Raw genomic sequence first — 55,925 nt, 5'->3', positions numbered from 1 at the left:
TCCCGCAGGTGGTCCGTCATGGCGGGGGCGTCGACGATCTTGCCGGGATTGAAGAGGTTCCGGGGGTCGAAGAGCCGCTTCGTACCGCGCATCGCCTCGTAGAGGTCCCGCCCGAAGAGCAGCGGGTTGAACTCGCTGCGGGCCAGGCCGTCGCCGTGCTCGCTGGAGTTGACGCCGCCGTACTCGGTGACCAGGTCCCGGATCTCCTCCGCGACCGCCCGCATGGTCGTCACCTGGGCGGGATCGGTCAGGTCCACGAAGGGGCGGATGTGCAGGCAGCCGACCGAGCAGTGCCCGTAGAAGCCGGCCGCCAGGCCGTGCCGGTCCAGCACCTCCTGGAAGCGGCGGGTGTAGTCGGCGAGGTGGACCGGGTCGACGGCGGTGTCCTCGACGAAGGCGAGCGGGCGGCGGGTGCCCTGGCCGGCGGCCATCAGCAGGCCGAGGCCGGCCGAGCGGACCTTGAGCAGGGCCTCCTGCTGCTTCGCGGTCACCGCGTGCAGGGTGTGGTAGCCGTGGCCGTGCCGGGCCCACCGGGCGGTGAGCCGCTGGAGCCGGCCGCGCAGTTCGCCCTCGTCGTCCCCGCTGAAGCTGACGAACAGCAGCGCCCCGGGATCGCCCGCCAGGATGCCGCCGAGCGGGGCGTACTCGATCTTCCGCCGGGAGAGTTCGAGGATCGTCCGGTCCATCAGCTCCACCGCGGCGGGTTCGCAGGCGAGGGCGTCCTCGGTCGCGTCGACGGCCCCGGCGACGGAGGTGAAGTGGCCGACGGCGATGACCGTGTGCGCGGGCCTGGGCACCAGGTCGACCAGGGCCCTGGTGGCGATGACCAGGGTGCCCTCCGAGCCGACGACGAACTTGGCGAGGTCGAAGGGGGCGTCCTCGGCGCCCTCGCGGACGAGCCGTTCCAGGCGGTACCCGCCGGAGCGGCGCCAGAACTCCGGCGTGCCCTCGGCGATGGCCCGGGCGTTGGCCCGGACGATCCGCGGGAGTTCGCGGTAGACGGCGCCTTCGAGGGTCGGCAGGGCGGCCCGGCGGCGGTGCTCCGCCGCGTCGACCGGGGCGAGGTGGGCCCGGCTGGCGTCGGAGAGCACGACGTCGAGCTCCCGGACGTGGTCGATGGTCATCCCGTGGCGCAGCGATCCGCTACCGCCCGAGTTGTTGCCGATCATGCCGCCGATGGTGGCCCGGTTGGCGGTGGAGGTGTCGGGGCCGAACACCAGGCCCGACGGCGCTGCCGCGCGGTTCAGTTGGGCCTGGACGACACCGGGTTCCACCAGGGCGGTACGGGCCTCGGGGTCCAGTTCCAGGATGCGGTTCAGATGGCGGGAGAGGTCCAGGACGAGCCCGGGGCCCACGGTCTGCCCCGCGAGGCTGGTGCCCGCGCCGCGTGGCACCAGCGGTACACCGTGTTCGGCCGCCGCGGCGACCGCGGCCTGGACGTCGTCGGCGTGCCGGGGCAGGACCACGCCGACCGGGGTGATCGCGTACATGCTCGCGTCCCGGGAGTACAGGTGCCGGGTGTAGTCGTCGAAGCGGACCTCGCCGTCGAGGTCGCGGCGGAGCCGCTGCGCCAGTGCGCGGGTGTCGCCGTCGCGGCTGCCGTTCTCGGGTCGGGCGGCGCGCTCGGGGCCGCGGCCGGCCGTCGAGGCGTCGGAACTGCTCGCTGTCATGTCCGGTTGGCTCCTCTGTCCGGTGGTGCCGAGGCGTTCACGGTCGGCGGAGCACGTCGAGCGCCGCGCCGAGGCCGGCCGGGTCGATCGGCACCCCGGCGAGCTCCAGGCCCAGCTGCACCCCGGCGAGGGTGCCGATGAGGGTCAGGTCGTTGAGGTGGCCGAGGTGGCCGATCCGGAAGACCCGGCCGGCGAGCCTGCCCAGACCGGCGCCGAGCGACATGTCGTAGCGCTCCAGGACGAGTTCGCGCAACCGGTCCGCGTCGTGGCCCTCGGGCAGCAGGACGGCGGTGAGCGAGCCGGAGTACTCGCGTTCGTCCGCGCACAGGACCTCCAGGCCCCAGCCGTGGACGGCGGCCCGGGTGGCGGCGGCGTGCCGGGCGTGCCGGGCGTGGACGTTGGCGTGCCCCTCGGCGTCGAGGATCCGCAGGGCCGCGTCCAGGCCGTAGAGCAGGTTGATGGCGGGGGTGTAGGGGAAGGAGCCGCTCCTGTTCGCCTCGATGACCGGCGCCCAGCTCCAGAACGACCTGGGCAGGCCGGCGGTGCGCGAGGCGACCAGCGCCTTGCGGCTGACGGCGTTGAACCCCAGCCCGGGCGGCAGCATCAGGCCCTTCTGCGAGCCGGACACCGTGACGTCCACGCCCCACTCGTCGTGGCGGTAGTCGAGGCAGCCGAGCGAGGACACCGCGTCGACCAGCAGCAGCGCCGGGTGGCCCGCCTCGTCCAGGGCCCGGCGCAGTTCCGCGATCCGGCTGGTCACTCCGGTGGAGGTCTCGTTGTGGACGACGCACACCGCCTTGATCGTCCGGTCGGTGTCCTCGGCGAGTCGCCGCGCGAGCACCTCGGGGTCGGCGCCGTGGCGCCAGTCGCCGGGGACCAGGTCCACCCGCAGGCCGAGGGCCTGGGCCATCTCCTGCCAGAGCGTGGCGAACTGCCCGGTCTCGAAGCAGAGCACCCGGTCGCCGGAGCTGAGGGTGTTGACCAGCGCGGCCTCCCAGGCGCCGGTCCCGGAGGCGGGGTAGATCACGACCGGGCCCGAGGTGCCGAACACCGGCCCGATCGACGTGAGCAGACGGCGCGTCAGTGCCGCGAACTCGGGCCCTCGGTGGTCGGTCGTGGGAGCCGCCATCGCCTGCAACACGGGGTCGGGGACGTTGGTGGGGCCCGGGATCTGGAGGAAGTGGCGGCCGGTACGGAAGGACATACGCGTCGAACCCCCTTAAGGGTTGTGCCGTGTGACGGCACGTCGTATCGTGGAGCGGCATAGCGGAGCGTAGGCGCCACCTTCGAAGGGGGTCAAGGATGCAGAACGTGCTCAACGCACTGCGGGTACTGGAGGAGGTCGCCGCGCGCCAGCCGATCGGTGTCGCGGAGCTGGCGCGGGCCATGGACCTGCCGAAGAGCTCCGTGCAGCGGGCGCTGCTCACCCTGCACACGGCGGGGTGGCTGCGCCAGGCCGGCGGGGCGCCCACCCGGTGGCTGGTCACCGCCAAGGCGCTCCAGGTCGGCCGGCAGGCCACCGGCGAACTGGGCCTGCGCGACGCCGCCGTGCCGGTGATGGAGGAACTGCGCCGGCAGACCGGCGAAACGGTGCACCTGGCCGTGCCGGAGGGCGGTCGGGTGATCCTGGTGGAGCGACTGGAGACCAGCCAGCCGGTGCGGATCGTCCTTCCGCTCGGGCAGGACCTGCCCGCCCACGCCTCCGCGAACGGCAAGGCGGTGCTCGCCGCGAGCCCGGCCGAGGCCCTGGAGAGCTACCTCGCCGAGGGGCTGGCCCGCTACACCGACACGACGATCGTCGAACCGCGGCGACTGCTGGACGAGTTGGCGGAGATCCGGCGCCGGGGCTACGCGACCAACAGCGGCGAGTGGCGTTCCGACGTCTCGGCGGTCGCCTCGGCGGTCATCGGGGGCCTCGGGCTGCCGGTCGCGAGCATCAGCGTCAACGTCCCCGCCAGCCGGGCCACCGACGCGTCGCGGACGGAGCACGGAGCCCTGGTCAGCGCGGCGGCGAAGCGGCTCGGCGTCGCGCTCGGAGCGCGCGGATGACGGCGAACTCAGTCTGCCTATAGCCTTCTTGACGGTACGTCAGGGCCGACGCTCCCGATCCGGAGCCCGCCCCCCGACCCCTTGACGGCGGTATCGGCGCATCCCATGCTTGGCGCCTGATGGAACTCGGGTTCCATGATGCGAAAACGTGCGTGCGCCGATCGTCCGTACTCGGGTGGATCGAGCGTTCTCGCCGTCGCGGTCATCGCCGACTGGAGAAAGCGAGACCCACCCGTGTATCGCCAAGTCCCCGACCCGCTCGGACACCCCGCTCTCGCCGCCCTGCTCGCGGCGACCCCCCTCCTCGTCCTCCTGGCCCTGCTCGGCCTGGTACGCCTGAAGTCGCACTGGGCCGCCCTCGCCGGGCTCGCCACCGCCTTCCTGATCGCCACCGCCGGCTACGGCATGCCGCTCGGCCAGGCCGCCGACGGCGCACTGGAGGGAGCCGCCTTCGGGCTGTTCCCGATCGTGTGGATCATCCTCGGCGCGGTGTGGATCAACCGCCTCCAACGCGCCTCCGGCCACTTCGACGTCATCGGAAGGACCTTCTCGTCCCTCTCCGGCGACGTCCGGATCCAGGCCGTGCTCATCGCCTTCTGCTTCGGGTCGATGATCGAGTCCCTCTCGGGATTCGGCACCCCCATCGCGGTCACCTCGCTCATCCTGCTCGGCCTGGGGCTGGAGCCCCTGAAGGCCGCCGCCGTCGCGGCCTTCGCCAACACGGCACCGGCGGCCTTCGGCTCGGTGGGCAACCCGATCCAGACCCTGGCCAAGGTCACCTCCCTCCCCGGCGCCGACCTCGGCGCCATGGTCGGCCGCCAGTCCGCCGTCATCGCGGCCCTGGTGCCGTTCGTCCTGCTGCTCCTCCTCGACGGACGCCGAGGGCTCCGGGAGGTGTGGCCGGTGGCCCTGGCCGCCGGAACCGGCTTCGCCGTCGGCCAGTTCCTCTGCTCGAACTACCTCACCTACCAGCTCACCGACCTGGTGGCCTCACTCACCTCGCTCGCCTCGGTCATCGTGCTGCTCAAGGTCCGGGCGCGGCGACACGGCCACGCCGCCGGAGCGGAACCCCGCGCGACGCGCGTCCCCCGGCGGGACACCGTACTGGCCTTCCTCCCGTACGCGATCATCACGGCGCTGTTCACCCTGGTGTCCTACGGCGGGCCCCTCGCCCGCTTCGTGAAGGACCAGGACGTCTCCTTCCCCTGGCCCGGCCTCCACGTGACCAGCGCGAGCGGCCGACCCGTGGCGGTCACCACCTTCGACTTCGGCTGGCTCGGCGCGGCCGGGACCCTGCTCCTCGCCACCGGCGTCCTGACCGCGCTCATCCTGCGGGTGCCGGTACGGCGGGCACTGCGCTGCTACCTGGACGCGCTGCACCAGATCCGCTGGGCGGCCCTGACCATCGCCTGCGTCCTCGCCCTCTCCTACCTGATGAACCTCTCCGGAATGGCCGTCTCCATCGGCACCTGGCTGGCGGGCCTCGGCGGTGCCTTCGCCCTGTTCTCCGGCTTCACCGGCTGGTTCGGCGTGGCCCTCACCGGATCCGACACCTCCTCCAACGCGCTCTTCGGCGCGATGCAGGTCTCCGCCGCCCAGCACATCGGGCTCTCGCCCCTCCTGGCCGCCGCGACCACCAGCACCGGCGGCGTCCAGGGCAAGGCCGTCGCGATGCAGAACCTGGTCATCGCCGCGAGCGCGGTCGGGACGTACGGGCGGGAGGGGGAGGTCCTGCGCAAGATCATCGGCTGGAGCCTGGCCGTCCTGGCCGTCCTCTGCCTCCTCGCCTGGCTCCAGTCCACCCCGGTCCTCGGCTGGATGGTGCCGTGAACGAGTGGCCGCCGCGCCGGTCGGCCCGTTCGGCGCGGCGGCCCCGCTCGGCGGATCGGCCCTGTACGACGGACCGGCGTCGGCCCAGGCGGCGGGTCAGCCCAGTCCGCGGGTCAGCCCAGGCGGCGGATCGGCTCGCCGGCGAGGTAGGCCGCGATGTCCTCGACCGCCTCGCCGTAGTAGCGGCGGTAGTTGTCGCGCGACACGTACCCCAGATGCGGGGTGGCCAGCAGCCTGGGCGCGGTGCGCAGCGGGTGGTCGGCGGGCAGCGGCTCGACGTCGAAGACGTCCACGGCGGCGCCCGCGATCCGGCCCCCGGTGAGCGCGGCCAGCAGCGCGTCCTGGTCGACGATCGCCGCCCGGGAGGTGTTCACCAGGTACGCCCCGGGCTTCATCAACGCGAGTTCGGCCTCGCCGAGCAGTCCCCGGGTGCGCTCGCCCAGGGCGAGGTGGATCGAGACGAAGTCGGCGCCGCGCAACAGCTCCTCCTTGTCCGCGGCCCGGCCCACGCCGACCTCGGCGGCCCGCCCGTCCGTGAGGTTCTGGCTCCAGGCCAGCACGTCCATGCCGAAGGCCAGTCCGACCCGGGCGACCAGGCCGCCGATCTTCCCCAGGCCCAACAAGCCGAGCACCCGCCCGTGCAGGTCGGCGCCGACGGTGCTCTGCCAGGGGCCGCCCTCGCGCAGCGCCGTGCTCTCCGGCACGATGCCGCGGGCCAGGCCGAGCAGCAGCGCCCAGGTGAGTTCGACCGGCGGGGTGGAGGAGCTGGCCGTCCCACAGACCGTCACGCCGTGCGCCTCGGCGGCCGCGTGGTCGATCACCGAGTTCCGCATGCCCGAGGCGACCAGCAGCCTGAGCCTCGGCAGCCGGGCGAACAGCGAGGCCGGGAACGGCACCCGCTCGCGCAGGGTCACGACGAAGTCGAAGTCGGCCAGCGCGGCGGCGAGTTCGTCCTCCGACCCGAAGTGCTCGGAGAAGGCGGTCACCGCCACCCGGTCGGAGACCGGGGACCAGTCGACGATGCTGGTGGCGACGCCCTGGAAGTCGTCGAGGACGGCGCAGCGAAGGGTCCGAAGTGTCATGCCCGCACTCTCCCAGACGCCGATCGGCGCCCGGCGCGCCAGGCCCGGTCCGAGCCGCGGGCCTGCGGGATCGGCCCCGGGGGCGGACCGGCCCCCGGTCACGCCACGGCGGGCCGGCCGGTCGGCCTGGCCCTCGTCCCGGTGGCGAGCGCCAGACCGAGCAGGCAGCCCGCCACCAGCCCGGCGCCGTGGTTGTTCCGCAGCACGCACAGGAACAGACCGGCCGCGGGGATGAGCAGCAGGTACCAGGTGCCCTTGAAGGTGAGGCCCAGGGCGCTCCCACGCAGCAGGCAGATGACGGCCAGGGCGCCGAGCAGGCCGCAGACGGCCACGGAGTCGCCGCCGCCGCGCGGCGACCAGCCCGCCAGGCTCACCACGTGGGCCAGGACGCCACTGGCGAGGAAGACGGCCAGGGTCCGCCACCAGCCGAGGACCGACTCGGCGACGGCGCCGACCACGAGCAGGGCCGGCAGGTTCATCGCGATCTGCGCGATCCCGGAGGACTGCACCAGCAGGGCCGTCCCGGCCCGCCACCACTGCCCGTCGGACAGCGCTCCCGGCTGCCGCATCAGATCGTCGACCAGGGTGGGCACGGCGTACTGGAGCACGGCCATCACCGCCATCAGCGCGAACAGTGCGAGGGTGGCCCGGGGCCGCCGCGCCAGGGCGGCCCGGACCACGGCGAGCACCTCGCCCGGCCCGGCGCCCGCCGGAGCTCCTGCTACCCGGCCGGCGGCGGCGCCGGCCAGCACCAGCGCTCGCAGTCCCACGCTCACCACCACGGCGGCGCTCGCGTACAACCCGATCTCGTGCGGCGACATCGCCGACCCCCCGTTCACCCGACCTCGGACGCTTCCGCCCGTCGACGCGCCCATCATTCCGGCCGGGCGGGGCCCCCACCAGGGCGGGTGATCATGGAAACGGCATGACGGTTGTCACAGTCCGGACCGCTCCGCCGTCACCTCCGCCCCTGCGGATTCTGCGAGGATCCGTCCATTCCCGAATCGCTGGCGGTCGGGGCGGTGCAGTGGCGATCATGACGGCATGGCCTCTGACACCACCCCCGTCTCCGTCCCTGCCGCCGCCCCCGTCACCGCTGCCGCCTCCGGCAGTTGGACGCTCGGCGACCGCACCGTCCACCGGATCGGCTTCGGGACGATGCGCCTGCCGCAGACCGGCCGGGCGCTCGTCCCCGACGCCGTGCCGCGCGACCGCGAGCAGGCCGTCCGGGTGCTGCGGCGCGCCGTCGAACTGGGCGTCAACCACCTCGACACCGCCGCCTTCTACTTCTCCCCGCTGCGCTCCGCCAACGAGCTGATCAACCGGGCGCTCGCGCCGTACGCCGACGACCTGGTGATCGCCACCAAGGTCGGCCCGGGCCGTGGGCTCGACGGCGAGTGGGTGGAGCACGCCCGCACCCCGGAGCGGCTGCGCGGCCAGGTCGAGGAGAACCTGCGCCAACTCGGCCGCGACCACCTCGACCTGGTGAACCTTCGGATCAGCGGCACCGACTCGGTCGCCGAACGCTTCGGCGCCCTCGCCGAGTTGCGGCAGACCGGGCTGATCCGCCACCTCGGCCTCTCCAACATCCACCCGCACCAGCTCGCCGAGGCACAGGCCGTCGCTCCCGTCGTGTGCGTGCAGAACCCGTACGGCATCGGCGCCTCGCCCGAACAGGACGCCGTGCTGCGGCTCTGCGGCGAGCAGGGCATCGCCTTCGTCCCGTTCTACGCGATCGCCGGAGCCGGGCGGGAGTCCGGCACGGGCGCCGCCGAACCGGCCCAGGTCCGAGCGGTGGCGCAGGCGCGCGGGGTCGGCCCGGCCCAGGTCCGCCTCGCCTGGACGCTCCACCAGGGCCCGCACGTCCTGGCCATCCCCGGCACCGGCGACCTGGCGCACCTGGAGGACAACATCGCCGCCGGGGCGCTGCGCCTCTCCCCGGAGGAGCTGGCGCTGCTCCAGGAGGCGCACGCGGGCTGAGCCGGAACCGGGCGGGGCCGCGGCGGCGTCGCTCCGGGACGAGCTCAGGATCACCGGCGAGCACGAGAGCACGCACGCCGACACGAACGAAGGAGTCCCGGAGCATGGCCGAGTCCGCCACCCGCTACCTCTACCTGACCCGCCACGGCGAGGCCGCGCCGGACGGCAGCGGGCTCACGGCCGACGGACACCGACAGGCCGTCCTGCTCGGACGGCGGCTGGCGGATCGTCCCATCGCCGCAGTGCACCACGGGCCGCTGCCCCGGGCCGCGCAGAGCGCCCGGCTGATCGCCGAGCAGTTGGGCGGCGGGCGGCCGGCCGGCGCGGTCCCGGCGGCCTGCGAGGAGGCCGGCGACTACGTGCCGTACGTCCCGGAGCGGCCCGAACTGCCCGCCGACAGCGCCGACTACCTGCTGGGCTTCCTCGCGCAGTCCACGGCGGAGGAGCGCGCCCGCGGCCCGGAGCTGGCGCGCCGGGCCGTCCAGCGGTTCACCGGTCCGGTGGCGGGCGGCGAGGACCGGCACGAACTGGTCGTCACCCACGCGTTCCTGATCGGCTGGTTGGTCCGGCACGCCCTCGGCTCCCCTGCCTGGCGCTGGCTCGGCCTCAACTCCTGCAACGCGGCGCTGACCGTCATCCGCTACACGCCCGGCCGCCCCTCCTACGTGCTGCTCCACAACGACATGCGCCACCTGCCCGACGAGCTGTGCTGGACGGGCTTCCCGCCCGAGGCCCGCTGCTGAGGCCCGGCGTCGACGACCAGCGCCGAGGCCCGTCGACAGGAATATGCAGACCGGTCTATTGTTTTCCGCATGGGAGTCAAGGGTGAGGAAACCCGGGCCCGGCTGATCGCCGGCACCCGGACGCTGATCGAGGCACAGGGCTACTTCGGGACCGGCCTCAACCAGATCGTGGCCGCGACGGGCGCACCGCGCGGCTCGCTCTACTTCCACTTCCCCGAGGGCAAGGACCAACTGGTCGCCGCCTCCCTCGTCCAGGCCGGGCAGGAGGTCGAGGACCTGCTCGCCGCACTGGCCACCGAGGGCGCCGACAGTGGAGCGCTCACCGAGCGGCTCACCGAGGTCTTCGCCGAGCGACTGGCAGGCTCCGACTACACCAAGGGCTGCCCGATCGCGACCGTCGCCCTGGAGGTCGCCGGCACCAACGAGCCGCTGCGCGCCGTCTGCGCGGAGGTGTACGAGAGCTGGCAGCGCGTGCTGGCCGACCGGCTGGAGGCCGAGGGCTTCCAGCCGGCCGAGGCCGCGACGGCGGCCGGGCAGGCGCTGGCACTGCTGGAGGGCGCGGTCCTGCTCGCCTCGGTCCGGCGCAGCCGCGAGCCGCTGGACCACGCGCTGCACGCCGTCCGCCACCTGCTCGGCGCCAAGCCGGCCACCCGCACCGCGTAGGGCTTCACGGGGCGGAGCCGCCGCCGACCTGCGCGCGGCTCCGCCCCTTCCGATTCCTTGTGCCCGAATCTCCCGCGCCCGAGGTTTCCTCACGCCCGACGTCCTCGCCCACCGGCTGATGGACGTGAACTGACCCCCGCACCGCGCGAGCGCGGCCCGGACGCCGGGAGACGCCAGGAGAGTGATCTACCCGAAGGCCAGGCTCGTCCAGCGGACGCCGGACCGGCCGTGCAGGTCGCCGCGTTCGGTGCGGTGGAGCAGTCGCAGGCCCCGGGCGGCGGCGAGCGCGACGGTCTCCTCGGGCGGGACGTCGAACATCCGGCGGCCCGGCGGGACGGGCCCGTGGCGCAGGGTCAGGGCGAGGCGCCCGCCCGGGGCGAGCAGCCGGCCGAGGGCGGTCATCGCCAACGGCCGCTCGGCGGGGGCGAGATGCATCCATACGGCGGTCAGCAGGACGAGGTCGAAGCGTTCGGCGCCGGCGCTCAGCTGCGGCAGCTCGGGCAGCTCGTCGGCGACCCAGCGCACGCCGGAGCCCGCGTGCAACCGCTCGGCGACGGAACGGAGTTCGGCGGTCGGCTCGACGGCCACCACCGGATGGCCGAGGGCGGCGAGGGCGGCCGCGTCCCGCCCGGTGCCGGCGCCCACGTCGAGGACGGCGGCGGGCGGGGGCGGGTAGCTCTGCAGCAGGTCCGCGTGGACCTCGGCGAAGGTCACGCTCTCGTACTGGACGGCGAGTTCCTCCGCCGCCTCGCCGTAACCGGCGGTGCTCGAAAGCCCGTTCAAGCCTTCCGTCCTATCCGACTCGCCCACCCCGATCAGGCCTTCCGGTCCCGGACGACCACCGCGTCACCAGCCGCCGCCGCGTCGGCGAAGAAGTCCCGCAGCTCCCGCAGGTCGGCGACCACCCGGGACGCCCAGGTCTCGGACCACGGCGTCGGGTACCCGAGGCGCGCGACCGTCCGGGCCAGCACGGTGTCCTGCTGGCGCACGAGTTCGCCGAGCGCCGAGTCGCGCAGGAAGGTGAAGGCGGCCGCGACCTGCGCGGGGCTCAGCACCAGCGGATCGGTCTGCGCGGCGTCGGGCTCGCGGCGCTCGCCGCCGTACACGGGCAGGCGGGCGGCCGGGTCGGGGTGCAGGCCGTTCTCGGTGAGGGCGAGCTCCATCAGCCGGGCGGTGCTCCGCACGCCGAGGAGGAGCCCGGCAGAGGCCAGCTGGTCGTAGCGGACGTCCTGCCGGTCGGGGACGAGCTCGCCGAGTTCCGTCGGCGAGCAGGTGTCGACCTGCTGGCCGGGCAGGCGGCGCCAGAAATGATCCACGCTCACCCGGACAGCGTAACGAAAGCGCGGCTCACGCCTCGCCGGGGTGCCAGAGGGGCCACTCCCAGGGGCGATCCGCCCAGTGGACGCGGACCGGATCCCGCGGGTCGAGGTCCGGGAAGAGCTGGTGGATCCGGGGTTCGAACTCCTCGGGGGCGAGCGGCTCCCAGCCGTGGCCCTCGAAGTGGACCAGGCGGTAGCGGCTGTCGGTCCGGAAGTCCGCCACCTCGACCAGGTGCTTGGACGTGCTGTTCGTCTCCATGCCCCCAGCATGTGGCGCGGCGGCAATCGGCGCCCCTCTAGACCCCTCTTCCGGGTCATGTCCCGGCGTCGGCGCGCTCGTTGAGCACGGGAAAGGCACGGCGGGGGATTCGGCGGGGGTTCGGCGCTGGAAGGACGACAAGATGACTGGGCAGCCCACCGGAGGACAGTGGCAGTGGCCGCAGGACGCGTGGCAGCCACCCCCGGTACCCACCGCGTTCGCGCCGGCCCCCGTTCGGCCGCCCGCACCGGCGTCGCGGCGGTCGCGGAAGGTGTGGGCCGCCGCGACCGTCGGGACCGTCGCCGTTCTCGCCGCCGTCCTGGCGATGTGCGGGCCGGGGTCGGGAGACGAGTTGGACGTGGTGGCCCTGCCGAACGCCTCCCCCTCCGCGTCCGACCCGGCGGCGCCGGACCCGCCCGCGTTCTCCCCGCTCCCCACCAGGCCCGCGCCGTCCCCGCTCCCGCCGCCCACGCCGCAGGGCGCCGGGCCGGCCCGGGCCACGGCCACGGCGGCGGCCGCGCCGGACGAGGACGAGCCGGCCGACGCCCAGCACGCGGCGACCGCGCACCCGAAGCCCGGCCGCACCGCGCACCCCTCCCCGTCGGCCCACGGCACCACCCCCGCGGGTGCCACCCCGGCGGCTCCGGCTCCCGGCGCTGCGCTGCCCACCCTCGGCCCGGGCGGCATCTGCGACCGGGCCGAACGCGTCGGCCGCTGGCCCGCGGGCTCGGAGCAGGCCCGCCTCTGCCACAGCATCTACGGCTGAGAAAACGCCTGCGGCGGCCGCCGCACCCGCACCCGCACGACGAGGGCGCCCCGCCGGACCGATCCGGCGGGGCGCCCCAGGCGGCGGAGCGGCGCTACCCGGCCGCCTCCAGGATTCCCTTGTCCAGGCGCGGCGCCAGGACGCGGGCCAGGGTGTCGGTGATGTGGCCGGTGTCGCGGTACAGCACCACGCCCTCCAGCACCGCCGGGCAGTCCGGTCCGCTGCCGGGGCACAGCAGCGGGCCCAGGTCGAGGGTGCGGACGCCGTAGCGGGCGGCGAGGCCGCCGTCGAGCATCGGGTCCGGCTCGAAGGCGGTGTCGCGCGGGAAGAAGCAGGCGTCCGAGCGGCCGTCGGAGGCGGCGAGGCAGGTCGGGATGTCCTTGCCGGGCATCGGGGTGTCGCCGAGGTAGGCCAGCGGGGCGCCGACGGCGGCGAGCCGGTCCAGGGTGCGGGTCCAGCCCTGGGTGCGTTCCTCCTGGCTGCCGTAGCGGTTGAGGCCGGCCATCAGGACGAGGCGCGGCCGGGGCCCGGAGGTGAGCCGGGTGAGGGTGTTCTCGCGCCAGCGGTCGCACTCCTCGAAGGTGCGGCCGAGGACGTTGTTGCGCACGGTGAGGGTGGCGAGCGGGCAACCGGGCTTGACCAGGACCTCCAGGGCCCAGTGCCGCTGCTCGGCCATCGCGAGTGCGGAGGATATCCACTGGCCGGCGTGCGAGTCGCCGAGCAGCACGATCCGGTCGGGGCTGTCCTCGGCGCCGAACAGGCAGCGCGGGCTGCTGTCGGCGTTCAGCGGGATCTCGCAGCCCTTGCCGGGCGGGAAGTCCTCCCGGGCGCGGGCCAGCGAGGGGGTCAGACCGAGCACCCGCGCGCCGGGGGCGAGCAGGCTGGGGCCGGTCGGGGCCCCGGCCGGGGCGGCGGAGGGGGTGTCGGCGGTGCCGCCGAGAGCGCGGACCGTGCCGCCGCCGAGGGTGAGGGCGGCGATCAGCGGGATGACAAGGGCGCTGGCGCCGACCGCGAGGCCCCGGCGCGGCGCCGGGCTGCTGCCGTACCGCAGCGGCTGTTCGACGAGCCGCATGGTGAGCCAGGCGGGCAGCGCGCTGGCTGCGGCGAGGGCGGCCAGGGCGGTCCAGGGCAGGGCGCCGTAGCGGGCCTGGGCGATGGTCAGCACCGGCCAGTGCCAGAGGTACCAGGCGTACGACAGGCGACCGGCGGCGCGCAGCGGCCGGTTGTCGAGGAGGCGTCCGGCGTCGGTGGCGCCGAGCGCGCGGTGGGCGGGGCCGGCGAGCAGGACGGCGGCGGCGCCGAGGACGGGCACCAGCGCGGCGGTGCCGGGGAAGGGGGTGTTCCGGTCGTAGAGCAGGATCGACGCGAGGACGGCGGCGGCGCCGGCCCAGCCGAGCAGTCGCAGCGACCAGGCCGTACCGCGCCGCTGCGTGCGGCCGGCCAGCGCGCCGCCCAGCAGTGCCGCGCAGGCGCCGGCCGCGAACTCCCAGAGCCGGCTGCCGGTGGAGAAGTAGGCGAGCGGCGCCGAGGTCGCCGTCCACCGGACGCACAGCAGCAGCGAGACCGCGCCGATGGCCGTCATGGCCAGGGTGATCGCGACGGTGCGGCGGCGGCCGTGCAGGAAGCGGGCGAGGCCGAGCAGCAGAACGCCCCACAGCAGGTAGAACTGGTTCTCCACGCCGAGCGACCAGAAGTGCTGGAGCGGGCTCGGGGCGTGTTCGGCGGCCAGGTAGTCGGTCTGCTGGCCGACGAAGCGCCAGTTGACGACCTGTCCGGCGGAGGCGATCAGGTCGCGGGCGAGGTCGGTGCCGCGCAGCGGGTCGAGCAGCGCGCCGCCGGCGACGGCAGTGGCGACCAGGACGGTGGCGGCGGCGGGCAGGATGCGGCGGGCGCGGCGGGCGGCGAAGTCCCACAGGCCGATCGGGCGGCCGAGCAGCAGTCCGGTGATGAGGAAGCCGGAGATCACGAAGAAGACGTCGACGCCGACGTAGCCGCCGGCGAAGCCGGGAACGGCGGCGTGGTAGGCGAGGACGGAGAGGACGGCGACGCCGCGCAGTCCCTCGATGTCGGGGCGGAAGCCGGTGCGCCGCTGGGCCTGCGGCGGTGCGACGGCTTCTGCGGAGGGGCGCCGCTCGGGCGCGGCCTGCCGGTCCATTCGGACGACGCCGGGCAGCAGTTCGGCCGAGGCGGTGGCGGCAGGGGAGGAAGGGGACGACGACGGTGGTGGTACGGCCGTTGACACGGCGGTGCTCCTCGCAGGGGCAGGCAGCGGGTGGTCGGGACCGCCGGGCCGATGGGGCGGCCGGGCGGCGCATCCGCGCCGGTGGGGCGACGCACTGGGAAACGCGGTGGATCCGAACGAAGTTGATGGGTCGTCAGACATCGACTTTGACGTCAGGAGTTGATGGAGCGGCATCGGTGGAGCGGCATCGATGGAGCGAAACTGATTGAGCGTCAGAAGATCAGCGGATCGGCCCAGCCGGAGGCCAGCAGCCCGCAGAGCAGCAGCACGGCGGTGACGGCGACGGCCTCCGCGTGGCCGAATCCCAGGTCGGACCGGCGCCGCACGGGCGCGGCGACCTCTCCGACGGCGGCCCCGTTGCCACCGCGCAGGAGCGGCCACAGGGACCGGATCAGCGGGATCATGGTGTACGCGGTGAGCGCGAGCAGCGCGGTGAGCGCCCAGAAGGGCTGCCAGCCGTACAGCACGGCCGCGCGCACGAGTCCGGCGATGCCCGCGAGAACGACGAACCCCAGCCAGCCGACGCCGATCCGGGCGACCGCCTTGGCCAGTGAACTGCCGCCCGACACGGCACCGGTGGGCACCCAGTCGGCACTGCGGCGGCGCAGCGCGTGCGCGATGGCGACCACGTGGCAGAGCCCGCCGAGGAGTTGGACCCGGGTGACCTCGAAGCGCCAGCGGGTGCGGGACATCGCGGGCAGCAGGACGAGCGAGACCCAGATCGGCGGCAGGAACGGCAGGACCTGCCACGGCTGGATCTCACCGGGGGCGAAGAACAGCATGATCAGGGCGGGCAGCGGGACGGCGAAGACGTTCACCGCGCTGGTGACGTAGCCGAGGATGCCGTTCCAGAAGCAGAGCCGGGCGGAGCGAGGGAGCGGTCCGCGGCGGAAGTCCGGGTCGCGGACGAGTGCCAGGGAGCCGAGGCACCAACGGTACTGCTGGCTGATGAAGGCGGGCAGGCCGGTGGGCGACATGCCCTTGGCGACCAGGGCGGGCACGTACCGGGTGGTCCACCCGGCGCGGGCGAGCGAGAGGCCGGTGTAGAGGTCCTCGCTGTGGTCGATCTCGGCGAAGCCGCCGACGCGCATGAGTGCGGCGCGCCGGTAGAGGGCGTTGGTGCCGCAGCAGACGGTGCCGTCCTGTGCGTCCCGGGAGGGCTGGATCCAGCGGTAGAAGATCTCCTGGGTGGCTCCCGCGGCGCGTTCGAGCCAGGACATGTCGGCGTCCGTGTCGAAGCACTGCGGGCTCTGCACGATGCCGACCTCGGGGTTGTCGAGGTAGGGCACCAGGTGGTGCAGGAAGTCGGGGCGGGGGCAGAAGTCGGCGTCCAGGACGGCGACGATCTCGCCGTTGCCCTCGGCCAGGCCGTGGTTGAGGTTACCGGCCTTCTTGAACCGGCCGCGGTCGGGGCGGGCCCGGTACTGGAAGCCGTAGGACTCGGCGAGTTCGCGCACCTCGGGGCGGGCGGCGTCGTCGAGGACGATGACGGTCAGCGCCCCGGCCCACTGGACGGCGACGGTGTGGCGGTAGGCGTTCTCCAGGACGGCCAGCGGCTCGCCGGCGGTCGGCAGCAGCAGGTCGACGCTCGGGTGGCGGGCGGGCTGCCAGGCGCGCATCAGCAGGTCGTGCGAGTCGCGGGTGTAGCGGCGGGCCCGCTGGCCGTCGGTGAGCGAGAGCAGCCAGGTGGCCGCGTTGAGCACGGTGAGCACCAGGAAGGGCCAGAGCAGCGGCCGGCTGAGGGCAAACAGGCCGAGGGTGGCGGTGGCTCCCGCGTAGGAGAGGGTGGCGCAGAGCAGCACCCAGCGGCGCTGCGGGCCGAAGTACCAGTAGAGCTCCTCGTCGTCGGGCGGGCTGGGCAGGCGGAGGTCGGGGTCCGCGGGCATCCGGCGTGGGCCGGCGTCGGGCGCGGGCATGGCGGTGCCATGGAGTACGGGCATGCGGAAGTGGCCCCCCTGGGCATGGGACGGAACGTGACCGTTCGCCCTCAGCCTCTCACATTGGCCTAGACCAATCATGAACGAGGTATGACATCTCCGCATCGCCCCTGGTCAGTGACTTGACATGCCATCACGTACCGACGGACCGTCAAGCGATCATGGATTCGCCCCCGAGCACGGCCGGCCCGCGCCCCGCCGGTCAGGCCTCCCCCAGCGACCCCTTCAGCCCCTTCGTCAGCTTCTCGAACCGCAGGTCAGGACGGAGCGGGACGCCGAAACGCTCGTCGCCGTAAGGGAACGGGGTGAAGACCCCGGTCCGGCGGAAGCCGCGCCGCTCGTACCACGCGATCAGGTCGGCGCGCTGCTCGATCACGGTCATCTCCAACTCGCCCACGCCCCACTCCTCGCCGGCCAGCCGCTCGGCCTCGGCGAGCACGGCCCGGCCGAGGCCGCCGCCCTGGAGCCCGGGGCGCACCGAGAACATGCCGAAGTACGCACGGTCCCCGCGGTGCTCCAGCTGGCAGCAGGCGACCAGCCGGCCGTCCCGCTCGGCGACCAGCAGCACCCCGTCGGAGCGGCCGATGACCTCGGCGACGCCGTCGGCGTCGGTGCGCTGGCCCTCCAGCAGGTCCGCCTCGGTGGTCCAGCCGGCCCGGCTGGCGTCACCGCGGTAGGCGGACTCGACCAGCTCGACCAGCGCCGGTACGTCGGCGAGGGTGGCGGGGCGGAAGGCGGGCTGCCCGGTGGGCCGGGCGTGGCTGGGGATGGTCTCGGACATGGCGGGTCCTCATTCTGCGTGCGGTGGAACCGCCCGCCGCTCGTGCCTGCGGCGTGGCGCGGGCCGTCCCTGGTGACCGGCCTGCGGGCATCGTGCCACAGCCCGCGAACCGGCCCCGCGACCCGGGACCTGCGGTGACAGCCCCCACAGGCCCGGCCTGCGGGGGGCGCGGGCCCGGCCGCCGTCCACCCCGGACACGGCTCCGCCGCCGCGGCCTGCGCTCCGCGTCCCGCCCAGGAGGCCCAGGAGGCCCAGGTCTCGGCCGGCGGGGCGGGAACATCGCCGGTCGACGCGCCATCGGCCCTCCTCGGAGCACATGGCAGCCGAGTCGTCACCCTGCCCGCCGCCGGCCGAGGACGTCCGGAAGGTCGGGGACCGGCCGGCCGGCCCGGCGGATCAGATCCGGGCGCCGAGCATCCGCAGCACCAACTCGCCGTAGCGGCGGCCGAGTTCGTCCGGCGTCTCGGTGGAGCGGTCGGTGAACCAGCGGGAGACGTCGATGCCCAGCGAGGTGACCGCACGGGCCGCCGTCCGGACTTCGGACACCTGGAAGGCGCCGGCCGTCACGCCCGCCTCGATCAGCGCGCTGACCTCGCGCTCGATGTCCAGCCGCAGCGCCGCGACCACCGCGTAGGCGTCCTCGGGCAGCGCGTGCAGCTCGTAGTTGACCACCCGGCCGACCGTACGGGCCCGGGCGTGCCAGGCGGTGAACTCCTCGACCAGCCGGCGCATCCGGTCCACCGGTCCGCCCTCGCCGGACGCCGCCGCCCGGACCAGCTCCAGCGTGGCCGCGTGCCCGGCCTGGCTGATCTCGGCCAGCAGCGCGGCCTTGGACTGGTAGTGGATGTACAGCGCCGCCGGGCTCATCCCGGCGGCGGTGGCGATGTCCCGGGTGGTGGTGGCGTGGAAACCGCGCTCCGCGAAGGATTCGACGGCCGCCTGGAGCAGCCGGTACGCCGCCTCGGGGCGGGAGTCGGCGCCGCCGGGCAGGGTGCGCCAGAGGTCGGCGATGGGCGTGCTGGTCATGGCGCCATCCTCCCAGAGAACTCGCACACACATTCCCGCCGGCCGGTCGACGGACTGTTGACAGGCTCCCGCACCGACACCATGCTGAGCAAGCGCTTAGTCAGCCGGTGGACCGGCACACCCGCCGACCGGGCACACCCGCCGAACCGGCGCCTCCGCCCACCCGGCACCCCCGTCGAACGTTCCGTGCGAAAGGCAGGACCCTCCGTGGCGTACTCCTTCAAGGGCCGGGTGGCCGTCGTCACCGGATCGAGCCGGGGCATCGGCCTCGGCATCGCACGCGAGCTGGTCGCCCGCGGCGCCAAGGTCTGCCTGACCGCCCGCACCCCCGAGCCGCTCGCCGAGGCCGTCCACGACCTGGGCGGGCCGGAGAACGCCATCGCCGTCGCCGGCAAGACCGACGACCCGGCCCACCAGGAAGAGGCCGTCGCCCGCACCCTGGAGGCCTTCGGCCGGCTCGACCACCTGGTCAACAACACCGGCATCAACCCCCTCTACGGCCCGGTCCTCGACACCGGCGAGGCCGCCGCCGCCAAGATCCTCGCCGTCAACGTGCTGGCCCCGCTGGCCTGGACCCGCCGCGCGCACGCCGCCTGGATGGGCGAGCACGGCGGCTCGGTGGTCAACGTGGCCTCCGTCGCGGGCATCCGCTCCTCGCTCGGGATCGGCATGTACGGGGTCAGCAAGGCCGCGCTGATCCGGCTCACCACCGAACTCGCCGCCGAGCTGGGCGGCCAGGGCATCCGGGTCAACGCCGTCGCCCCCGCCGTGGTCAAGACCAGGTTCGCCGAGGCCCTGTACGAGGGCCGGGAGGAGCAGGTTGCCGCCGCCTACCCGCTCGGCCGGCTCGGCGTGCCCGAGGACGTCGCGGGCGCGGTCGCCTTCCTGCTCTCCGCGGACGCCGCCTGGATCACCGGCCAGACCCTGGTCGTCGACGGCGGCGTCACCCTCGGCGGCGGCGGCCTGTGAGCGGCGCGGCGGACACGGACGCACCGGCGACAGCGACAGCGAACCAGGAGGCCCCGACGACGGACTTCGCCGGCCAGGGCGTGGTGGTGACCGGCGGCGGGCGCGGCATCGGCGCCGCCCTGGCCCGGGCCTTCGCCGCGGCCGGCGCCCGGGTCGTGGTCAACGACCTCGACGCCGACGCCGCCCGCGCCGTCGCCGGGGACTGCGGCGGCACCGCCGCCCCCGGGGACGCCGCCTCCCCCGAGGGGCTGGCCGCCCTGGTCGGGCAGGCCCGGGCCGCGCTCGGCGAGATCGACGTGTGGTGCGCCAACGCGGGCGTCGCCCCGGTCGGCGGGGCCGACGCGCCCGCCGCGGCCTGGGCGAGCGCCTGGGAGGTCAACGTCCTCGCCCACGTCCGGGCCGCCGACCTGCTGCTCCCCCGCTGGCTGGAGCGCGGCGGCGGCCGCTTCCTCGCCACGGTCTCCGCCGCCGGGCTGCTCACCATGTTGGGCTCGGCCCCGTACGCGGTCACGAAGCACGGCGCGCTCGCCTTCGCCGAGTGGCTCTCCGCGACGTACCGCCACCGCGGCGTCCGGGTGCACGCGCTCTGCCCGCAGGGCGTGCGCACCGACATGCTCGCCTCGACCGGCGCGGTCGGCGAGGCACTGCTCGCACCCACCGCGCTGGCTCCGGAGGACGTCGCCGAAGCGGCGCTGGCCGGGCTGCGCGAGGGCCGCTTCCTGATCCTGCCGCACCCCGAGGTCGCCGAGTACTACCGGGTCCGGGCCACCGAACCGGACCGCTGGATCAACGGGATGAACCGGCTCCAGCAGGGGCTGGAGAGGAGCGAGGCGCTGTGAGGGCCTGGCAGGTGGAGCGGCTCGGCGAGCCGGGCGAGGTGATGCGGCTGGCCGAGGAGGTGCCGCGGCCGGTGGCCGGGCCGGGGCAGCTGCTGGTTCGGGTGCGGGCCGCGGCGGTCAACTTCCCGGACGCGCTGATGGTGCGCGGCCAGTACCAGGTCCGCCCACCGCTGCCGTTCACGCCCGGCGTGGAGCTGTGCGGCGAGGTGGCGGACGGCGCGCGGCGGAGCGAGCGGCTGATCGGCAACCCGGTGCTGCCGCACGGCGCCTTCGCCGAGTACGCGCTGCTGGACGCGGCCGCCGCCTTCCCCGCGCCCGGGGCGCTGGACGACGCCGAGGCGGCCGCGCTGCACATCGGCTACCAGACCGCGTGGTTCGCCCTGCACCGCCGGGCCCGGCTGGCGGCCGGCGAGACGCTGCTGGTGCACGCGGCGGCGGGCGGCGTGGGCAGCGCGGCGGTCCAACTGGGCCGGGCCGCCGGGGCCCGGGTGGTCGCCGTGGTCGGCGGCCCCGGCAAGGCGCGGGCGGCCCGGGCGCTCGGCGCCGACCTGGTGGTGGACCGGACGGCCGGGGACTTCGTCGCCGCCGTCAAGGAGTTCACCGGCGGGCGCGGCGCGGACGTGGTCTTCGACCCGGTCGGCGGGGACGCCTACACCGGCTCCACCAAGTGCGTCGCCTTCGAGGGCCGGATCGTGGTGGTCGGCTTCGCCTCCGGCCGGATCCCGGCGCCGGCGCTCAATCACGCGCTGGTGAAGAACTACGCCGTCCTCGGCCTGCACTGGGGCCTCTACCACACCCATGACCCGCAGGCCGTCCGCGCCGCCCACGACGAACTGACCCGGCTCGCCGACCGGGGCGCGGTCCGCCCGCTGGTGAGCGCCCGGGTGCCGCTCGCCGGGGCCGCCGACGCCGTCCAGCTCGTCGCCGACGGCCGCAGCACCGGCCGGATCGCCGTCCTCGGGGACTGACGGCAGGCTCCACGGGAGCGCGGTGCGATGGTCGGCGGATGTTGCCCTACCGCGCGTACTCCATCTCCGGGAAGCGCGCCGACGGCCCGTCCAGCAGGTGGTCGTCGTGCCCGCGCAGCCAGCGGTCGAGGAAGGACGCGACGTAGGAGCGGGTGGCGAGCACCGCCCGGTCGGGGCGGATGTCGCCGACGTCCTCGCTCAGCCGCTCCGGGGGGATCGCGCCCTGCCGGGCGAGCTGGGGCAGCAGGGACTGCGCGTCGGTGTAGGAGCCGTGCCGGGAGCCGTTCAGCGTGACGTCGGCGTGCCAGCCGGTGCTATGCTGCCAGAGGGCGTCCCAGCCGGGCTGGTGGTGGTAGTCCCCGGAGTCCTCGTTGCGGGTGCCCATCAGCAGGAACGGACGGTCCAGGCCGTCCTGGGCGACGCTGGGCAGGTACACCCCGGTGTGGCCGTCCGGCCCGGGGAAGTGCAGTTGGCCGTCCAGGTTGACGCCGGCCGCGATGCGCGGGTCGTCGTGCATGGTCTGGAGGGCGGTGAAGCCGCCCGCCGAGTGGCCGACCATGCCGATCCGGTCGAGGTCCAGCGAGGCGGCGAGACCGGCCGGCAGCCGCGGGTCCAGGCGCAGGCCGCCGAGTTCGTCCAGGACGAAGCGGGTGTCGTCGACCCTGGTCCGCATCGATTTGCGCAGCACCGCGCCGATGTCCAGGCCGGGCTGTCCGACCAGCGCGGGGAACACGGAGGTGGCCAGCTCCCCGTCGGGGAAGGCGACTTCGGAGGCCTCGTAGGTGTGGTCCAGCGTGACCACGACGTAGCCGCGCGAGGCCAGGTCCTCGACCAGCCCGGTGCCCCAGGTGCGCGGGTCGCCGAGGCCGGCCGAGTACAGCACCACCGGGCGCGGGCCGCCGGGCAGGGCGGGGGCGTCCGGCCGGGCGTGGGTGCGGATGCCCGCCCAGTCGGTACGGCCGGGCGTGGCGCCGTAGTTCGCCTGGCCGATGCTGCCCTCGGTGCCGAAGTGCTCGCCGGCGGCGGGCGCCATGTACCGGGCGCGGTCGGCGCCGGTGGCCGGGCGGGCGGTCGGGTACCAGAGGCTGATCATCAGCTCGCGGCGCTGCCCGGGCTTCCAGGGGTCCTGCCGCCCGGTGTCGGTCAGGTGCAGCGTGGTGGTGCCGATCGGGTACGGCCCGGTGGGCTCCGGCAGCCAGGCCCGGGCCTGCCGCTCGCCGCCGCCGTCCGCGCCCGGCGCCGGTGCTGCCGCCACCGCCCCGGGTGCGCCGACCGCTCCGAGCACCGCCGTCGCCGCCAGTAGTACCGCCGCCGCGGCCCGTCCCCGCCCGCCCATGATGTCTCTCCTCGTCCCCGTTGACCTGCCGGCCTGCCGGCCCGTTGGCCTGCTGACCTGCCGGCCTGCCGGCCCGTTGGCCTGCTGACCTGCCGGCCTGCTGATCAGGACAGTACGGGCGGGGGCGGGCCGCGGCCGTCATACCCAGGGGCCAACCTGCCCCTGAGTACTCCGGTATGACACCCCTACGGGTGCCGCCGCAGCTCCCGCCGGGCCAGCGAGCGCTTGTGCACCTCGTCCGGGCCGTCGGCCAGCCGCAGGGTGCGGTTGCCGGCCCAGAGCTGGGCGAGCGGGGTGTCCTGGCTGACGCCCGCCGCGCCGTGTGCCTGGACGGCCTTGTCGAGGATCCACTCGACGGTGCGCGGGGTGGCGATCTTGATCGCCTGGATCTCGGTGTGCGCGCCCCGGTTGCCGACGGTGTCCATCAGCCAGGCGGTCTTGAGCACCAGCAGCCGCAACTGCTCGATCCTGACCCGGGATTCGGCGATCCAGTCCTGCACCACGCCCTGCTCGGCGAGCGGCCGGCCGAAGGCGACCCGCCCGTTCACCCGGCGGCACATCAGCTCCAGGGCGCGCTCGGCGATGCCGATCGCGCGCATGCAGTGGTGGATCCGGCCGGGTCCGAGCCGGGCCTGCGCGATGGCGAAGCCCGCGCCCTCCTCCCCGATCAGGTTCCCGACCGGGACGCGGACGTCCTCGAACAGCACCTCGGCGTGGCCGCCGTGGTCCGCGTCGTCGTAGCCGAAGACCGTCATGCCGCGCCTGACGGTGACGCCGGGGGTGTCGCGCGGGACGAGCACCATGCTCTGCTGGCGGTGCGGTTCGGCCCCCGGGTCGGTCTTGCCCATCACGATGAGGATCCGGCACTGCGGGTTCATCGCCCCGGTGATGTACCACTTGCGGCCGTTGACGACGTACTCGTCACCGTCGCGCTCGATCCGGGTGGCGATGTTGGTGGCGTCCGAGGAGGCGACCTCGGGCTCGGTCATCGCGAAGGCGGAGCGGATCCCGGCGTCCAGCAGCGGGCGCAGCCAGCGCTCGCGCTGCTCGGCGGTGCCGAACTGGGCGAGCAGTTCCATGTTGCCGGTGTCGGGGGCCGCGCAGTTGAGCGCGGGCGGGGCCAGGTGCGGGCTGCGGCCGGTGATCTCGGCGAGCGGGGCGTACTGGAGGTTGGTCAGGCCCGCACCGTGCTCACCGGGGATGAACAGGTTCCACAGGCCCTGCTTGCGCGCCTCGGCCTGGAGTTCGGCGACCACGGGCGGGATGCTCCAGGCCTCGCGGGCCGGGTCGGCGAGCTGCTGCGCGAGGGCCGCCTCCGCCGGATACACGTGCTCGTCCATGAAGGCCAGCAGCTGCGCGCGGAGTTCGTTGGTGCGGGCGTCGTAGGCGAAGTCCATCGGTCAGTGCTCCTTGAGGGTGCTCAGGCCGTGCCGGGCGAGGATCGGGGCCATCTCGCCGGCCCGCTCGAAGCCCGCGCCGAGGGTGCGGCCCTGCTGGTAGCGGTAGTGGATGCCCTCGGCGACGACGGCGAGCTTGAAGGAGGCGAAGGCCACGTACCAGCCCAGGTCCCCGGCCTGTCGACCTGTCGACTCGGCGTAGTACGCGGCGAGTTCGTCGGGTTTCGGGAAGCCGGGGGCGGTCGCGGCGGAGGGGATGATGCCGCCGCCGACCCCGGCGACCTCGGTGTACATCACCAGCAGGCCGACGTCGGTGAGCGGGTCGCCGAGGGTGGACATCTCCCAGTCCAGCACGGCGGTGATCGCGTCGCCCTCGCCGTCGCTGTCGCCCTCGCCGTCGCTGTCGCTGTCGCCGACCAGCACGTTGTCCAGCCGGTAGTCGCCGTGCACCAGGGCGGGCGCCGGGGAGACGGGCCGCCGCGCGGCGAGCAGGGCGTGCAGCCGCTCCACCTCGGGCAGGTCGCGGTTGCGGGAGCCGGCCAGTTGGGTGGACCAGCGGCGCAGCTGGCGCTCCAGATAGCCGTCGGGCCGGCCGAAGTCCGCGAGGCCGACGGCCGACGGATCGATCCGGTGCAGGGCGGCGAGGGTGTCGACCAGCCGCAGCCCGAGGGCGCGCACCCGCTGCTCGCCGAGGGCGGCGAGCGGGGCGACGTCCCGGTGGGAGATGCCGGGAACGAACTCCATCAGATACCAGGGCGCACCGAGCACGTCCGCACCGGGGTCGAGGAGGAGGGTACGAGGGACGGGCACTTCGGTGTCGCGCAGGGCGGTCATGACGCGGTACTCGCGGCCCATGTCGTGGGCGGTGGCGAGGACGTGCCCGAGCGGAGGGCGACGGAGGACCCAGCGGCCGGTGCCGTCGGTGAGGACGTACGTGAGGTTGGAGCGGCCCCCCTCGATGAGGTCGGCCCGCAGCGGGCCCTGGACGAGCCCGGGCAGCTCGCGGTCCAGGTGGGCGCGGAGGAGGGCGAGGTCCAGCCCGGGCGGGTCGGCGGGGCTCTCGGGCATCGGGCGGCTCCTCGGGGTGCGGCATCATTGACTAAGCGCTTGCTTAGCATTCAGCGGGACGTCGCCTACTGTCAATGCCCACCCGCACGCGACGAGCCCCCGGACCGCGCGGTCCGGGGGCTCGTCGGTGAGGTCCTGGATCAAATGTCGCCGAACTCGCCGGCGGCAGGTCCTCCCGCACCACATGTCGGATCCCCGGCCGAGCGGTGGCGTTCAGTCGACGGGTGCGGCGGTTCCGGTGCGGTAGAACTCTGCTGCCATCACGGTGGCGGGGACGCCGAGTTCGGCGGCGACGGCCATGATCGCGGTGGTGCCGACGGCGAGGTCGGCTTGGCCGTCGGTGGTGAAGTACGGTGCGATGAACGTCTCGTAGTGGGCTCGGGCCTCTTCTGCGGTGTGTCGGCCCAGGAACGCCTGGATGTAGCGCACCGTGGTGTCGGGTTCGTCGTGGATCACTTGCAGGGCGCGGCGGTGGGCCCGTACGACGGCCTGGACCGCGGGGTCGTCCGGGTGGAGGTGGGTGGGGTCGACGGCCACGCCCACGGTGGGGATCTGGAAGTGGTCGCCCATCCAGGCCAGCACCTGCCAGCCGTACTCGGCGGCGATCGCCTCCGGTGCCATGGTGCTGCCGACCACGGCGGCGTCGATCCTGCCGTCGCGCAGCCGGCGCAGGTCCATGCCGTAGTCGCCGGGTGGGCGGACGACGGCGTGGAGGTCGCGGTCCGGGTCGAGGCCGGCCCGGCGCAGCACGATCCGGGTGAAGCATCCGGGTGCGGTGTGGGGGGCGTGCACCGCCAGCCGTCGGCCGGCCAGGTCGGCCAGGGAGGCCGGGCCGGGGCGGGAGGTCAGGCCGGGGCGGGCGAGGAACCAGAACAGCGGGCGGTGGGTGTTGACGTTGAGCGCGACCCAGGGGGTGGCGCCGGTCAGCCGGGACAGCAGGGCCCGGCCGAGCCCGATGGTGGCGACGCGGCGCAGCCGCTCCTCGCTCCAGGAGCAGCCGTCGTGCAGCGCGACGTGGACGCCCTCGTCGGCGTAGTAGCCCTGCTGGTCGGCGACGTAGGCGGTCAGTTCCTCGTGCAAACCCCGCCCGACGTAGGCGAGATCGATCGTGTGCATGAACGTTCTCCCTTGGTCGTGTCGCCACCGGGGCCCCGCGCGTGCCCGCCGCCTCGCCGCCCGGGTCCCGGGTCCCGGGTCCCGGGACCCGCGACGCGGGGCGGCGGGGCATCAGTCCATGGACATCCCGCCGTTCACCGCGGCCGTGGTGCCGGTCATGAAGGCGCTGTCCTCGCCGGTGTAGAAGGCGACCGCCCGGGCGACGTCGTCCGGGCGTGCCAGGCGGCCCAGGGGGGTGGCCGCCACCTGCCGCTGCCGGTGCTCCTCGTCGAACGCGTGGGCCGCCATGCGGGTGTCGTCCACCGGGCCGGGCTCGACGACGTTGACCGTGATGCCCAGCGGGCCCAGTTCCTGGGCGAGGTACCGGGCGAACTGCGTCAGTGCGGCCTTGGCCGTGCCCAGCGCGATCATGCCCTCCCGGGGGCGGCGGCTGAGGCCGGTACCGAGATAGACGATGCGCCCCCAGCGCTGTTCGGTCATGGCGGGCAGGACGGCTCTGGTGACCGTGAAGGCCGCCCGCAACTCGTCGTCGAGCTTGGCGCCCAGTTCTTCCCACGTGATGTCCTGGAACGGTTTGATCACGTACGGGGTGAGCGCGTTGTGCACGAGCACGTCGACGCCGCCCCACGCCGCCCGGACCTGCTCGACCAGGTGCTCGACCGCCGCCGGCTCACGCACGTCGGCCTGTACGGCCATGGCCTGACCGCCTGCGGCCTCGATGCCGGCCACGACCTCCTCGGCCGCCGCGGCGCTGTGCAGGTAGTTGACCACCACGCGCATGCCCCGTGCGGCCAGCAGGCGGGCCGTGACCGCACCGATTCCGCTGCTGGCCCCTGTCACCAGGGCGACCCTGCCTGCCGACCCGGTCACAGGACGGTGAAGTACGGCGTCGTCGTGGTGGATCTCGTGCTCGACGTCCTGGTCACCCATCGCGTCTCCTAGCCCCCGTCGCGCTCCCTCCGATCACCGTGGTGCCTGGTGTCGGACAAGGCCCATTCCGGTGTCCCGTCCCCTGCTGACCACCGTAACCCCGGCGGCGACGGCGGGCGCGGGCGCGCGAAGCCGTCCGAGGACTCCGCACACGTCCGGCCGGGCGCGGCGACGAACCGGGCTCCCCCGTCGCCTCGCCGTGCCGGTGCACCCGTGCGGTCGCGGCACCGGCTGTCGTCCCGTGGCGCGGCGCCCCGCGCCGCACCCGCCCCGCGCGCCCGACAGAATGGCGCCATGAGGATGATCCACACCCTGGCCGGCGCGCTGCTGCTCCTGCTCATCGTCGGCAGCATCCTGCGCACGCTGGTCGTCCCGCGCGGGCTGTACTCGGCGCTGGTCAGCCGGCTCTGGCGGGTGCTGCGAACCGTGCTCCGGCTCTACGCGACGCCGTTCCGCAGCTACTACGCGCAGGACCGGGCGCTGACCTGGCTGGCGCCGCTGATCCTGCTCGGCATGCTCGGGGTGTGGCTCAGCGGCATGCTGCTCGCCTACACCCTGTTGCTGCACGGCACGTCCGAGCTCAGCTGGTCGGTGGCCATCCGGGAGGCCGGATCCAGCCTCTTCACCCTCGGCTACGCCAGCGGCGAGCGCCTGCAACTCTCGGCCATCGACTTCATGGCCGCCGCCAGCGGGCCGCTGGTGATCGCCCTCCAAATCGCCTACCTGCCCACCCTCTACGCCGCCTACCAGCGGCGGGAGACCGAGGTGACCCTCCTCCAGTCCCGGGCCGGCGAGCCCGCCTGGGGCCCGGAACTGCTGGCCCGGCAGTCCCTCGTCGACACCGAGACCGCCCTCCCCCAGCTCTACCGGGACTGGGAGCGGCTCGCCGCCGACATCGGCGAGAGCCACTCCAACTACCCGGTGCTGCTGTCCTTCCGCTCCCCGCAGCCCAACCGCAGCTGGGTGGTCGGCCTGATCGCGGTGCTCGACGCGGCCGCCCTCCATCTGGCGCTCTGCCCGCGCTCGGCCCCGCCCGAGGCCCGCCTGGTGCTGCGCGCGGGCTTCACCGCGCTGCGCGACATCGGCCGCTCCGTACGGATCGACTTCGACCCGGACCCTGACCCGGACGTCCCGATCCGCCTGACCTACACCGAGTACATCGGCGCCGTCGCCATGATCACGTCCGCCGGATTCCCCCGCGAGCGCCCGGTCGACGAGGCCTGGCAGCACTTCCACGGCTGGCGCGTCAACTACGAGGCGCTGGCCTACGAACTCGCCCGCCGCGGCGACGCTGTCCCCGCCCTGTGGACCGGCCCGCGCGACTTCCACGCCCCCGTCATCCCCCCGGCCCGCCCCACCGACCGCCGCCCGGGCCCGACCGGCACCACCCTGCCGCCGGTCTGACCTGCGCCGGCGGGCGTCAGACCGCCACCGGTGCGCCCGTGGCCAGGGAGTGGTCGGCGCCGGCGAGGATTTCGACCACGCGCAGGCCGAAGTCGGCGTCGCAGGGGTGTGGTTGGCCGGTGGCGGCCGAGGCTTGGAGGGCGTCCAGGGCGCGGTGCAGGGCGGCGGCCGGGCCCTCGCCGCGCTCGGGCAGGTGGGCGATGCCGTGCTCGCCGCGCAGTTCCAGGCCGGCGCCGCCGGCGCCGACCGGCGCGGTCAGGCTCAGTGCCAGCGTGCTGGAGGCGCCGTCGGCGTGCCGCAGCACCAGGTGGACGGTGTCCAGTGGGCCGGCCACCGCCGTGACCTGCGTCGCGTCGCCGAGCACCGGCAGCAGCACCGACAGCGCGTGCGGGCCGACGTCCCACAGCGCGCCCTTCTCCTTGCGCCACGGCGAGGCCGCGTACGGGCTGGTGCTGCCGGGGGCGAACACCGAGCCGAGCCAGTCCGAGCGGCCGGTGAACCAGCCGCCCAGGCCCGCCTGCTGCTCGATCCACGGGATCTGCTCCCCGCCGAAGCGGACGGTGAAGAAGACCACGGAGGCGACCTCGTGGGCCCGGACGGCCTCGGCCACGGCCCGCGCGTCCGGCACGGTCAGCGCGACCGGCTTGTCCAGCAGCAGGTGGCAGCCGGCCTCGGCGGCCCGTACCGCGAGGCCCGCCTGCACGGTCGGCGGCAGCGCGATCGAGACCGCGTCCACCTCGGCGAGCAGCTGGTCGAGGTCCGCGTAACCGGGGACGCCGTACGCCCCGCCGAGGGCCGTGGCCGCCTCCGGCCGGCGGGCCCAGACGCCGGTGAACTCCAGCCCGGGGTGCTCGGCGAGGACGGGTGCGTGCACCCGCTCCGCCCAGGGGCCGGCGCCCAGCAGTCCGATCCGCACGATGTCTCCGTTCCTCCGTGGTACTGGAAAAATTCAGCTCTGCACGCGGGCCAGCGTGAAGCCGTCGTAGCCCTTGCTGCCGACCGTCTGCACCGACGTCGCGGTGACCCCCGGCTCGGCGGCGATCAGGTCGTGCAGGGCCCGGGTGCCGACCACCGACGGGTCGGTGCTGTCCGCGTCGGCGATGGCGCCGCCGCGCACCACGTTGTCGACGATGATCAGCGAGCCCGGCCTGGTCAGCTGGAGCGCCCGCCGGAAGTACTCGGGGTTGCTGGGCTTGTCCGCGTCGATGAAGACCAGGTCGAAGGGCTCCACGCCCTGCTCGACCAGCGCGGCCAGCGAGTCGGCGGCCCGGCCGAGCCGCACCTCGGCGACCTTCTCCAGCCCTGCGCGCGCGATGTTCCCCTGGGCGACCTCGGCGTGCTTCGGGTCGATCTCCAGGGTGAGCAGGGCGCCGTCCGCGGGCAGCGCCCGGGCGAGCCAAATCGCGCTGTACCCGCCGAGCGTGCCGACCTCCAGGATCCGCCGCGCGCCCTGGGTCAGCGCCAGCAGGTGCAGCAGCTTGCCCTGGTTGGGGGCGACGGCGATCTTCGGCAGCCCGGCCGCGTCCGCGGCGGCGGCCGCGGCCTCCAGCGCCGGGTCGTGCCCCACCAGCTGCTCGGAGAAGTACGCGTCCACGGCATCCCACGTCGACTGGGTCATCGGGCCCTCCAGTTGTGCATGATCGGCAGGTACCCGCCGATGCTACTCCGGGGGCCCGACAGCCCCGCCGTGCTCAGTGCAGACGCCTCGTCATTCCGCTTGCTCCGCTTGCTTGCTCCGCTTACTCCGCGACGGGCGCCTTGGCGGCGGTCGCCGCGGCGGCCGCCTCCTCCGCCTCGATCCTGGCGTGGGTCTTGGCGGCGCGGCGCTTCATGAACCAGGCCGAGGCGCCGCCGATCAGCACCGCCGCGGCCAGGCCCGCCCAGGAGAAGCGGGACAGCCAGGGCTCGATGCTCTTGCCGACCTTGTAGACCAGCAGCGTCGTGCCGCCGGCCCAGACGATGCCGCCGAGCACGTTGGCGATCAGGAACTTCCAGTACGGCATCTTCAGCGCGCCGGCGAGCGGCCCGGCGAAGATGCGCAGCAGGGCGATGAAGCGGCCGAAGAAGACCGCCCACATCCCCCACTTCTGGAAGGAGCGCTCGGCGGTGGCCAGGTGGGACGGCCCGAAGTGCTTGGGGAACTTGCGTCCGAGCTTCTCGAACAGCGGCTTGCCGCCCTTGCGGCCGATCGAGTAGCCGATCGAGTCGCCGATGATCGCCCCGAGGATGGCGACCACCGCGATCCACTCCGGGCTCACCACGCCCTTGACCGCCATCAGGGTGGCCGTGACCAGCGCGATCTCGCCGGGCAGTGGGATGCCCAGCGACTCCAGTCCGATGATCAGGCCGACCAGGGCGTACACCGCTGTCGGTGGGACGCTCTCGATCCAGGCGTCGATGTGCAAGGCCAGTACCTCCGTGGCAGGTCGGAACCGGCGCGGCCCTCAGCGGTGCCGCACGCCGGTTCCGGCAGTTGTCCGATGGCGGCAACGCGGCCGCTTCCCCATAAGGGCAGCCTAACGTGCCGGGCGGCCTGTCCCCCCGGCCGATCACCCGTGGTTACGACGTGCGGTGGTGCCCCATGGTTCCCGCTCGACCAGCCGTTCTTCAAGATCCGGCAAAGCGAAGTGCGACCACGGACGGCCGCGCGTTCACCCGGCGCACGAGCGGCAGCAGGGCGCGGAGCAGGCCCCGCCCGCCCTCCGGGTACACCTCGCGCACGTCGGTCACCGCCGGGTGCGCGGTGGCCAGCTTGCCGCGCTCGTCCGCGTCCATGCCGAACGGCATCGGCGGCGCCTGGTAGTGCCGGGTCCGCAGCTTGCCCTGGACGGTCCGGGCGCTGAACCAGCGCGGCACCGCGTCCAGCACCATCGACCCGCCGGGGAAGCGCTCGGCGCAGGCCGCGATCAGTGCCCGCGCCTCCTCCGGCCGCAGGTACATCAGCAGGCCCTCGGCGCAGATCATCACTCCGCGTGCCGGATCCACCTCGTCCATCCAGCCCGGGTCGGTGACCGGGCAGGCGAGGATCCGGCGCCGCTCGTCCGGCGGCAGCAGCCGCTCCCGCAGCGCGGCCGTCTCCGGCAGGTCCACCGCCAGCCAGTCCGCCCGGCCGTTGTCGACCCGCCACGCCTGGGTCTCCAGGCCGTCCCCGAGGCCGACCACGGTGCCGCGCGGGCAGCGGTTCAGGAAGTCCGCCACCTCACGGTCGAAGCAGGCCGCCCGCAGCGCCTGCAGCTGGCTGACCAGCGCGCCCTCCCCGAAGCGCTCCGCGAACGGGAAGTCGATCCGGTCGACCAGTTCGACCGCCTTCGGGTCCTCCAGCACCGTGTCCGGCCGACGCGCCTCCACCGCGCGGTGCCACAGCGTCCACAACGCCGTCTCCGGCACCTGCGCCAACTCCGGCCGCTCCCCGCCGCTCATCGCTCACTCCTTCGGATGTGCTCCGCGCTGGACCTGCTCCGCGCCGGACGTGTTCCGCGCTCGGCGTGTTCCACGCTCGACGTGCTCCACGCTCCGGCCTGAACCCGCCGATTCTGACACCCCGGACGCGGGGACGCCCGGGCCGCCGCGCCGCTCAGCCGATGCTGAACGCGCCGTCCGGCGGGGGCGGGGAGTCGGTGGCGTCGGCGTCCGTGACCGGGGCGGTGCGGCCGACCAGGGCGGCCAGGTCGGCGCCGTCGGTGAGGCGGGCCGGGAAGATGTCGCCGGCCAGCAGCCGGGTGAGCTCGGCGGCCGGGAGCGGGGCCGTCGAACCGGCGAGCAGGATGTTGCCGTACCGGCGGCCGCGCAGCACCGGGGCCTCGGCGACCAGGAAGGTGTACGGGAACACCGCGCCGACCGTCGCGGCCTGGGCCCGGGCGAAGGCCAGCGGCGGGCCGTCGGCCAGGTTGGCGGCGTAGCAGCCGCCGGGGCGCAGGACGGCGGCGGCCAGCCGCAGGAACTCCACCGAGGTGAGGTGGGCGGGGGTGCGCGAGCCGTGGAAGACGTCCGCGATGACCAGGTCCCGGCTGCCGGGCGAGGTGCCGGCGAGGGCGGCGCGGGCGTCGCCGACGGTCGCGGTGATGTCCGCGCCGGGCCCCTGCCAGGGCAGGTGCTCGGCGACCAGGTCGAGCAGCGGCCCGTCCACCTCGACCACCCGCTGGCGCGAGCCGGGGCGGGTGGCGGCGAGGTAGCGGGGCAGGGTGAGCGCGCCGCCGCCGAGGTGCAGCACGTCCAGCGGCTGCCCGGCGGGGGCGAGGGCGTCGGCGAGGTGGCCGAGCCGCCGGGTGTACTCGAACTCCAGGTGGGTCGGGTCGGCGAGGTCGACGTAGGACTGCGGGGTGCCGTCCAGGGTGAGCAGCCAGCCGCCGTCCCGGTCGAGGTCCGGCATGAGCTTGGCGAAGCCGAGGTCGGTGTGGCGCCCGACCGGCACCGGCTCGTCCGGCACCGCCCCGACCGGCACCGGCTCGTCCGGCACCGCCCCGACCGGCACCGGCTCGTCCGTCACGCGCTCTCCCCCACGGCCTGGGTGTCCGCAGGCCGGACGTCGGCCAGTCGGACGTCCAGGTAGGCGGCGAGCCAGCGGTCCAGTTCGGCGAAGGCCCGGGTGCGGGCGGCCTCGCCCGAGAGCACCAGGTCGTGCATGCCGCCCTCGATCCGGACGATGGTGACGTGCCGGCCCAGTCGCGGGCCCTGGCCGGCGATGTCGTCGGCGCGCAGCACGGCGTCCGCGTGGTGCAGCGCGTTGTGCCACTTGGTGGTCGTGATCGACCGGGTCGACGCCATCAGCAGCACCGGCACGTCGATCCCGAGCCCGTGCCGCAGCTGCCGGTGGCCCTGGTGGATGGCGGCCAGCCAGCCCGCGTACAGCGGGAAGCCCTCGGCGGGCTTGAGGGCGAGGTCGAAGTCCCACTCGCCCCGGTGGTCCTTGTGCAGGCTGTGCGTGTAGTGCGGGTTGAGCGTCGACGGCAGCACGCGGGTGGGCGCCAGCCGTCCGATCGCGGTGACGGCCGGGCCGCCGACGGTCCGTACGGCGGGCGCGGCCGGCATCGACAGGAACGGGCTGTTCAGGAACAGCCCCTCCACCAGGCCGCGCCCCGAGCGCCGCCCCGCCCACAGCGCGCCGATCAGCCCGCCGGTGGAGTGCCCGTTCAGCAGCAGCCGCCGGTGCCCGTCCACCTCGCGGATGATCCGCACCGCCTCGTCGATCTCCTCGTCGTACTCGGCGAGGTCGCGCACGAAGTTCGGCGACTGGTGCGGGCGCAGGGAGCGGCCGTACTTGCGCAGGTCCAGGGCGTAGAAGGAGAACCCGAGCGCGGCGAAGTGGTCGGCGAGGTTGGTCTGGAAGAAGTAGTCGTTGTACCCGTGGATGTACAGCACGGCCCGCTCCGCCCCCGGCACCAGCCGGCGCACCAGCGTCGCGCAGACCTCCCCCTCGGCGTCCGGCCGCAGCGTCAGCTCGGCCGTCTCGTAGGGGGCACCCAGGATGTCTTCCCGAAACTCCATCTGCGCCGCACCCGTCCTCGTGCTCGACCTGCCGTACGTCGCAGGTGTCCTTGATCCAGGACCCCGACAATACCGGCCGGTAGCGCGGGACTGCCTGCCGGGCGCCGCTCCGCCGGGCACCGGTGTGACCCGGCCGTCCGCGCCTCCTGATCGCTCCCCGTGCGCCTGCTGTGCGCCGGTGGTCGTGTGGAACGCTACCCGGACAGATCCAACTCCGGTTGTCACGCAGGCGAGTTGAGGAGAACACATGCCGCAGCCCGGCCACACCGATCCGTCGCTGTACCGTTCGGCCGCCGAGGCGATCGCCGCGCCACCGGAGACGCTGGCGTACGTCGCCGGGTTCGACCGCGCCGGGGAGCGGCCGGACGCGCTGCTCACCGTGGACACCGATCCGGCGTCGGCGAGCTACGGGAAGGTCCTCAACTTCGCCGAACTACCGACACTGGGCGACGAGTTGCACCACTTCGGCTGGAACGCCTGCTCCAGTGCGCTGGCGCACGCCTGCCACGAGAACCCCGAGCGGCGCTACCTCCTCCTCCCGGGCCTGCGCTCCTCGCGGCTGCACGTGATGGACACCCGGCCCGACCCCGTCCGGCCGCGCCTCGTCAAGACCGTCGAGGCGGCGGAACTCGCCGCCAAGGCCGGCTACTCGCGCCCGCACACCCTGCACTGCGGACCGGACGGGGTGTTCCTGTCCTGCCTGGGCGGCGGGGACGGGAACGACGGGCCCGGCGGGGTGGCGCTGCTGGACCACACCACCTTCGAGGTGCTGCGCGCCTGGGAGACGGAGCGCGGGCCGCAGCACTTCGCGTACGACGTCTGGTGGCACCTGGGGACGAACGTGGGGGTGACCAGCGAGTGGGGCACGCCCTGGATGGTGGAGGGCGGGGTCGTCCCGGAGCTGCTGCTGGGCCGCAAGTACGGGCACGCGCTGCACTTCTGGGAGCTGGACTCGGGGCGGCACCTGCAGCGGATCGACCTCGGCGACCAGTACCAGATGGTGCTGGAGCTGCGCCCGGCGCACGATCCGCAGGCGGAGTGGGGCTTCGCCGGGGTGGTGACCAACGTCGAGGACCTGTCCGCCTCGGTCTGGCTCTGGTACCGGGAGGGCCCGGCGTTCACCGCGCGCAAGGTGATCGAGATCCCCGCCGAGCCCGCCAAGACGGAGGACCTGCCGCCCGCGCTGCAACCGTTCGGCGCGGTGCCGCCGCTGATCACGGACATCAACCTGTCGGTGGACGACCGCTGGCTGTACGTGTCCGCGTGGGGCACCGGCGAGCTGTTCCAGTACGACGTGTCGGACCCGTTCCACCCCCGCCTCGCCGACTCGGTGCGGCTGGGCGGGGTCGTCGCCCGCACCCCGCACCCGGCCGCGCCGGGACGCCCGCTGAGCGGCGCCCCGCAGATGGTCGAGATCAGCCGGGACGGGCGCCGGCTCTACCTCACCAACTCCCTCTACGGTGCCTGGGACGACCAGTTCTACCCGGACGGCATCGAGCCGTGGATCGTCAAGCTGGACGCCGACACCGAGGCGGGCGGGCTGAGCGTCGACGAGCGCTTCTTCCCGCACGGCGCCGACTTCCGGGGCCTGCGGGTGCACCAGACCCACCTCGCGGGCGGCGACGCCTCCTCGGACTCCTACTGCTACCGGTAGGACGCCCGCCGGCGGGGACGTCCAGCGGCAGGACGTCCCCGCCGGTGGGCCTAGCGGGCGAGCGCCTGGTCGTAGCGGACCTGGGCCAGGGGCAGCCCGGCGGCGAGCAGTTCGGAGCGGACGGAGGCGACCATGCCGGCCGGGCCGCTGACGCAGGCGAGGTGCTCGCGCCAGTCCCCGGCGCCCGCGACGGCGTCGGCGAGCCGGCCTGCGGTGACCGGCGTGAGCGCCAACCAGGGCTTGTGCAAGCTCAGTTCGGAGAGCGCGGACCAGTCGTAGAGGTCGCCGCGGTCCCGGGCACCCACAAACAGGTGGACGCGGCGGCCGCGCGGGCGCTGGGCGGCCTGCTGCTCGACGATGGCCTTCATCGGGGCCAGGCCGGTGCCGCCGGCGACCAGCAACAGGTCGCGGGTGTCGTCCTCGGGCAGCAGGCCGCCGCGCGGCGGGCCGAGGCGCAGCCGGTCGCCGACGGCGGTGCGTTCGACGAGGGCCGCGCTGACCCCGTCCGGACCGGTGCGCCGGACGTGGAACTCCAACTCGTTGTCGGTGCGCGGCGCGCAGCCCATCGAGTACTGCCGCCAGGTGTGCGGGAGCGTCGGGTGCTCGACCGTGCCGTACTGTCCGGCCCGGTACGGGTAGGGCTCGCCGGTGCGCACGCGCAGGACGGCGAGGTCGGGGCGGCGGCGCTCGTGGCCGGTCACCACGGCGTGCCAGTAGGGGGGTTCGGTGAGCGCGGAGTCGGCGCCGGCCGTCATCGCCGCGACGGCGAAGCGCAGCATCCGGACCCAGGCCGCTTCCATCTCCTCCGTCCACCGGGAGGCCGCCCGGTGCCGGATCGCCGCGCACAGGGCTTCCTCGAAGGCCTCGTAGTGGACCGGCCGGACGCCCAGTTTGCGGTGGTCGCGCCCGAGTTGGCGCAGGGTCGAGGCCAGTTCGGCCGGGTGGTGGAGGTGGTCCACCAGGTGGCGGAGGATCCGCTCCAGGTGGGCCTGCTGGAACTCCATCGAGGCGGGGAAGAGCGGACGCAGGTAGGGGCGGCGGCGGAACATCACCGCGTAGAGGTGGTCGATCAGTTCGGAGAGCGGTTCGAGCAGGCCGAGGTCGCGCCGGATCAGCCGCTGGTCGGCGGCGCCGTCGTAGCCGTCGCGGTCGCCCGGCCCGCCGGTGCCGCCGTACGCGCCGGTGCCGGCCGGATCGGGCGCGAACGGCGAGGCAGGGGTGAGGAGTTGGCGGCGGAGCCGCATCGCGTGGTGGCGGGCGATCAGCCGGTCGTACTCGGCGGTGGTGCCGCTGGTGGTGGTGTCCATGACCCGCCCAGTCAATCGCCACCCGGTTACCGGCGAGAAGGGTCGATGGCCCCGATCGGACCCGGGACCATCGACCCCTTGACGGAAGGGTCTGGCGGGAATCCCGTCGCGTCGTTACCGGGCGGGATCGGCCGGGGTCGCCTCGGCGGGCTCCGGGTGGAAGTCGGTGGCCGCCCAACTGGCCAGCAGCCGCAGGGACTCGGCGGAGCCGGAGCCGGGCTCGGCGTGGTAGGTGACGAGCATCTGGTCGACGTCCCCGGCCGGGCGCAGCGTCTCGTACTGGAGGTCGAGCCGGCCGACCACCGGGTGGTGCAGCCGCTTGGTGCCGTGGCCCTTGTCCTGGATGCTGTGGGTGGCCCAGAGCCGGCGGAAGTCGTCACTCTTGAGGGACAGTTCACCGATCAGCGAGGCGAGCCTGGGGTCGTCCGGATCCCGTCCGGCGTCCAGCCGCAGCATGCCGACGACGTCGGTGGCCTTGCCGTCCCAGTCCTCGTAGAGCTCGCGGGCCGACGGGTCGAGGAAGAGCTGCCAGGCCATGTTGCGCTGCTCGGGCGGCATCGCGGCGAAGTCGCCGAGCAGGGCGGTGCCGAGCCGGTTCCAGCCGATGATGTCCAGGCGCCGGCCGAGGACGTACGCGGGCACGCCCTCCATCGCGTCCAGGAGCTGCTGGAGCGCGGGCCGGACCCGCTGCGGGCGGGCGACGGCCCGGCCGGGGCGGCGGCGGGCGGGCCTGGTGAGCCGCCCGAGGTGCTCGCGCTCGGCGGGGCTGAGCCGCAGCACGCGGGCGATGGCGTCCAGGACGGCGGCGGAGACGCTCTCGCCGTGGCCCTGTTCGAGCCGGGTGTAGTAGGCGGTGCTGACTCCGGCGAGCAGGGCCAGCTCCTCGCGGCGCAGGCCGGGCACCCGCCGCCGGGTGGTGCTGTCCGGCAGGCCCACGTCCTCGGGCCGCAGCCGGGCGCGGCGGGATCGGAGGAACTCGCTGAGTTCGGTGCGCTGGTCCATGTCTGCAGTATGCGGGGGATCCGGGCGGCGCAGGTGGGGGGAAGGGTGATACTGCCGTGCGTACGTTCCGTGGTCGTACGTCCGGGGTCCCTACGCGTGGCGTGCGTACGAAGAGCTCTGGTCTGGCTGGCCGCGCCGCACCGGAGCAGGCTGGAAGCATGACGAACTCGACGAACGCAACGACGACGAGCACCACCGAGGGCACCACCCGCACGGTCGCCGCCTACGCCGCGGCGCGGCCCGACTCCCCGCTGGAGAAGACCACCGTCACCCGCAGGGCGGTGGGAGAGCACGACATCGTGATCGACATCAAGTTCTGCGGCATCTGCCACTCCGACATCCACCAGGTCGGCGAGGACTGGGGCACCGGCATCTTCCCGATGGTCCCGGGCCACGAGATCGCCGGCGTGGTCACCGAGGTCGGCCCGGGCGTCACCCGCTGGCAGGCCGGCGACCGGGTCGGCGTCGGCTGCATCGTCGACTCCTGCCGGGAGTGCGACAACTGCCGGGCCGGCCTCCAGCAGTACTGCACCGGCCAGGGCGGCACCGTCTTCACCTACAACAGCGTCGGCCACGACGGCCTGCCGACCCACGGCGGCTACTCCTCGAAGCTGGTCGTCGACGAGGCGTACGCGCTGCGCATCCCCGACAACCTGCCGCTGGACGCCGCCGCGCCGCTGCTGTGCGCCGGCATCACGCTGTACTCGCCGCTCGCGCACTGGGGCGCCGGGCCGGGCAAGAAGGTCGCGATCGTGGGCCTCGGCGGGCTCGGCCACATGGGCGTGAAACTCGCCCACGCCATGGGCGCGGAGGTCACCGTGCTCAGCCAGTCGCTGCGCAAGCACGAGGACGGGCTGAAGCTCGGCGCCGACCACTACCGCGCCACCTCCGACCCGGCCACCTTCACCGAGCTCGCGGGCACCTTCGACCTGATCGTCAACACGGTCTCCGCCGACCTCGACCTGAGCGCCTACCTCGGCCTGCTGCGCACCGACGGCACCATGGTGCAGGTCGGCGCGCCGGAGAAGCCGGTCACGGTGAACGCGCACGCGCTGCTCGCCGGCCGCCGTTCGCTGGCCGGCTCGATGATCGGCGGACTGCCTGCCACCCAGGAGATGCTGGACTTCTGCGGCGAGCACGGCATCACCGCGGAGATCGAGCTGATCCGCGCCGAGCAGATCAACGAGGCCTACCAGCGGGTGCTGGCCGGCGACGTCCGGTTCCGCTTCGTGATCGACGTCGCGACGATCTGACCGTGACCGTCACGGCCTGACCCCGCACTCCCCCGTGCCCCGACGCCCCGCCCCCTGGTGCTCTCCCATCGCCAGGGGGCGGGCGCCGTCGGGGCGCGGGGCGCCGCGGGTCAGGCCCCGGCCGTGCCCGCTCGGGACGACCGGCGTTCCTGGCGCCGGTCCTCCCGCCGCTGCCGCCCCCGGCGCAGCGGCTGATCGGGCAGCCAGCCGAAGGTGAGGCAGGCGCCCACCAGTCCGAGCAGCATCCCAATCACGAAGCCGCCCAGGTTGGAGGTGAGCCAGCTCGCCAGCGCGGCGAGCACGGCGAGGACGGAGTAGAACAGCCGCTGGGCCGGGTTGAACAGGATCAGCAGGCCGCACAGCACCATCACCGCCGGCACCAGGTAGCCCGCCAGCCCCTGCATCCCGATGTGCAGGACGACGGGCAGCGGGGCACGCAGGGTGAACAGGATCTCGGCGCCGCCGAACAGCACCAGCAGCCCGCCCCAGAACGGCCGTTGGCCCCGCCAGTCGCGTTTGACCGGTCGGGTGGTGGCGGGAGCGGGGGCGGGAGCCGTCCCCACGGCCCCCTCCGCGACGCCCTCGCCGGAACCGGCCGGCTCCGGTACGGACTCCGTCATGGTCAGCAGCCCTGGGAGCTGAAGCTCAGCCGCAGGTTGGGCAGTTTGAACCCGACGGCGGTGCTCGCGTAGTTGTGCTGCTTGAGGTGCGTCAGCACGACGGTGTCGGCCTGCTGCCCGAAGACGCCCGGGTTGCCCTTGCCCGCGTTGCCGGCCTTGGTGTAGGTGCTGGCGTCGCCGCCGATCTCGATGTTGGTGAACTCCGCGTCACCGGACAGCATGTCGGAGTCGGTGGTGAGATCGGTGGCGGAGACGGGGGTGCCGCCGTCGCCGGCGTGGATCACCAGGTTGACGCCGCCGAGGTCCACGCTCTGGCACAGGTTGGTGATCTCGGCCTTCTTGATCGCCGAGACCGCGACCAGCACCTGACCGCCGGTGGAGCCCTGGTTGGGGCTGTCGGGGATCATCGAGTCCAGGCTGCCGAACTGGGCGAAGCCCTTGCCGTCGAGCTTGTCCGCGGTGATCGTGAACGGCATGCCGCTGATGGAGAACTGGGCGGCGAGTACGCCCTGGGCGGTGAGGGCCATCAGGACGGCGCCCGCCGCGACGGCCGGAACGGCCATCCAGGCGCTGCGCTTGAGCCGTACCCGCCCTCTCCTGGTGCCGGTCGGCGTCTCCGGGGTCTCGGCCGCGGCGGCGGCGTCCTCGGACATGGCCATGTGTGCTCCCTGTTGGGTGGGTGGGATGTGCAGGCACTGGCACGGTGCCCTGGCGCGGACAGCGTTCCACGGCCCGACCGGGCCGCCCGCCCCTCGGCAGCGGGGCGGGCACGGTCAGGCCGCGCTTTGAGTAACTGGGAAGCTACTGCCCGGTAGTGGCCGGGTCAATACGGGTGCACGAAGGATCTTCACCGATCGGAAACCCGAGCCGGGCGGCCGCCTGTGCCGGGCCGAGGAAGGGCGCGAGACAGAACATGCTCAACACCGGCAGGAGTTCCGGTAGTTGAACAGTCCGGCCGGAGTCGATCCGCCGGTAGAGCGCGCTGTAGACCCCGCCCACCACGGCGTCCACCAGCTCCACGACCCGCACACCGCGCGGGGGTTGTGGCACCTCGGCGAAGAACGCCCGGAACCGGGTGAGGAGTTGGTCCCGCTCGCGGCGGCCGGCCGGTCCGACCGCCTCGATCTCGATCACCGCCATGGTCGCGAAAGCCGGTGTCCCCGCCAGCAGCTGGAGCATCGCGCCGAGCGCCTGCCGGATCCCGGCGCACCAGTCGGACTCCGCCGCGAAGGCCGCCGCCATCCGCCGGACCACCACCCCGGTGCCGTACCGGTGCGCGGCCAGGAAGGCGTCCTCCTTGCCGCTGAACAGCTCGTAGAAGACCGGCCTGGTCACCCCGGCCGCGCGGCAGATGTCGCTGACCGTGGCGTGCTGGTAGCCGCGCGCGGCCACCGTCTGGACCAGCCCGTCGAGCAGCCGCTCGCGCTGGGTCGCGGCCACCACGCCCGGGGGCAGCCGGCTCGGGCCGCGCTTGATGGAGCGGGCCGGGTCACGGCCGGCCCGCGCGCCCGGCAGCAGGATCACGTCGGCACTTCGGAGGTGTTTCCGTTCCATCACCAACTCCTGTTACCCGTATTGACATTGACGCAACATCGGGTTTACAACACTGACAGGTTTCCAACCGGTGGGCGACCCTGTCACCACCGGACGACCTCCAGGGGCTCCGGCGGCCCCGGGCGAGCAGCCCGGGCCACGGGACCACGAGCGGACGCAGGCCCGCGGCGGTGGCAGCCGCCGACGTGCACTCCTGCACTCGCAGCGCACGTCCGCACCTTCACACCGCTGTGCCGTACGAGCGGGCCCGTGGCGCCGGGCCCGCCGCACCACGGCCCCGCGAAGCCCCCGGCACGCCATGCCCACGCACCTCCCCCGCCGTGCACGCCACCACACCCGCACCGCGGGCCACCCCCACCCGTCTCCGCACGGAGAGAGGTCACCCTCATGCGCTTTCGCCGCACGCTCGGTACCGCGGCCCTCGCCGCCCTCGCCTTCACCTGCGCCGCCGTCGCACCCGCCCAGGCCGACGGCTCCGCGGTGCTGACCACCGGCAGCAGCAGCGGCCCGGACGTCGCCGTCGGCGACGTCCTCACCGCCAGTCTGGTCTCGGGCACCACCGCCACCTTCTACAGCAGCGCCAGCGGAACGAGCGGCATCAGCTGCGCCAACTCGGCCTTCTCCGCGACCGTGACGGCCAACCCGGCCGCCCCCGGCAGCGCGGTCGAGCAGCTCAACACCCAGACCTTCGGCTCCTGCTCCTCCAACGTCCTCGGCGTCACCGGCGTCAAGAGCATCACCGTCAACAACCTGCCGTTCACCAACACCGTCGGCGACGGCCCCGGCAACCCGGTCGCCCTCACCCCCGGCGCGGCCGGCGCGATGAAGACCACGGTGGTGCTCAACACCATCCTCGGCAGCATCAACTGCGTCTACCAGACCACCACCGGGATCAACGGCACCACCTCGAACACCGGCAACACCATCGGCTTCTCCTCCCAGCCGTTCAACCTGGTCTCCGGCTCGGGCCTGTGCTTCTCGACCGGCTACTTCAGCGCCACCTACGGCCCGGTCACCGACACCTCGGTGGCGGGCAGCCCGCTCATCTTCGTCAACTGACGACCCGAGGGGCCTTCACCGGCTGACGTCCGGTCAGACCTCGTCGACTGACGGACGGGACCGGCGGGAACAGACGAGCGGCGTACGGCGACCGCGGTCGCCGTACGCCGCTCCGGCGCGCCCGCCCGCCAGCACGCCCGCCCGCCCGGTGATCCAGCAGCACGCCACGGCCCCGGACCAGCGGCCCCGTACCCCACCACCCCGCCGAACCCCCGAGACAGCGAAGTGACCGGCCGGTAGGGTGCTGCCGCACGGACACGGCCGACAGGAACGGGGCGGGCAGATGAGCGGCAGCGGCGACGGCACGGGGTTCTTCGCGTCGGTGGCGGACACCGCCGACCAGCTGGCCGCCACCGGCTACCTGGCCTCCACCGCCGTGGCCACCACCGTCTTCCTCGCCGACCGGCTCGGCAAGCCGCTGCTGGTCGAGGGCCCCGCCGGGGTCGGCAAGACCGAACTCGCCAAGGCGGTCGCCGCGATCGGCCGCGCCCGGCTGGTCCGGCTCCAGTGCTACGAGGGCATCGACGAGGCCCGCGCGCTCTACGAGTGGAACCACGCCAAGCAGCTGCTGCGGATCACCGCCGGCCGCGACGAGGGCTGGGACCAGGCCCGCACCGACATCTTCGGCGAGGAGTTCCTGCTCACCCGCCCGCTGCTCACCGCCATCCGCGGCGACGAGCCCACCGTGCTGCTCATCGACGAGATGGACAAGGCCGACGTCGAGGTGGAGGCGCTGCTGCTGGAGGTGCTCAGCGACTTCCAGGTCACCGTGCCCGAACTCGGCACCATCACCGCGAGCCGCCGCCCCTTCGTACTGCTCACCTCCAACGCCACCCGCGAACTGTCCGAGGCGCTGCGCCGGCGCTGCCTCTTCCTCCACCTCGACTACCCGGAAGCCGAGGTGGAGCGGCGGATCGTCCGGCTCAAGGTGCCCGGCCTGGACGACACGCTGGCCGCCTCGCTGGTCCGGGTGGTCGGCGCGCTGCGCGCGATGGACCTGCGCAAGGCGCCGTCCGTCGCCGAGACCATCGACTGGGCCCGCACCCTGCTGGCGCTCGGCGCCGACACCCTCGACGAGGCGGTCGTCCAGGACACCCTCGGGGTGATCCTCAAGCACCAGGACGACATCCGGAAGGCCGCGCAGAAGCTCACCCTCGCGTGACCACCGCCCCGCCCCCGGCCGACACCGCCGCCCGACTCACCGGCCTGGTCCGCTCGCTGCGCGGGCACGGCCTGCGGATCGGCCCCGCCGAGACGGTCGACGCGGCCGCCGTCCTCGATGTCCTCGGGCTCGCCGACCGCGAGCAGATGCGGGCCGGGCTGGCCGCCGCGCTGCTGCGCTCGGACACCCAACGGGCAGTCTTCGACGCCACGTTCGACCTGTTCTTCCCGCTCGGCGTCGGCACCCCCGAGGCCGTCCGCGCCGACCCGCCCGCACTCCCGGACGACCCCCGGCCGCCGCGCCCCGGCCGCCCCGACCCGCTGCGCGACGACCTGCGCGAGCGCCTCGCCGCCGCCCTGGCCGCCGACGACCGGACCGCCCAGGCCCGGCTGGCCGGCGAGGTGGTGGAGGCCCTGGGCCGGTACGGCGCCGGAGCCACCCCGGCCTCGGACGGCTGGTCGGCCCACCAGGCGCTCGGCCGGCTCGCCCCCGAGACCCTGCTCGCCCGGATCCTCGCCGCCCTGCGCGAGCAGGCCACCGCCCCGGACCTGTCCGACCGCGTCCTCGCCGACGAGATCCGCCGCCGCATCCAGGACTTCCGCGCCCTGGTCGCCACCGAGGCCCGCCGCCGCGTCGCCGAACTGCGCGGCGCCGAGCGGATCGCCGAACGCGCCGTCGCACCCACCGCCGACCGGATCGACTTCCTCGCCGCCGGCCGCGACCAGCTCGCCGAACTGCGGCGCACCGTCCACCCGCTGGCCCGCAAGCTGGCCACCCGGCTGGCCGCCCGGCGCCGCCGCGCCGCACGCGGACGGATCGACCTGCGCCGCACCCTGCGCCGCTCGCTGTCCACCGGCGGGGTGCCGCTGCGCCCGGCCTACCGGCTGCGCCGCCCGGCCCGGCCGGAACTGGTGCTGCTGTGCGACGTCTCCGGCTCGGTGGCCGGATTCGCCGACTTCACCATGCTGCTGGTGCAGGCGATGAGCGAACAGTTCAGCAAGGTCAGGGTGTTCGCCTTCGTGAACCGCACCGCCGAGGTCACCGCCCTGCTGGCCCGCGGCGACGCCGACCCGGCCCGGCTCGCCGCCCGGATCCTCACCGAGGCCAAGGTGATGGGCCACCACGGCAACAGCGACTACGGCTCCGCCCTGGGCGAGTTCGCCGAACGGCACCTGGACGCGGTCGGCCCGCGCACCAGCGTGCTGATCCTCGGCGACGCCCGCAACAACCACCGCGACCCCAACCTGGACGCACTGCGCCGGATCGCCGGCCGGGCCCGGCGGGTCCACTGGCTCAACCCCGAGCAGCCCGCCCTCTGGCCGACCGGCGACTCCGCCGCAGCCGCCTACGCGGGCGTCGTGGAGATGCACTCCTGCCGCAACGCCCGCCGCCTCGGCGAACTGATCGCCCGCCTGCTGCCGGTCTAGGACGGTGAACGCGTAGGAGCGGCAGTAGGACGACTCAGGAGGCGGACGGCTCGATCTCCCCCGCGAAGACGATGATCTGGTCGATGAGGCTCCGCCGCAGATGGACGACGTCCGTTCCCGCCAGGCGGGGGCCTCCATCCGGCGTGGTGAAGACCCACTGGTACCGGGCCCACTCGTCGGGCATGTCCACCGCCGAGCAGCGCGCCATCGTGCCGGTCCCCGCCGGGTGGCGCCGGATGTCCAGCACGAACTGCTCGACCGCCGCGATTCCTTCGCTGCGACCCAACGGCCCCCAGAAGACCACGTCCGAGGTCAGGGCCTGGGCGAGCAGGGCAGTCACATAGCTGTCGTCCGAGGCGTTGAACGCGGAGATGAACGTGTCGATCGCGGAGCGTGCCGTCTCTTCCTGCATGCCTCAGTAATACCAGCCGTTGCGCGTGTGCTCGTCCCGCGAGCCGCCTTCCGATGACGGTGGACCATCCCGGTCACAGCCCTGAGGGAGCTTCCGAGTCCGCCGCCGTGGCGGCCGAAGACTGGCCCTACGCCTGGCCCTACGCCTGGGCCTGAGCCTGCGCCCGGGCCTGCGCCCGGGCCTCCTCGGCCGCCGCCTGGGCGGCCATGGCTGCGATCGGGTTGATGTCGGCCCGGCGCGCCCACTGCATGGCCGTCAGCCGCTGGACCACCACGATCGCCGCGACGGCCGCGACCAGGCGCAGCGCCGAGCCGGCGGTCTCCACCCGGATGGTCTCGCGCAGGTCCTCCAGACTGTCGAGCATCGCCAGGTTCACGTGCTTCATCATCGAGCTGGCGATCCGGTTGACGACCAGCGCGCCGATCCAGGTGGACCACCACAGGATCAGGACCTTCTCCGACACCGTGCGGCGCCGTCCCTCCGCGTCCAGCGGAGCGCTCGCCCGCCAGCAGTCCACCATCAGCTGCCAGGGGAACCAGAGCAGGACGAACGGGGTGACCCAGGCCCCGATGGTCCAGCCGCGTCCGCGGCGGTGTCCGTGCGGCAGCAGCAGGTCGGCGTTCTGGCGGATGCGGTAGAACCAGATGATGAACACCACGGCGGTGGCCAGCGCCAACGGAAGGAAGACCCCGTTCAGCCCCTTCACCAGGGAGTCCACGGCATCGAAGTCGTCGAGGTCGGCCGACCCGTCCGCCAACTGGCCCAACAGGGCATCGGACCAGAGGCCGGCCACGACCGCCCCCGCCGCCAGCATCGCGTTCGCCCCCAGCAGGACGTAGACCGCGACGGCAAGGCCGTTCGCCGGTCGGAGCGCCGCCGCCCAGCCCGGCGCCGCCTCCGCGCAGCCGAAGCAGCGTCGGTTCTCGGTCCCCGCGGGACGCGCCCCACACGCCACACACACCATCAGATCGTCAACTCCTGGAATCGCCGCGTGCTCGGACTCGCACGTCGGTGCCGCCAGCGCCCCGACCGGGGCGGGCGCGCCGACTCTAGGGGATCATCGACGTCCGCTGCCAGCGAGATTTCGCAGCTCAGCGGCGGTATCGCCAGATAAACGACAGATCGCGCGGGAATCGAGCCCCGGGGAGCCGACTCCGGCTCACCGCCCCGACCCGGCGCACCCGTCCCGCTCGATCCGGGTGTGCGGTCGACGGACCCCGGGCGCAGGACCGGTGAAGGGGTGCGAGCGTCCCGGGGAGGTCGAACGCGGCGTCAGGCCGAGGGCACGGGCAGCAGCCGGTAGGCGTCCCCCTCCGTGCGCACGCGGCCGGCGGTGGGCGGCGCGAAGTGGGTGCCGAGCAGCAGGGTGTCCGTGTCGGCGAGGGAGTCGAGGAGCTTGCGGCGCGAGGCCTCGGACTGCCGCGGGTCGATGTCGACGCAGGCGCCGATGGCGGGGTGGGCGAGCTGGACCGGGTGGTGGATGCAGTCACCGGTGATCAGCGCCGTCTCGCCCCCGCTGGTCAGTTCGACGGCGACGTGGCCGGGGGTGTGGCCGGGGGTGGGGATCAGGCGCAGGCCCGGGGTGATCTCGACGCCCTCGGCCGGGACGTCGACGAGGTCCAGCAAGCCGGCCCGCTCGACCGGGATCACGGAGTCGAGGAACATCTGCCTGCGCGCCTCCTCCAGGTCGTAGCCGGCCCAGAACTCCCGCTCGGCGCGGGAGGTGAGGTAGCGGGCGCGGGGGAAGGTGGGGACCCACTCGCCGTTCACCTCCCGCGTGTTCCAGCCGACGTGGTCGGCGTGCAGGTGGGTGAGGATCACCAGGTCGACGGAGTCCGGGGGGAAGCCGGCGGCGGCGAGGCGCTCCAGGTAGTCGGTCCGCAGCTGGTGCCAGGCCGGGTTGGCCCGCTCCTTGCCGTTGCCTATGCCGGTGTCGACGAGGACGCGCAGCCCGCCCACGGAGAACGCGAAGCTGTGGCTGTCGAGGCGCAGGACGCCCTCGTGGTCGGCGAAGTGGGGGCGCAGCCAGTCGTGGCCGGTCACGACCTCGGGGGTGGCCTCGGGCAGCAGCCACGGCCCGGTCGCGGGCGGCAGGAGGGTCTCGTCGACGCGGTGGACGGTGACGTCGCCCACCGCCCAGGCGGGGATGGGGGCGGGGGCTTCGGACGTGGCGCTGGACATGGGGCTCCTCCCGTAAACGCAATCTGTTTGCGTTAAGCCATCGTAGGGCCTACAGTCCGGCTAACGCAAACAGTTAGCTTTTGCTGCGGGCCGCCATCGCGCCCCAGCCCCGATCAGGAGAGAACACCCATGTCCTCCGCCGAACGCCCCTCGGGCCAACCGCCCACCACCGACCTCACGCCGCCCGAGGCCGCCCGCTGGGCCGCCCGGGCCGGGCTCCCCCTGCCCGCCGACCGCCACGACTCGGTCGCGGCCACCGCCAATCAGCTGCTCTCCGTCGTCGCGGTCCTGCGGGAGCTGGACTTCGGGGACACCCCGCCCGCGAGCGCCTACCGCGCGCAAAGCGCCCACTACACGGAAGAGGAGAAGCGCGATGCAGCCGTATGAGCTCTCCCTCGCCACCGCCGCGGAGGAGATCCGGGCCCGGCGACTGTCCCCCGTCGAACTGGTGGACTCGGTCCTCGACCGCATCGAGCAGGTCGAACCGCACCTCGGTGCCTACGTCGCGGTCACCGCGGAGCGGGCGCGCCGGGCGGCCCGCGAGGCCGAGCGGGAAGCGGCACGCGGCCTGCACCGGGGGCCGCTGCACGGCGTGCCGATGGGGCTCAAGGACCTGATCGACGTCGCCGGGCTGGCCACCACGGCCAGTTCCCGGGTCCGCGCCGACCACCGCGCACAGACCGACAGCACGGTCGCCGCCCGTCTGGCCGCGGCCGGCGCGATCCTGGTCGGCAAGACGCACACCCACGAGTTCGCCTACGGCCTGACCACCCCGCAGACCGGCAACGCCTGGGACCGCGGCCGGGTCGCCGGCGGCTCCAGCGGCGGATCCGCCGTCGCCGTCGCCGCGGGCGCCGCGACCTTCGCGCTGGGCACCGACACCGGCGGCTCGATCCGGGTGCCCGCCGCGCTCAACGGGGTCGTCGGCCTCAAGCCGACCTACGGCCTCGTCCCCCGCCACGGCGTCGCGTCCCTGTCCTGGTCGCTGGACCACGTCGGCCCGATCGCCCGGACCGTCGAGGACACGGCCCTCGTCCTGGACGCCCTCGCCGGGCACGACCCGCGCGACCCCGCCTCGCTGGCCACCACCGCCGTGGACCACCGGCCGGGCGCGGACACGGACCTGGCGGGGCTGCGCGTCGGCGTGCCGCGCAGCTACTACTTCGACCGCGTCGACGTGGAGGTGGAGGCCGCCGTCCGGCGCGCCGTCGAGCACCTGGAGGCGCTCGGCGCACGGCTCGTCGACGTCGACATCCCGATGACCCGCTACCTCCAGGCGACGCTGTGGGGGCTGGTGGCACCGGAGGCCACCGCCTACCACGAGCACTCCCTGCGGGCGGTGCCCGAGCTGTACCAGGCGGACGTCCGCGCCCTCCTGGAGGCCGGCGAGCTGATGACCGCCGGGGACTACCTGCGCGCCCAGCGCTCCCGGACGCTCATGCGGCAGGAGTGGGCCCGGATGCTGGAGGAGGTCGACGTGATCGCGGCCCCGACCGTCCCGGTCACCGCCGTACGGACCGACCAGGAGGCCGTCACCTGGCCCGACGGCACGGTCGAGAGCGTCCCCGACGCCTATGTGCGCCTGTCCGCCCCCGCCAACATCACCGGGGTGCCCGCCCTGTCCGTGCCGGTCGGCCGGGACGCGGAGGGTCTGCCGATCGGCATGCAGCTGCTCGGCCGGCCACTCGGGGAGCGCACGCTGCTGCGGGCCGGCCACGCCTACGAGCGGACGCAGCCCGCCCGGGCGCTCGCACCGGCGGTCTGAGGACCGCAGGCGGGCCGGGCCGGAAGGCGTCGGCCCGCCGTCCGGCTCCGAGGCGGGCATCCCGACACCCCGACACCCCGACACCCCGGCACCCCGGCACCCCGGCACCCCGGCACCCCGGCACCCCGGCACCCCGGCACCCCGCAAACGCAAGGATTGTGCTTTAAGGTGTTAATCATGAGTCGCAAACAGATGGTGCGCCCCGGCGGGCGCAGCGCCCGGGTCCAGGCATCGGTGCACACCGCTGTGCGTGAACTCCTCGCCGAGGTGGGCCGCGGCGCACTGACGGTGCCGCTGGTCGCCCAGCGCGCGGGCGTCACCCCGTCGACGGTCTACCGCCGCTGGGGTGATCTCCAGGAGCTGCTGTCCGACGTCGCGGTGGAGCGCCTGCGGCCCGACACGGCCCCGGAGGACCTCGGCGACCTGCGGTCCGACCTGACGGCCTGGGCCGAACAGTTCCTCGACGAGATGGCCTCCCCCTCGGGCCGCGCCTACATCCGCGACGCCCTGCTCGGCGACCCGGACGGCGGCAACGCCGGCCAGTGCTCGGACTACGCGGCCGAACAGGTCGACGCCGTGCTGAGCCGGGCGCGCGGCCGCGGGGAGGACACCCCCGGCGTCGAGGCGGTCATGGACGGCGTCGTCGCCCCCCTGATGTACCGCATCCTCTTCCGCCCGGTCGGCCTCGACCCCGCGTACGCGCGCCGGCTCGTGGCCGAACTCCTCGCCCCGTACGGGGCCGGCCCGTCGGGCGGATGATCGTTCGCAGGGCGGGGACGGGCAGCTCAAGTGATGAACGGGCAGCTCAAGTTATAAGCTTCTGCGGGACGTTCACGAGCCCGGCCGCTGGTCGGGACCTCGCCTGGGAGGAAGCGTCGTGGGGAAGAAGATCCCGGTCCGGACCGGATGCCAGAACTGCTCGCGGTGCACCGGCTCGATCGGCGGCAACGCGGCCCGCAAGACGGTGCGGGGCACCGGGGTGGCGCTCGGCGCGGTGGTCACCGTCGGCCTGAGCCTCCTCTTCATCCGGAGGTGCCGCGCCTGCGACCACCCCATGGGCAGCCACCACCACCACTGATCGCGCCGCCTCCGCCATCCTGATCCGGCTCCGACCCGGTATCCGGGCCGGAGCCGGGCGGGCGTCAGGCGTCCAGGTGCTTGAGGAAGTCGAGCAGCGCCTCGTTGACCTCCGCCGGGCGCTCCTGCTGCGTCCAGTGCCCGGTGTCCGGCAGCCGGACGTGGCGGTGCAGCTTGGGCACCCGGCTCAGCAGGTGGGCCAGCACCTCCGGCGGGACGAGCGCGTTCACCATGTCCTGTTCGCCGGCCACGTACAGCGCGGGCACGTCGATCGTCACACCGTCGAAGGCGGCCATCAGTTCGGCGTTGCGGTCGATGTTCCGGTACCAGTTGAGCCCGCCCGTGAAGGCGTGCTCGCCGTGCAGGGCGTAGTCGGCCGCGAAGGCGTCGATGTCCGCCTCGGTGAGCCAGGCCGGCAGCTGCGCCGGCTCCGGGATGGTGTCCAGCAGGACCTTGCCCTCGGGGACGACCCACGGCTGCGGCTTCCCCCCACCGCGCGGGCCACCGCCCAGGACGCGGCGGAAGCTGGACTTCACGTCGGCCGCCAGTTCGGCGTCGGCGCGGCCCGGCTGCTGGAAGTAGTTCTGGTAGAAGCCCTCGCCGAAGTTCTCCCGGGACTCCCGCAGCGGCCGCGGCCCGCCGGGCAGCGGCGGCACGCTCAGCCCGGCGACCCCGCGCACCAGGTCCGGCCGCAGCGCGGCGGTGGCCCAGGCGACCGGCGCGCCCCAGTCGTGCCCGACCACGACGGCCCGCTGCTCGCCGAGCGCGCGGATCAGCGCCGTGACGTCGCCGACCAGGTGCAGCAGGGAGTACGCGTCCACCCGCTCGGGCTGCTCACTGCGGGCGTAGCCGCGCTGGTCGGGGGCGACGACCCGGTAGCCGGCCGCGGCGAGCGGGGCGAACTGGTGGCGCCAGGAGTACCAGCTCTCCGGGAAGCCGTGCAGCAGCAGGACCAGCGGGCCCTCGCCCTGCTCCGCGACGTGCAGACGGACGCCGTTCACCTCGACGTGGCTGTGCTTGATCGTGTCGTTCAAGTCCCGCTCCCGGTCCGGTGGAAGGGCCGGGCATCCGCTTCGCCCCGGTCCTGCCCCGCGCAACACCGCCGGGGCTCGGGGCATTCCCGCCGATCCGGGAAAACGACCGAGGCCGCTCCGGAACTCCGGGGCGGCCTCGGCGTGGTGATGGAAGGTCAGTTCACCGTGTAGCTGTACGGGATCGCCGCGAGCACCGAACCGGTGGTGCCCAGGGTGTTGTTGGCGGTCGCCACCGAGCTGGGGGCGGACACCAGGTACAGCACACCGTGAACGGTGCTGCCCTTCGGACCGGTCGGAGTGACGGTCACCTGGAGCGAGCCCTTGCCGCCCGACGGGACGGTCACCGGGTTGGCGGCCGGGGCCGAGGCGTTGACCGCCAGGGCGTACGGGTCACCGGTGCTGGAGGTCAGCGCCGGGTCGAACGCCTGGGTGTGCGCGGTCGCGGTGATGGTGGCGGTGCCGGCCGGGGCGCCGGCGGTGCCGAACGGGCCGATCTGCTGCAGGAAGGTGCCCCACACGCCGGGGAGGACCGGCTGCGACGCGCTGCCGTTGTCGGTCACGACCGAGATGGTCGAACCGTCCTGGGCCTTCTTCAGGTCGCCGAAGAGGTCCGGCGAGCCGGTGGTGCCGGACAGCTCCAGGTGGGCCGGCGTCGAGGAGGCCGCCACCGCCTTCAGCTGGTCGGTGCCCGGCGGGACGAGGAAGGACGGCACCGCGGAGGTGAGGCTCAGCGGCAGGGTGACCGTCGCGGAGGCGCCCTGCGGCACCAGCGGGAGGTCGGTGCGGCGGTCCAGGCGGCCGTCGGCCGAGATCTTCTGGGTGGCGACGGTGTTGTTGGTGTAGTTCACCTGGACGGTGACCGGCTTGCCGGCCGCCAGCTTGGCGTGCGGGTCGTTCGGCAGGCCGGCGGCGGTGGCGACGTTCTGGTTGAACGCGACGCTGCCGGTGAAGTCCTGGGCGAGCTCCTGGCCGCTGACCGGGCCGAGCACGTTCAGGACGAACCGCCAGCGGCCGGCGGCCGGGTTGACGGTGGTGGCCGAGACGCCGGCGGTGGTGCCGGTCAGGTTGCCCTGCGCGTCGAGCAGGCCGTTGCCCTCGATGTCGATCGGGGTGCCGTTCGGGCTGATCAGCGCGCCCTGCATGAGCAGCTTCGGGTCCTTGGCGACGGTGACGCCGACCCGCAGGTCCTTCTGGCCCTTCGGGACGTCGAAGGCGTACGCGAAGCTCTGCGTCGGCGAGGCGTTGCGGCCGTTGCCACCGGTGATGGTGCCGGTGAAGGTGCCCTTGCCCTGGTTGACCGGGACGAGGCTGCGCAGCACGACCGGAACGCTGGTGGCGGTGCCGTTGGAGCTGGCGACGGTGATCGCCTGGCTGGAGTCGCCACTGGTGCCCGGGGTGGTGAGCTGGACCTTGAGGGTCTTGGTCTCACCCGGCTTCAGGTCCGCGACGCTCGGGCTGACGGCGCCGGCCGGCACCGCGCGCTGGGTGGCGGTGCCCAGCTGGACCGCGCCGTTGTAGCCGGCCTTGCCCGCCGGGGTGTACAGGACGGCGGTCCACTCGCCGGCCACCGGGTGCGGGACGTCCACCAGGCCGAAGTCGGCCGGGGTGGCGCCGCCCTGCGGACGGGTGTTGGTCTCGAAACGGCCCGACGGGTCGAGCAGCGTCATGCGGACCACGGAGCCGTTGGTGACCGGGCTGGCCGCACCCTGCCAGGCGATCGACGCCGCGAGGCGGTCGGCGCCGGCCGGGACGGTGAACTTGACCTGCTTCTGCACCCAGGTGGCGCCGTTGGTGGCGTACTTGAAGGTGTCGGTGGAGGCCGTGTCCAGCTGGACGGTCTGCTGGTTGCTCGACTGCGGCACGAAGGTGCGGGTGGCGCCGCTGACCGTCTGCGGGGCGGAGCTGGTGTTGGTGACGGTCACGTCGGCGGTGTGGGTCGAGCCGGGGTTGCCGGCGATGTCGACCTGACCGGTGGTGACGACGACGGTCTTGCTGTCCGACGCGCCGGAGCCGGCGTGGTAGCCGCGGGCGGCCTCGACGGCGGCGCGGACGTTCAGCAGGCCGGCGCCCTGCTCCTCGGCCGGGACGCCGAGGTCCTGGGCGGTGCCGGTGATGAACTTCTTCACCAGCGCCGGGGCGGGCGACTGGCCGTTGTGGGTGTCGCGGTAGGCCTGGATGACCAGGGCCGCGGCGCCGGTGACGAACGGCGCGGCCTGGCTGGTGCCGCCGAACGACTGGATCGGCGAACCCTGGCCGTTGTAGCCGGTGCAGTCGGTGTACTTGCTGGTGTCGGGCGAGCAGAGCGCCCAGTCCGACTCGCCCGGCGCGACCAGGTCGACCGTGCGGCCGGCCTGGGTGAAGCCGCCCGAGGAGAGCGCGGAGATGCGGTTGTTGCTCCAGGTCTTGTTGGAGAACTGGGCGGCCGCGTAGCCGGTCTGCTGGTAGTTCTGGTTGTCCGTCGAGGCGCCGACCGCGATCACGTTCGGGTCGGTGGCCGGGGTGCCGATGGTGCCGCTGATGCCCGCGTCGCCGGTGGAGACGGAGACGGTGACACCGGCCTTGACGGCCTGGTCGTTGAAGAGCGAGATGGTGTCGTGCGCGCCGCTGTCCGGGGTGACGTTGCCGCCGAAGGACTCGTTCAGCACGTCGACCTTGGCGACCGAGACCGCGTAGTCGATGGACTGCAGGATCGACGAGTTCGACATGATCTCGCCGCCGGCCCGCAGGGCGACCAGCGAGGCGTCCGGGGCGAGGCCGCGGATGCGGATGTTGCAGCCGGCCGGCAGACCGCGCGAGGCGTTCACGAACTTCGAGACGTCGTAGACCTGGCGGCCCTGGGCGATGACCGCCGAGGCGTCGCCGAAGGCCTCCGCGCCACCGGTCGGCGCGTTCACGCCGTCGCCCGCGAAGTCCTGGTAGTCGACGACGGCGTGCGAGCCGTCGGCCCGGATGAAGTCCGGGTTCTCCGGGTCGAGGCCGTCCGCGATGTAGGCGACCTTGACGCCCTTGCCGGTGGCCAGGTCGGCCGCGCCGGGCTTGCCGTCGGCGCCGACGGCGTGCGTCGAGTAGAGGCCCTCCGGCTCCAGCAGCGGCTGGGACGGGTCCGACGGGCAGATCGTGTTGGTCGCGTTCTGCTCGGCGCCCTGGCCGTTGCTGCCCGAAACGGCCTGCGGAGCGGCGGCCTTGGCCGACTTGGCGCCGGCCTTGGAGTCCGCGGCGTCCTTCGCGGCCGCGGCCTTGCCGGCGGCCGGCGGCGTGACGGTGACCTGCTCGTCCGCGACGACCGAGGCGACGGCCGGGTCGGCCAGCAGCGCGGCACGCAGCGCGGGGCTCACCGTGGCCGAGAACGCGTTCCCGACCACGAAGCTCTTGATGTTGGTGCCGCCGTTGGCCTTGACCCTGTCCAGCAGCGGCGCCTGGGCGTTCGCGGCCTTCTGCTTACGGGCGCCGAGGTGGCCGTTGTCGGCCGGGGCGTCCGCTATCTGGTCCTTGAGAATCACGATCACCGGCACCGGGGTCCCGTCCGCGGACGCCACGGGGGCGTTCTGCGGGTCCGGGAGCGGAGCTGCGTTGGCGCTGGACCCGAAGGTCAGGACCATGGACGCGGCGGTGACCGTGACGGCAGCTGCTAGCTGGGATTTCCGCCAGCCGATCAATGGACATCCTTTCGTCTGATGAGACGTCAGGTTGCGCGGCCCAGCGTACGCGAATCCAGGTCGGACGCGTGGTTGCTCCGGACCGCGCGTCCCGACAGCGGTCGCATTCCAGCGCATCCGACACGACCACGACAAGGGGGGAAATCCCCATTAGAAAGTAAAAAAGACCATCAGAAAGTAAAATTCACGGCAGAAATCGGGCCATGTCCGCCCCTTTTCGCTGACCAGACCCGGTCGGAACTGTCCGATCCTGGTCGGAAAAAGTCGGTGGCGAACTCTGGACAGTGGCGGACCACCGCCATCTGGGACACACCGTCAGCACCGCCACACTCTCTTCCCCCCGGACCCACTCTGAAACCGGACATGACAGAACGGGCCCGCGGTCACACCGGCGCCCGGTGGCCGGAATCCCCCGGCCACCGGGCGATCAGCACCCGATCAGCCGGCGGCCAACCGCTCCTGGGCGTCCGCCAGATCCTCGGCGGTGGGCGCGTCGTCCTGGGTCAGCCGGTGGCGCCAGTACCCGGTGAAGTCGATCGACCGCTTCGGCACGCCGCGCTCCGCCACCAGGTGGCGGCGCAGCGCCCGCACCGCGCCCGCCTCCCCCGCGAGCCAGGCGAACGGCGCGCCGGCCGGCAGCGCGGCGGACCGCACGGCCTCGGCCAGCACGGCCCCGGGGGCCGCCCCGCCCCGGGCCCGCCAGTGCAGGGCCAGCTCGGCACGGCTCTCCAGCGGCTGCCGCTCGGCCGCGTCCGCGACCTCGACGAACGCGAGGGCCCGGACCCCGGCAGGCAACGCCTCGACCAGCGTCGCGATCGCCGGCAGCGCCGTCTCGTCCCCCGCCAGCAGCACCCAGTCGGCAGCGGCGGCGGCCTCGGCGAACGGGACCGACGGGGCGTACAGC

Annotated in this window: 52 protein-coding genes (2 of these 52 running past the window's edge); 19 read left to right on the top strand and 33 right to left on the bottom strand. The window is 74.0% G+C overall.

Translation table 11 applies throughout. The annotated features are described in order from the left end of the window. On the bottom strand, window positions 1–1,670 hold the 5' portion of the coding sequence (locus ABT015_RS17145; protein WP_350879851.1) for an FAD-binding and (Fe-S)-binding domain-containing protein. The gene continues 1,336 nt to the left of window position 1, outside the view; 1,670 of the gene's 3,006 nt are visible here — the first part of the coding sequence; the start codon lies at window positions 1,668–1,670; its stop codon lies beyond the left edge, outside the window. 37 nt (window positions 1,671–1,707) lie between these two features. Further along, window positions 1,708–2,874 carry a pyridoxal-phosphate-dependent aminotransferase family protein gene (locus ABT015_RS17140; RefSeq protein WP_350879850.1) on the bottom strand — a complete coding sequence of 389 codons (1,167 nt, stop codon included), beginning with the start codon at window positions 2,872–2,874 and terminating at the stop codon, window positions 1,708–1,710. A 98-nt stretch (window positions 2,875–2,972) separates the two neighbouring features. Between ABT015_RS17140 and ABT015_RS17135 the strand changes: the two genes are divergently transcribed. Together ABT015_RS17135 and ABT015_RS17130 are read left to right on the top strand one after the other, a co-directional pair. After that, window positions 2,973–3,719, top strand: a complete 747-nt coding sequence (locus tag ABT015_RS17135) for an IclR family transcriptional regulator (RefSeq protein ID WP_350879849.1) — start codon at window positions 2,973–2,975, stop codon at window positions 3,717–3,719. Window positions 3,720–3,953: 234 nt separating this feature from the next. Further along, window positions 3,954–5,549 (top strand): L-lactate permease, encoded by a 1,596-nt coding sequence (locus ABT015_RS17130; protein ID WP_350879848.1) that lies wholly within the window; start codon window positions 3,954–3,956, stop codon window positions 5,547–5,549. A gap of 113 nt (window positions 5,550–5,662) precedes the next feature. On the opposite strand, the gene ABT015_RS17125 is transcribed toward ABT015_RS17130, so the two are convergent. Together ABT015_RS17125 and ABT015_RS17120 are read right to left on the bottom strand one after the other, a co-directional pair. Continuing rightward, window positions 5,663–6,631, bottom strand: a complete 969-nt coding sequence (locus tag ABT015_RS17125) for a D-2-hydroxyacid dehydrogenase family protein (RefSeq protein ID WP_350879847.1) — start codon at window positions 6,629–6,631, stop codon at window positions 5,663–5,665. A 98-nt stretch (window positions 6,632–6,729) separates the two neighbouring features. After that, window positions 6,730–7,452, bottom strand: a complete 723-nt coding sequence (locus ABT015_RS17120) for a rhomboid family intramembrane serine protease (protein ID WP_350879846.1) — start codon at window positions 7,450–7,452, stop codon at window positions 6,730–6,732. Between the two features lie 223 nt (window positions 7,453–7,675). Between ABT015_RS17120 and ABT015_RS17115 the strand changes: the two genes are divergently transcribed. From ABT015_RS17115 to ABT015_RS17105, 3 genes are all read left to right on the top strand, one after another. After that, entirely contained in the window at window positions 7,676–8,611 is a 936-nt protein-coding gene (locus ABT015_RS17115) for an aldo/keto reductase (RefSeq protein ID WP_350879845.1), read from the top strand. A 104-nt stretch (window positions 8,612–8,715) separates the two neighbouring features. After that, window positions 8,716–9,354: a histidine phosphatase family protein gene (locus ABT015_RS17110; protein WP_350879844.1), complete on the top strand. Its 639-nt coding sequence runs from the start codon at window positions 8,716–8,718 to the stop codon at window positions 9,352–9,354. Between the two features lie 69 nt (window positions 9,355–9,423). Further along, window positions 9,424–10,017, top strand: a complete 594-nt coding sequence (locus tag ABT015_RS17105) for a TetR/AcrR family transcriptional regulator (RefSeq protein ID WP_350879843.1) — start codon at window positions 9,424–9,426, stop codon at window positions 10,015–10,017. Window positions 10,018–10,203: 186 nt separating this feature from the next. Here the strand turns inward: ABT015_RS17105 and ABT015_RS17100 are convergent, their stop codons facing one another. From ABT015_RS17100 to ABT015_RS17090, 3 genes are read right to left on the bottom strand one after another with little or no spacing between them, the layout of a single operon-like run. After that, entirely contained in the window at window positions 10,204–10,800 is a 597-nt protein-coding gene (locus ABT015_RS17100; protein WP_350879842.1) for a class I SAM-dependent methyltransferase, read from the bottom strand. Window positions 10,801–10,832: 32 nt separating this feature from the next. Further along, entirely contained in the window at window positions 10,833–11,339 is a 507-nt protein-coding gene (locus tag ABT015_RS17095) for a hypothetical protein (protein WP_350879841.1), read from the bottom strand. A 25-nt stretch (window positions 11,340–11,364) separates the two neighbouring features. Then, window positions 11,365–11,595 (bottom strand): hypothetical protein, encoded by a 231-nt coding sequence (locus tag ABT015_RS17090; protein ID WP_063350865.1) that lies wholly within the window; start codon window positions 11,593–11,595, stop codon window positions 11,365–11,367. A 142-nt stretch (window positions 11,596–11,737) separates the two neighbouring features. On the opposite strand from ABT015_RS17090, the gene ABT015_RS17085 reads away from it, so the two are divergent. Then, window positions 11,738–12,361: a hypothetical protein gene (locus ABT015_RS17085; RefSeq protein WP_350879840.1), complete on the top strand. Its 624-nt coding sequence runs from the start codon at window positions 11,738–11,740 to the stop codon at window positions 12,359–12,361. A gap of 94 nt (window positions 12,362–12,455) precedes the next feature. On the opposite strand, the gene ABT015_RS17080 is transcribed toward ABT015_RS17085, so the two are convergent. From ABT015_RS17080 to ABT015_RS17065, 4 genes are all read right to left on the bottom strand, one after another. Further along, entirely contained in the window at window positions 12,456–14,603 is a 2,148-nt protein-coding gene (locus ABT015_RS17080) for an acyltransferase family protein (RefSeq protein WP_350879839.1), read from the bottom strand. A gap of 212 nt (window positions 14,604–14,815) precedes the next feature. Then, window positions 14,816–16,543 (bottom strand): glycosyltransferase family 2 protein, encoded by a 1,728-nt coding sequence (locus tag ABT015_RS17075; RefSeq protein ID WP_350879838.1) that lies wholly within the window; start codon window positions 16,541–16,543, stop codon window positions 14,816–14,818. Between the two features lie 199 nt (window positions 16,544–16,742). Next, window positions 16,743–17,321: a GNAT family N-acetyltransferase gene (locus ABT015_RS17070; RefSeq protein WP_350879837.1), complete on the bottom strand. Its 579-nt coding sequence runs from the start codon at window positions 17,319–17,321 to the stop codon at window positions 16,743–16,745. 396 nt (window positions 17,322–17,717) lie between these two features. After that, window positions 17,718–18,347, bottom strand: a complete 630-nt coding sequence (locus tag ABT015_RS17065) for a TetR/AcrR family transcriptional regulator (protein ID WP_350879836.1) — start codon at window positions 18,345–18,347, stop codon at window positions 17,718–17,720. A gap of 207 nt (window positions 18,348–18,554) precedes the next feature. Between ABT015_RS17065 and ABT015_RS17060 the strand changes: the two genes are divergently transcribed. The 3 genes from ABT015_RS17060 (at window position 18,555) to ABT015_RS17050 (ending at window position 21,123) form a co-directional block, all read left to right on the top strand. Next, window positions 18,555–19,316: an SDR family oxidoreductase gene (locus ABT015_RS17060; RefSeq protein ID WP_350879835.1), complete on the top strand. Its 762-nt coding sequence runs from the start codon at window positions 18,555–18,557 to the stop codon at window positions 19,314–19,316. 80 nt (window positions 19,317–19,396) lie between these two features. Then, entirely contained in the window at window positions 19,397–20,155 is a 759-nt protein-coding gene (locus ABT015_RS17055; protein WP_350879866.1) for an SDR family oxidoreductase, read from the top strand. Beyond that, entirely contained in the window at window positions 20,152–21,123 is a 972-nt protein-coding gene (locus ABT015_RS17050; RefSeq protein WP_350879834.1) for an NADPH:quinone oxidoreductase family protein, read from the top strand. The genes ABT015_RS17055 and ABT015_RS17050 overlap by 4 nt, the downstream gene beginning before the upstream one ends. 46 nt (window positions 21,124–21,169) lie before the next feature. Here ABT015_RS17050 and ABT015_RS17045 read toward each other — a convergent pair whose 3' ends face one another. The 5 genes from ABT015_RS17045 to ABT015_RS17025 all read right to left on the bottom strand — a co-directional run bounded on the left by ABT015_RS17045 (window position 21,170) and on the right by ABT015_RS17025 (window position 26,970). Then, entirely contained in the window at window positions 21,170–22,459 is a 1,290-nt protein-coding gene (locus ABT015_RS17045) for an alpha/beta hydrolase family protein (RefSeq protein WP_350879833.1), read from the bottom strand. A 185-nt stretch (window positions 22,460–22,644) separates the two neighbouring features. Beyond that, entirely contained in the window at window positions 22,645–23,856 is a 1,212-nt protein-coding gene (locus ABT015_RS17040) for an acyl-CoA dehydrogenase family protein (RefSeq protein WP_350879832.1), read from the bottom strand. A 3-nt stretch (window positions 23,857–23,859) separates the two neighbouring features. After that, on the bottom strand, window positions 23,860–24,924 hold the full coding sequence (locus tag ABT015_RS17035; protein WP_350879831.1) for a phosphotransferase family protein: 1,065 nt from the start codon (window positions 24,922–24,924) through the stop codon (window positions 23,860–23,862). 213 nt (window positions 24,925–25,137) lie between these two features. Beyond that, the gene (locus tag ABT015_RS17030; RefSeq protein WP_350879830.1) at window positions 25,138–26,040 is read right to left on the bottom strand and encodes an ABC transporter substrate-binding protein; all 903 of its coding nucleotides are present in this window, start codon (window positions 26,038–26,040) and stop codon (window positions 25,138–25,140) included. 111 nt (window positions 26,041–26,151) lie between these two features. After that, window positions 26,152–26,970, bottom strand: a complete 819-nt coding sequence (locus tag ABT015_RS17025) for an SDR family NAD(P)-dependent oxidoreductase (RefSeq protein WP_350879829.1) — start codon at window positions 26,968–26,970, stop codon at window positions 26,152–26,154. A 294-nt stretch (window positions 26,971–27,264) separates the two neighbouring features. Here ABT015_RS17025 and ABT015_RS17020 point away from each other — a divergent pair, with 294 nt between their 5' ends. Beyond that, the gene (locus ABT015_RS17020) at window positions 27,265–28,374 is read left to right on the top strand and encodes a hypothetical protein (RefSeq protein WP_350879828.1); all 1,110 of its coding nucleotides are present in this window, start codon (window positions 27,265–27,267) and stop codon (window positions 28,372–28,374) included. A 16-nt stretch (window positions 28,375–28,390) separates the two neighbouring features. On the opposite strand, the gene ABT015_RS17015 is transcribed toward ABT015_RS17020, so the two are convergent. From ABT015_RS17015 to ABT015_RS16990, 6 genes are all read right to left on the bottom strand, one after another. Next, window positions 28,391–29,290, bottom strand: coding sequence for a Gfo/Idh/MocA family protein (locus ABT015_RS17015; RefSeq protein WP_350879827.1), 900 nt, complete (start codon window positions 29,288–29,290; stop codon window positions 28,391–28,393). Between the two features lie 33 nt (window positions 29,291–29,323). Beyond that, a complete protein-coding gene (locus ABT015_RS17010) occupies window positions 29,324–29,992 on the bottom strand; it encodes an O-methyltransferase (RefSeq protein ID WP_350879826.1) in 669 nt (222 codons plus the stop codon). A 121-nt stretch (window positions 29,993–30,113) separates the two neighbouring features. Further along, window positions 30,114–30,779 (bottom strand): DedA family protein, encoded by a 666-nt coding sequence (locus ABT015_RS17005; protein ID WP_350879825.1) that lies wholly within the window; start codon window positions 30,777–30,779, stop codon window positions 30,114–30,116. A 202-nt stretch (window positions 30,780–30,981) separates the two neighbouring features. After that, window positions 30,982–31,794 carry a class I SAM-dependent methyltransferase gene (locus tag ABT015_RS17000; RefSeq protein WP_350879824.1) on the bottom strand — a complete coding sequence of 271 codons (813 nt, stop codon included), beginning with the start codon at window positions 31,792–31,794 and terminating at the stop codon, window positions 30,982–30,984. 154 nt (window positions 31,795–31,948) lie between these two features. Further along, window positions 31,949–32,743 (bottom strand): spermidine synthase, encoded by a 795-nt coding sequence (locus ABT015_RS16995; protein ID WP_350879865.1) that lies wholly within the window; start codon window positions 32,741–32,743, stop codon window positions 31,949–31,951. A gap of 113 nt (window positions 32,744–32,856) precedes the next feature. Then, window positions 32,857–33,858, bottom strand: coding sequence for an alpha/beta hydrolase (locus tag ABT015_RS16990; protein ID WP_350879823.1), 1,002 nt, complete (start codon window positions 33,856–33,858; stop codon window positions 32,857–32,859). Window positions 33,859–34,105: 247 nt separating this feature from the next. On the opposite strand from ABT015_RS16990, the gene ABT015_RS16985 reads away from it, so the two are divergent. Then, window positions 34,106–35,512: a selenium-binding protein SBP56-related protein gene (locus ABT015_RS16985; protein WP_350879822.1), complete on the top strand. Its 1,407-nt coding sequence runs from the start codon at window positions 34,106–34,108 to the stop codon at window positions 35,510–35,512. Between the two features lie 50 nt (window positions 35,513–35,562). Here ABT015_RS16985 and ABT015_RS16980 read toward each other — a convergent pair whose 3' ends face one another. Further along, window positions 35,563–36,819, bottom strand: coding sequence for a globin domain-containing protein (locus tag ABT015_RS16980; RefSeq protein ID WP_350879821.1), 1,257 nt, complete (start codon window positions 36,817–36,819; stop codon window positions 35,563–35,565). Between the two features lie 114 nt (window positions 36,820–36,933). Continuing rightward, entirely contained in the window at window positions 36,934–37,821 is an 888-nt protein-coding gene (locus tag ABT015_RS16975) for a helix-turn-helix domain-containing protein (RefSeq protein ID WP_350879820.1), read from the bottom strand. Window positions 37,822–37,979: 158 nt separating this feature from the next. Between ABT015_RS16975 and ABT015_RS16970 the strand changes: the two genes are divergently transcribed. Beyond that, the gene (locus ABT015_RS16970; RefSeq protein WP_350879819.1) at window positions 37,980–39,074 is read left to right on the top strand and encodes an NAD(P)-dependent alcohol dehydrogenase; all 1,095 of its coding nucleotides are present in this window, start codon (window positions 37,980–37,982) and stop codon (window positions 39,072–39,074) included. Window positions 39,075–39,184: 110 nt separating this feature from the next. Here the strand turns inward: ABT015_RS16970 and ABT015_RS16965 are convergent, their stop codons facing one another. The 3 genes from ABT015_RS16965 to ABT015_RS16955 form a co-directional block, all read right to left on the bottom strand. Further along, window positions 39,185–39,694: a DUF6114 domain-containing protein gene (locus ABT015_RS16965; protein WP_350879818.1), complete on the bottom strand. Its 510-nt coding sequence runs from the start codon at window positions 39,692–39,694 to the stop codon at window positions 39,185–39,187. A 2-nt stretch (window positions 39,695–39,696) separates the two neighbouring features. Next, window positions 39,697–40,353 (bottom strand): DUF6230 family protein, encoded by a 657-nt coding sequence (locus ABT015_RS16960; RefSeq protein WP_350879817.1) that lies wholly within the window; start codon window positions 40,351–40,353, stop codon window positions 39,697–39,699. 142 nt (window positions 40,354–40,495) lie between these two features. Beyond that, window positions 40,496–41,248 (bottom strand): TetR/AcrR family transcriptional regulator, encoded by a 753-nt coding sequence (locus ABT015_RS16955; RefSeq protein ID WP_350879816.1) that lies wholly within the window; start codon window positions 41,246–41,248, stop codon window positions 40,496–40,498. Between the two features lie 387 nt (window positions 41,249–41,635). Here ABT015_RS16955 and ABT015_RS16950 point away from each other — a divergent pair, with 387 nt between their 5' ends. The 3 genes from ABT015_RS16950 (at window position 41,636) to ABT015_RS16940 (ending at window position 44,896) form a co-directional block, all read left to right on the top strand. Continuing rightward, a complete protein-coding gene (locus ABT015_RS16950) occupies window positions 41,636–42,307 on the top strand; it encodes a Tat pathway signal sequence domain protein (RefSeq protein WP_350879815.1) in 672 nt (223 codons plus the stop codon). Window positions 42,308–42,590: 283 nt separating this feature from the next. Continuing rightward, complete coding sequence (locus ABT015_RS16945) at window positions 42,591–43,469, top strand: AAA family ATPase (RefSeq protein WP_350879814.1); 879 nt, start codon at window positions 42,591–42,593, stop codon at window positions 43,467–43,469. Then, complete coding sequence (locus ABT015_RS16940) at window positions 43,466–44,896, top strand: VWA domain-containing protein (RefSeq protein WP_350879813.1); 1,431 nt, start codon at window positions 43,466–43,468, stop codon at window positions 44,894–44,896. The genes ABT015_RS16945 and ABT015_RS16940 overlap by 4 nt, the downstream gene beginning before the upstream one ends. Before the next feature lie 34 nt (window positions 44,897–44,930). On the opposite strand, the gene ABT015_RS16935 is transcribed toward ABT015_RS16940, so the two are convergent. The 3 genes from ABT015_RS16935 to ABT015_RS16925 all read right to left on the bottom strand — a co-directional run bounded on the left by ABT015_RS16935 (window position 44,931) and on the right by ABT015_RS16925 (window position 47,489). Further along, window positions 44,931–45,308, bottom strand: coding sequence for a nuclear transport factor 2 family protein (locus tag ABT015_RS16935; protein WP_350879812.1), 378 nt, complete (start codon window positions 45,306–45,308; stop codon window positions 44,931–44,933). A gap of 139 nt (window positions 45,309–45,447) precedes the next feature. Then, window positions 45,448–46,272, bottom strand: coding sequence for a DUF4328 domain-containing protein (locus tag ABT015_RS16930; RefSeq protein WP_350879811.1), 825 nt, complete (start codon window positions 46,270–46,272; stop codon window positions 45,448–45,450). Window positions 46,273–46,580: 308 nt separating this feature from the next. After that, on the bottom strand, window positions 46,581–47,489 hold the full coding sequence (locus ABT015_RS16925; protein ID WP_350879810.1) for an MBL fold metallo-hydrolase: 909 nt from the start codon (window positions 47,487–47,489) through the stop codon (window positions 46,581–46,583). Between the two features lie 129 nt (window positions 47,490–47,618). Here ABT015_RS16925 and ABT015_RS16920 point away from each other — a divergent pair, with 129 nt between their 5' ends. The 4 genes from ABT015_RS16920 (at window position 47,619) to ABT015_RS16905 (ending at window position 50,332) form a co-directional block, all read left to right on the top strand. Next, window positions 47,619–47,876 (top strand): hypothetical protein, encoded by a 258-nt coding sequence (locus tag ABT015_RS16920; RefSeq protein WP_350879809.1) that lies wholly within the window; start codon window positions 47,619–47,621, stop codon window positions 47,874–47,876. Next, window positions 47,863–49,254, top strand: coding sequence for an amidase (locus ABT015_RS16915; protein WP_350879808.1), 1,392 nt, complete (start codon window positions 47,863–47,865; stop codon window positions 49,252–49,254). The genes ABT015_RS16920 and ABT015_RS16915 overlap by 14 nt, the downstream gene beginning before the upstream one ends. 177 nt (window positions 49,255–49,431) lie before the next feature. Beyond that, the gene (locus ABT015_RS16910; protein WP_350879807.1) at window positions 49,432–50,013 is read left to right on the top strand and encodes a TetR/AcrR family transcriptional regulator; all 582 of its coding nucleotides are present in this window, start codon (window positions 49,432–49,434) and stop codon (window positions 50,011–50,013) included. Between the two features lie 118 nt (window positions 50,014–50,131). Beyond that, window positions 50,132–50,332 carry a hypothetical protein gene (locus tag ABT015_RS16905; protein WP_063346158.1) on the top strand — a complete coding sequence of 67 codons (201 nt, stop codon included), beginning with the start codon at window positions 50,132–50,134 and terminating at the stop codon, window positions 50,330–50,332. Window positions 50,333–50,396: 64 nt separating this feature from the next. Here ABT015_RS16905 and ABT015_RS16900 read toward each other — a convergent pair whose 3' ends face one another. From ABT015_RS16900 to ABT015_RS16890, 3 genes are all read right to left on the bottom strand, one after another. After that, entirely contained in the window at window positions 50,397–51,365 is a 969-nt protein-coding gene (locus ABT015_RS16900; RefSeq protein WP_350879806.1) for an alpha/beta fold hydrolase, read from the bottom strand. A gap of 155 nt (window positions 51,366–51,520) precedes the next feature. Next, entirely contained in the window at window positions 51,521–54,901 is a 3,381-nt protein-coding gene (locus ABT015_RS16895) for a S8 family serine peptidase (RefSeq protein ID WP_350879805.1), read from the bottom strand. Between the two features lie 558 nt (window positions 54,902–55,459). After that, window positions 55,460–55,925, bottom strand: partial view of a siderophore-interacting protein gene (locus ABT015_RS16890; RefSeq protein ID WP_350879804.1) — the 3' portion only. The gene runs 386 nt beyond the window's last position; the window shows 466 of its 852 coding nt (coding positions 387–852); its start codon lies off the right edge, out of view; it ends in the stop codon at window positions 55,460–55,462.

The sequence above is a fragment of the Kitasatospora sp. NPDC094016 genome (assembly GCF_040304045.1).
Lineage (GTDB): Bacteria > Actinomycetota > Actinomycetes > Streptomycetales > Streptomycetaceae > Kitasatospora.
Note: the sequence above shows the minus strand (reverse complement) of the source record. Positions and strands in the feature narration are given on the sequence as shown.

Coding starts and splice junctions, on each gene's coding strand:
- ABT015_RS16995 (WP_350879865.1), bottom strand. CDS start 32,743: ATGCCGGACCTCGACCGGGACGGCGGCTGGCTGCTCACCCTGGACGGC.
- ABT015_RS16970 (WP_350879819.1), top strand. CDS start 37,980: ATGACGAACTCGACGAACGCAACGACGACGAGCACCACCGAGGGCACC.
- ABT015_RS16910 (WP_350879807.1), top strand. CDS start 49,432: ATGAGTCGCAAACAGATGGTGCGCCCCGGCGGGCGCAGCGCCCGGGTC.
- ABT015_RS17025 (WP_350879829.1), bottom strand. CDS start 26,970: ATGGGTGACCAGGACGTCGAGCACGAGATCCACCACGACGACGCCGTA.
- ABT015_RS16925 (WP_350879810.1), bottom strand. CDS start 47,489: ATGTCCAGCGCCACGTCCGAAGCCCCCGCCCCCATCCCCGCCTGGGCG.
- ABT015_RS17120 (WP_350879846.1), bottom strand. CDS start 7,452: ATGTCGCCGCACGAGATCGGGTTGTACGCGAGCGCCGCCGTGGTGGTG.
- ABT015_RS16990 (WP_350879823.1), bottom strand. CDS start 33,858: ATGGAGTTTCGGGAAGACATCCTGGGTGCCCCCTACGAGACGGCCGAG.
- ABT015_RS17110 (WP_350879844.1), top strand. CDS start 8,716: ATGGCCGAGTCCGCCACCCGCTACCTCTACCTGACCCGCCACGGCGAG.
- ABT015_RS17010 (WP_350879826.1), bottom strand. CDS start 29,992: ATGACCCAGTCGACGTGGGATGCCGTGGACGCGTACTTCTCCGAGCAG.
- ABT015_RS16960 (WP_350879817.1), bottom strand. CDS start 40,353: ATGGCCATGTCCGAGGACGCCGCCGCCGCGGCCGAGACCCCGGAGACG.
- ABT015_RS17125 (WP_350879847.1), bottom strand. CDS start 6,631: ATGACACTTCGGACCCTTCGCTGCGCCGTCCTCGACGACTTCCAGGGC.
- ABT015_RS16950 (WP_350879815.1), top strand. CDS start 41,636: ATGCGCTTTCGCCGCACGCTCGGTACCGCGGCCCTCGCCGCCCTCGCC.
- ABT015_RS16935 (WP_350879812.1), bottom strand. CDS start 45,308: ATGCAGGAAGAGACGGCACGCTCCGCGATCGACACGTTCATCTCCGCG.
- ABT015_RS16980 (WP_350879821.1), bottom strand. CDS start 36,819: ATGGACACCACCACCAGCGGCACCACCGCCGAGTACGACCGGCTGATC.
- ABT015_RS17075 (WP_350879838.1), bottom strand. CDS start 16,543: ATGCCCGTACTCCATGGCACCGCCATGCCCGCGCCCGACGCCGGCCCA.
- ABT015_RS17070 (WP_350879837.1), bottom strand. CDS start 17,321: ATGTCCGAGACCATCCCCAGCCACGCCCGGCCCACCGGGCAGCCCGCC.
- ABT015_RS16955 (WP_350879816.1), bottom strand. CDS start 41,248: ATGGAACGGAAACACCTCCGAAGTGCCGACGTGATCCTGCTGCCGGGC.
- ABT015_RS17040 (WP_350879832.1), bottom strand. CDS start 23,856: ATGGACTTCGCCTACGACGCCCGCACCAACGAACTCCGCGCGCAGCTG.
- ABT015_RS16945 (WP_350879814.1), top strand. CDS start 42,591: ATGAGCGGCAGCGGCGACGGCACGGGGTTCTTCGCGTCGGTGGCGGAC.
- ABT015_RS16920 (WP_350879809.1), top strand. CDS start 47,619: ATGTCCTCCGCCGAACGCCCCTCGGGCCAACCGCCCACCACCGACCTC.
- ABT015_RS16915 (WP_350879808.1), top strand. CDS start 47,863: ATGCAGCCGTATGAGCTCTCCCTCGCCACCGCCGCGGAGGAGATCCGG.
- ABT015_RS17030 (WP_350879830.1), bottom strand. CDS start 26,040: ATGCACACGATCGATCTCGCCTACGTCGGGCGGGGTTTGCACGAGGAA.
- ABT015_RS16975 (WP_350879820.1), bottom strand. CDS start 37,821: ATGGACCAGCGCACCGAACTCAGCGAGTTCCTCCGATCCCGCCGCGCC.
- ABT015_RS17020 (WP_350879828.1), top strand. CDS start 27,265: ATGAGGATGATCCACACCCTGGCCGGCGCGCTGCTGCTCCTGCTCATC.
- ABT015_RS17090 (WP_063350865.1), bottom strand. CDS start 11,595: ATGGAGACGAACAGCACGTCCAAGCACCTGGTCGAGGTGGCGGACTTC.
- ABT015_RS17085 (WP_350879840.1), top strand. CDS start 11,738: ATGACTGGGCAGCCCACCGGAGGACAGTGGCAGTGGCCGCAGGACGCG.
- ABT015_RS16985 (WP_350879822.1), top strand. CDS start 34,106: ATGCCGCAGCCCGGCCACACCGATCCGTCGCTGTACCGTTCGGCCGCC.
- ABT015_RS17065 (WP_350879836.1), bottom strand. CDS start 18,347: ATGACCAGCACGCCCATCGCCGACCTCTGGCGCACCCTGCCCGGCGGC.
- ABT015_RS17140 (WP_350879850.1), bottom strand. CDS start 2,874: ATGTCCTTCCGTACCGGCCGCCACTTCCTCCAGATCCCGGGCCCCACC.
- ABT015_RS17105 (WP_350879843.1), top strand. CDS start 9,424: ATGGGAGTCAAGGGTGAGGAAACCCGGGCCCGGCTGATCGCCGGCACC.
- ABT015_RS17115 (WP_350879845.1), top strand. CDS start 7,676: ATGGCCTCTGACACCACCCCCGTCTCCGTCCCTGCCGCCGCCCCCGTC.
- ABT015_RS16930 (WP_350879811.1), bottom strand. CDS start 46,272: ATGGTGTGTGTGGCGTGTGGGGCGCGTCCCGCGGGGACCGAGAACCGA.
- ABT015_RS17000 (WP_350879824.1), bottom strand. CDS start 31,794: ATGAGCGGCGGGGAGCGGCCGGAGTTGGCGCAGGTGCCGGAGACGGCG.
- ABT015_RS17035 (WP_350879831.1), bottom strand. CDS start 24,924: ATGCCCGAGAGCCCCGCCGACCCGCCCGGGCTGGACCTCGCCCTCCTC.
- ABT015_RS17135 (WP_350879849.1), top strand. CDS start 2,973: ATGCAGAACGTGCTCAACGCACTGCGGGTACTGGAGGAGGTCGCCGCG.
- ABT015_RS17045 (WP_350879833.1), bottom strand. CDS start 22,459: ATGGGCGGGCGGGGACGGGCCGCGGCGGCGGTACTACTGGCGGCGACG.
- ABT015_RS16965 (WP_350879818.1), bottom strand. CDS start 39,694: ATGACGGAGTCCGTACCGGAGCCGGCCGGTTCCGGCGAGGGCGTCGCG.